This is a genomic window from Acinetobacter sp. 5862 (assembly GCF_024494585.1).
Taxonomy (GTDB): Bacteria; Pseudomonadota; Gammaproteobacteria; order Pseudomonadales; family Moraxellaceae; genus Acinetobacter.
Window position 1 is genome coordinate 1 of sequence record NZ_JANHGP010000048.1, and the last position, 57,671, is coordinate 57,671.

General features: G+C 38.3%; 52 protein-coding genes and 2 pseudogenes (1 of these 54 running past the window's edge). 22 read left to right on the forward strand and 32 right to left on the reverse strand.

What is annotated here, in order from left to right; genetic code table 11:
* Positions 1 to 61 precede the first annotated feature (61 nt).
* Positions 62 to 760, forward strand: coding sequence for a Crp/Fnr family transcriptional regulator (locus NO346_RS08205; protein ID WP_256414905.1), 699 nt, complete (start codon positions 62 to 64; stop codon positions 758 to 760).
* Positions 761 to 822: 62 nt separating this feature from the next.
* Here NO346_RS08205 and NO346_RS08210 read toward each other — a convergent pair whose 3' ends face one another.
* Positions 823 to 1,287 carry a hypothetical protein gene (locus tag NO346_RS08210; protein ID WP_256414861.1) on the reverse strand — a complete coding sequence of 155 codons (465 nt, stop codon included), beginning with the start codon at positions 1,285 to 1,287 and terminating at the stop codon, positions 823 to 825.
* Positions 1,288 to 1,481: 194 nt separating this feature from the next.
* Here NO346_RS08210 and NO346_RS08215 point away from each other — a divergent pair, with 194 nt between their 5' ends.
* From NO346_RS08215 to dapC, 4 genes are all read left to right on the forward strand, one after another.
* Positions 1,482 to 1,871 carry a tautomerase family protein gene (locus tag NO346_RS08215; RefSeq protein ID WP_256414862.1) on the forward strand — a complete coding sequence of 130 codons (390 nt, stop codon included), beginning with the start codon at positions 1,482 to 1,484 and terminating at the stop codon, positions 1,869 to 1,871.
* Between the two features lie 120 nt (positions 1,872 to 1,991).
* Positions 1,992 to 3,209, forward strand: coding sequence for a formate-dependent phosphoribosylglycinamide formyltransferase (gene purT, locus NO346_RS08220; protein ID WP_256414906.1), 1,218 nt, complete (start codon positions 1,992 to 1,994; stop codon positions 3,207 to 3,209).
* A gap of 24 nt (positions 3,210 to 3,233) precedes the next feature.
* On the forward strand, positions 3,234 to 5,897 hold the full coding sequence (glnD, locus tag NO346_RS08225; protein ID WP_256414863.1) for a [protein-PII] uridylyltransferase: 2,664 nt from the start codon (positions 3,234 to 3,236) through the stop codon (positions 5,895 to 5,897).
* Between the two features lie 81 nt (positions 5,898 to 5,978).
* A complete protein-coding gene (gene dapC / locus NO346_RS08230; protein ID WP_256414864.1) occupies positions 5,979 to 7,148 on the forward strand; it encodes a succinyldiaminopimelate transaminase in 1,170 nt (389 codons plus the stop codon).
* A gap of 50 nt (positions 7,149 to 7,198) precedes the next feature.
* Here the strand turns inward: dapC and NO346_RS08235 are convergent, their stop codons facing one another.
* Positions 7,199 to 7,819, reverse strand: a complete 621-nt coding sequence (locus NO346_RS08235; protein ID WP_256414865.1) for a LysE family translocator — start codon at positions 7,817 to 7,819, stop codon at positions 7,199 to 7,201.
* 134 nt (positions 7,820 to 7,953) lie between these two features.
* Here NO346_RS08235 and NO346_RS08240 point away from each other — a divergent pair, with 134 nt between their 5' ends.
* From NO346_RS08240 to NO346_RS08250, 3 genes are all read left to right on the forward strand, one after another.
* Positions 7,954 to 8,406, forward strand: coding sequence for an Lrp/AsnC family transcriptional regulator (locus tag NO346_RS08240; protein WP_256414866.1), 453 nt, complete (start codon positions 7,954 to 7,956; stop codon positions 8,404 to 8,406).
* Between the two features lie 161 nt (positions 8,407 to 8,567).
* On the forward strand, positions 8,568 to 9,758 hold the full coding sequence (locus tag NO346_RS08245) for an efflux RND transporter periplasmic adaptor subunit (RefSeq protein WP_256414867.1): 1,191 nt from the start codon (positions 8,568 to 8,570) through the stop codon (positions 9,756 to 9,758).
* A 1-nt stretch (position 9,759) separates the two neighbouring features.
* Positions 9,760 to 12,909 (forward strand): efflux RND transporter permease subunit, encoded by a 3,150-nt coding sequence (locus NO346_RS08250; protein WP_256414868.1) that lies wholly within the window; start codon positions 9,760 to 9,762, stop codon positions 12,907 to 12,909.
* Positions 12,910 to 12,963: 54 nt separating this feature from the next.
* Here the strand turns inward: NO346_RS08250 and NO346_RS08255 are convergent, their stop codons facing one another.
* Positions 12,964 to 13,452, reverse strand: coding sequence for a glutathione peroxidase (locus tag NO346_RS08255; protein WP_256414869.1), 489 nt, complete (start codon positions 13,450 to 13,452; stop codon positions 12,964 to 12,966).
* Positions 13,449 to 13,868 (reverse strand): peptide-methionine (R)-S-oxide reductase MsrB, encoded by a 420-nt coding sequence (msrB, locus tag NO346_RS08260; RefSeq protein WP_256414870.1) that lies wholly within the window; start codon positions 13,866 to 13,868, stop codon positions 13,449 to 13,451. Before msrB ends, NO346_RS08255 begins: the two co-directional genes overlap by 4 nt.
* A 238-nt stretch (positions 13,869 to 14,106) precedes the next feature.
* Between msrB and NO346_RS08265 the strand changes: the two genes are divergently transcribed.
* Positions 14,107 to 15,537 carry a pyridoxal phosphate-dependent aminotransferase gene (locus tag NO346_RS08265; RefSeq protein WP_256414871.1) on the forward strand — a complete coding sequence of 477 codons (1,431 nt, stop codon included), beginning with the start codon at positions 14,107 to 14,109 and terminating at the stop codon, positions 15,535 to 15,537.
* Between the two features lie 404 nt (positions 15,538 to 15,941).
* Here the strand turns inward: NO346_RS08265 and NO346_RS08270 are convergent, their stop codons facing one another.
* The 4 genes and pseudogenes from NO346_RS08270 to NO346_RS08285 form a co-directional block, all read right to left on the reverse strand.
* Complete coding sequence (locus tag NO346_RS08270) at positions 15,942 to 16,364, reverse strand: hypothetical protein (protein WP_256414872.1); 423 nt, start codon at positions 16,362 to 16,364, stop codon at positions 15,942 to 15,944.
* 7 nt (positions 16,365 to 16,371) lie between these two features.
* A pseudogene (locus NO346_RS08275) lies at positions 16,372 to 17,088 on the reverse strand (RHS repeat-associated core domain-containing protein); the annotation flags it as partial.
* 236 nt (positions 17,089 to 17,324) lie between these two features.
* Positions 17,325 to 17,720, reverse strand: coding sequence for a hypothetical protein (locus tag NO346_RS08280; RefSeq protein WP_256414873.1), 396 nt, complete (start codon positions 17,718 to 17,720; stop codon positions 17,325 to 17,327).
* Positions 17,721 to 18,015: 295 nt separating this feature from the next.
* Positions 18,016 to 18,909, reverse strand: a complete 894-nt coding sequence (locus NO346_RS08285) for an SEL1-like repeat protein (protein WP_256414874.1) — start codon at positions 18,907 to 18,909, stop codon at positions 18,016 to 18,018.
* A 215-nt stretch (positions 18,910 to 19,124) separates the two neighbouring features.
* On the opposite strand from NO346_RS08285, the gene dnaE reads away from it, so the two are divergent.
* From dnaE to NO346_RS08310, 5 genes are all read left to right on the forward strand, one after another.
* The gene (gene dnaE, locus NO346_RS08290) at positions 19,125 to 22,688 is read left to right on the forward strand and encodes a DNA polymerase III subunit alpha (RefSeq protein WP_256414875.1); all 3,564 of its coding nucleotides are present in this window, start codon (positions 19,125 to 19,127) and stop codon (positions 22,686 to 22,688) included.
* 13 nt (positions 22,689 to 22,701) lie between these two features.
* On the forward strand, positions 22,702 to 23,544 hold the full coding sequence (locus NO346_RS08295) for an RNA methyltransferase (protein ID WP_087545719.1): 843 nt from the start codon (positions 22,702 to 22,704) through the stop codon (positions 23,542 to 23,544).
* A complete protein-coding gene (gene cysE, locus NO346_RS08300) occupies positions 23,537 to 24,349 on the forward strand; it encodes a serine O-acetyltransferase (protein ID WP_087545721.1) in 813 nt (270 codons plus the stop codon). The genes NO346_RS08295 and cysE overlap by 8 nt, the downstream gene beginning before the upstream one ends.
* 114 nt (positions 24,350 to 24,463) lie before the next feature.
* On the forward strand, positions 24,464 to 25,369 hold the full coding sequence (locus tag NO346_RS08305; protein WP_087545722.1) for an ABUW_2363 family tetratricopeptide repeat lipoprotein: 906 nt from the start codon (positions 24,464 to 24,466) through the stop codon (positions 25,367 to 25,369).
* Positions 25,370 to 25,488: 119 nt separating this feature from the next.
* A complete protein-coding gene (locus tag NO346_RS08310; RefSeq protein ID WP_256414876.1) occupies positions 25,489 to 27,507 on the forward strand; it encodes a triacylglycerol lipase in 2,019 nt (672 codons plus the stop codon).
* 48 nt (positions 27,508 to 27,555) lie between these two features.
* Here NO346_RS08310 and ahpF read toward each other — a convergent pair whose 3' ends face one another.
* The 18 genes and pseudogenes from ahpF to NO346_RS08400 all read right to left on the reverse strand — a co-directional run bounded on the left by ahpF (position 27,556) and on the right by NO346_RS08400 (position 45,723).
* Positions 27,556 to 29,121: an alkyl hydroperoxide reductase subunit F gene (ahpF, locus tag NO346_RS08315; RefSeq protein WP_256414877.1), complete on the reverse strand. Its 1,566-nt coding sequence runs from the start codon at positions 29,119 to 29,121 to the stop codon at positions 27,556 to 27,558.
* Positions 29,122 to 29,248: 127 nt separating this feature from the next.
* Complete coding sequence (locus NO346_RS08320; protein WP_256414878.1) at positions 29,249 to 30,166, reverse strand: hypothetical protein; 918 nt, start codon at positions 30,164 to 30,166, stop codon at positions 29,249 to 29,251.
* 27 nt (positions 30,167 to 30,193) lie between these two features.
* A complete protein-coding gene (locus tag NO346_RS08325) occupies positions 30,194 to 31,318 on the reverse strand; it encodes a toxic anion resistance protein (RefSeq protein ID WP_256414879.1) in 1,125 nt (374 codons plus the stop codon).
* A 12-nt stretch (positions 31,319 to 31,330) separates the two neighbouring features.
* Complete coding sequence (locus tag NO346_RS08330) at positions 31,331 to 32,107, reverse strand: hypothetical protein (protein ID WP_005160657.1); 777 nt, start codon at positions 32,105 to 32,107, stop codon at positions 31,331 to 31,333.
* A 173-nt stretch (positions 32,108 to 32,280) separates the two neighbouring features.
* Positions 32,281 to 32,806 (reverse strand): annotated as a pseudogene (locus tag NO346_RS08335) (putative solute-binding protein); the annotation flags it as partial.
* A gap of 66 nt (positions 32,807 to 32,872) precedes the next feature.
* Entirely contained in the window at positions 32,873 to 33,295 is a 423-nt protein-coding gene (locus tag NO346_RS08340; protein WP_005160661.1) for a PaaI family thioesterase, read from the reverse strand.
* 62 nt (positions 33,296 to 33,357) lie between these two features.
* A complete protein-coding gene (locus NO346_RS08345; RefSeq protein ID WP_005160663.1) occupies positions 33,358 to 34,341 on the reverse strand; it encodes a fatty acid desaturase family protein in 984 nt (327 codons plus the stop codon).
* 106 nt (positions 34,342 to 34,447) lie between these two features.
* Positions 34,448 to 35,245 (reverse strand): PaaX family transcriptional regulator C-terminal domain-containing protein, encoded by a 798-nt coding sequence (locus NO346_RS08350; RefSeq protein ID WP_004661533.1) that lies wholly within the window; start codon positions 35,243 to 35,245, stop codon positions 34,448 to 34,450.
* A 105-nt stretch (positions 35,246 to 35,350) separates the two neighbouring features.
* A complete protein-coding gene (locus tag NO346_RS08355; RefSeq protein ID WP_256414880.1) occupies positions 35,351 to 36,151 on the reverse strand; it encodes an undecaprenyl-diphosphate phosphatase in 801 nt (266 codons plus the stop codon).
* A 129-nt stretch (positions 36,152 to 36,280) separates the two neighbouring features.
* A complete protein-coding gene (locus NO346_RS08360) occupies positions 36,281 to 38,170 on the reverse strand; it encodes a M48 family metalloprotease (protein ID WP_171066556.1) in 1,890 nt (629 codons plus the stop codon).
* Positions 38,171 to 38,273: 103 nt separating this feature from the next.
* Entirely contained in the window at positions 38,274 to 39,812 is a 1,539-nt protein-coding gene (purF, locus tag NO346_RS08365; protein ID WP_087536879.1) for an amidophosphoribosyltransferase, read from the reverse strand.
* A 40-nt stretch (positions 39,813 to 39,852) separates the two neighbouring features.
* Positions 39,853 to 40,446 (reverse strand): CvpA family protein, encoded by a 594-nt coding sequence (locus NO346_RS08370; protein ID WP_087536878.1) that lies wholly within the window; start codon positions 40,444 to 40,446, stop codon positions 39,853 to 39,855.
* Between the two features lies 1 nt (position 40,447).
* On the reverse strand, positions 40,448 to 41,455 hold the full coding sequence (locus NO346_RS08375) for a quinone-dependent dihydroorotate dehydrogenase (RefSeq protein WP_004661528.1): 1,008 nt from the start codon (positions 41,453 to 41,455) through the stop codon (positions 40,448 to 40,450).
* Between the two features lie 398 nt (positions 41,456 to 41,853).
* Positions 41,854 to 42,333, reverse strand: coding sequence for a type II secretion system protein GspM (gene gspM / locus NO346_RS08380; protein WP_256414881.1), 480 nt, complete (start codon positions 42,331 to 42,333; stop codon positions 41,854 to 41,856).
* Positions 42,333 to 43,472, reverse strand: a complete 1,140-nt coding sequence (gspL, locus tag NO346_RS08385; protein WP_256414882.1) for a type II secretion system protein GspL — start codon at positions 43,470 to 43,472, stop codon at positions 42,333 to 42,335. Before gspL ends, gspM begins: the two co-directional genes overlap by 1 nt.
* Positions 43,473 to 43,510: 38 nt before the next feature.
* Positions 43,511 to 43,966, reverse strand: coding sequence for a histidine phosphatase family protein (locus tag NO346_RS08390; RefSeq protein WP_087536875.1), 456 nt, complete (start codon positions 43,964 to 43,966; stop codon positions 43,511 to 43,513).
* A gap of 57 nt (positions 43,967 to 44,023) precedes the next feature.
* Positions 44,024 to 45,097, reverse strand: a complete 1,074-nt coding sequence (locus tag NO346_RS08395; RefSeq protein WP_256414883.1) for an NAD(P)H-dependent glycerol-3-phosphate dehydrogenase — start codon at positions 45,095 to 45,097, stop codon at positions 44,024 to 44,026.
* A 47-nt stretch (positions 45,098 to 45,144) separates the two neighbouring features.
* Positions 45,145 to 45,723, reverse strand: a complete 579-nt coding sequence (locus tag NO346_RS08400; protein WP_256414884.1) for a nitroreductase — start codon at positions 45,721 to 45,723, stop codon at positions 45,145 to 45,147.
* 195 nt (positions 45,724 to 45,918) lie between these two features.
* On the opposite strand from NO346_RS08400, the gene NO346_RS08405 reads away from it, so the two are divergent.
* The gene (locus NO346_RS08405; RefSeq protein WP_249570043.1) at positions 45,919 to 46,302 is read left to right on the forward strand and encodes a hypothetical protein; all 384 of its coding nucleotides are present in this window, start codon (positions 45,919 to 45,921) and stop codon (positions 46,300 to 46,302) included.
* A 46-nt stretch (positions 46,303 to 46,348) separates the two neighbouring features.
* Here NO346_RS08405 and NO346_RS08410 read toward each other — a convergent pair whose 3' ends face one another.
* Both NO346_RS08410 and NO346_RS08415 read right to left on the reverse strand, forming a co-directional pair.
* Positions 46,349 to 46,591: a hypothetical protein gene (locus NO346_RS08410; protein ID WP_005160734.1), complete on the reverse strand. Its 243-nt coding sequence runs from the start codon at positions 46,589 to 46,591 to the stop codon at positions 46,349 to 46,351.
* Positions 46,592 to 46,731: 140 nt separating this feature from the next.
* On the reverse strand, positions 46,732 to 47,919 hold the full coding sequence (locus tag NO346_RS08415; protein ID WP_256414885.1) for a phosphoglycerate kinase: 1,188 nt from the start codon (positions 47,917 to 47,919) through the stop codon (positions 46,732 to 46,734).
* Between the two features lie 139 nt (positions 47,920 to 48,058).
* On the opposite strand from NO346_RS08415, the gene NO346_RS08420 reads away from it, so the two are divergent.
* The 6 genes from NO346_RS08420 to NO346_RS08445 all read left to right on the forward strand — a co-directional run bounded on the left by NO346_RS08420 (position 48,059) and on the right by NO346_RS08445 (position 51,913).
* Entirely contained in the window at positions 48,059 to 48,442 is a 384-nt protein-coding gene (locus NO346_RS08420; RefSeq protein WP_256414886.1) for a DUF2237 family protein, read from the forward strand.
* Positions 48,442 to 49,035, forward strand: coding sequence for a nucleoside triphosphate pyrophosphatase (locus tag NO346_RS08425; RefSeq protein WP_256414887.1), 594 nt, complete (start codon positions 48,442 to 48,444; stop codon positions 49,033 to 49,035). Before NO346_RS08420 ends, NO346_RS08425 begins: the two co-directional genes overlap by 1 nt.
* Before the next feature lie 231 nt (positions 49,036 to 49,266).
* Positions 49,267 to 50,061: a PP2C family serine/threonine-protein phosphatase gene (locus tag NO346_RS08430; RefSeq protein ID WP_087536870.1), complete on the forward strand. Its 795-nt coding sequence runs from the start codon at positions 49,267 to 49,269 to the stop codon at positions 50,059 to 50,061.
* Positions 50,051 to 50,272, forward strand: a complete 222-nt coding sequence (locus NO346_RS08435; protein WP_004798885.1) for a DNA translocase FtsK — start codon at positions 50,051 to 50,053, stop codon at positions 50,270 to 50,272. The genes NO346_RS08430 and NO346_RS08435 overlap by 11 nt, the downstream gene beginning before the upstream one ends.
* Complete coding sequence (locus NO346_RS08440) at positions 50,256 to 50,669, forward strand: hypothetical protein (RefSeq protein WP_256414888.1); 414 nt, start codon at positions 50,256 to 50,258, stop codon at positions 50,667 to 50,669. Before NO346_RS08435 ends, NO346_RS08440 begins: the two co-directional genes overlap by 17 nt.
* A 17-nt stretch (positions 50,670 to 50,686) precedes the next feature.
* On the forward strand, positions 50,687 to 51,913 hold the full coding sequence (locus NO346_RS08445) for a PD-(D/E)XK nuclease family protein (RefSeq protein WP_004769246.1): 1,227 nt from the start codon (positions 50,687 to 50,689) through the stop codon (positions 51,911 to 51,913).
* A 43-nt stretch (positions 51,914 to 51,956) separates the two neighbouring features.
* On the opposite strand, the gene NO346_RS08450 is transcribed toward NO346_RS08445, so the two are convergent.
* The 3 genes from NO346_RS08450 to NO346_RS08460 all read right to left on the reverse strand — a co-directional run bounded on the left by NO346_RS08450 (position 51,957) and on the right by NO346_RS08460 (position 55,606).
* On the reverse strand, positions 51,957 to 53,210 hold the full coding sequence (locus NO346_RS08450) for a serine hydrolase (protein WP_256414889.1): 1,254 nt from the start codon (positions 53,208 to 53,210) through the stop codon (positions 51,957 to 51,959).
* An 82-nt stretch (positions 53,211 to 53,292) separates the two neighbouring features.
* Positions 53,293 to 54,147 (reverse strand): MaoC/PaaZ C-terminal domain-containing protein, encoded by an 855-nt coding sequence (locus tag NO346_RS08455; RefSeq protein WP_256414890.1) that lies wholly within the window; start codon positions 54,145 to 54,147, stop codon positions 53,293 to 53,295.
* A gap of 67 nt (positions 54,148 to 54,214) precedes the next feature.
* Complete coding sequence (locus NO346_RS08460) at positions 54,215 to 55,606, reverse strand: 3-oxoacyl-ACP reductase (RefSeq protein WP_087536867.1); 1,392 nt, start codon at positions 55,604 to 55,606, stop codon at positions 54,215 to 54,217.
* Between the two features lie 223 nt (positions 55,607 to 55,829).
* Between NO346_RS08460 and NO346_RS08465 the strand changes: the two genes are divergently transcribed.
* Positions 55,830 to 57,356 carry an acetyl-CoA C-acetyltransferase gene (locus NO346_RS08465; RefSeq protein WP_256414891.1) on the forward strand — a complete coding sequence of 509 codons (1,527 nt, stop codon included), beginning with the start codon at positions 55,830 to 55,832 and terminating at the stop codon, positions 57,354 to 57,356.
* A gap of 82 nt (positions 57,357 to 57,438) precedes the next feature.
* On the opposite strand, the gene NO346_RS08470 is transcribed toward NO346_RS08465, so the two are convergent.
* A protein-coding gene (locus tag NO346_RS08470) for a hypothetical protein (protein WP_256414892.1) crosses the window boundary here: on the reverse strand, positions 57,439 to 57,671 show its 3' portion. Its footprint extends 118 nt past the window's final position; only the last 233 of its 351 coding nucleotides appear in the window; its start codon lies beyond the right edge, outside the window — the gene reads right to left on this strand; its stop codon occupies positions 57,439 to 57,441.

Here is a 57,671-nt window from a genome sequence, read left to right on the forward strand (position 1 = left end):
GAATAGTAAAATTGGGTTCGGCGATTTGATTTTACTACTTCGCTATTTTTTTAAGCTAAAAGTGTCAACACACCCTAAACATTTACATCAAAATGCTTGGTTCAGTCACCTAGATTTACCATTTCAAAACTTCATCATCGAGCATGGAAAAAAATATAGCATAGAAAAAAATGCTGCCGTATTTCATGCTCAAGACCTTTTTGATGGTGTTTATGGTGTGCTTGAAGGATCGATTAGTTTGGGATACATCGATGTGAATGGGAATGAAGCGATTGCTGCAATTGCTGAACCCATCATGTGGTTTGGTGAAATTTCTCTTATTGACCAGCAACCACGCTCTCATGATGCTATTGCATTAAAGAAAAGTGTCATTTTACAAATTCCAGCACAACCACTTAAAGCATTTCTACTGCAAAATCCCTATTACTGGTATTACTTTGCTTTGCTTAGCAGTCAAAAACTCCGTTATGTTTTTTTAGAACAAATTGCAATTCAGACTCAAAGTATCAGCCAGCGTCTTGCACAACGTTTATTATTTATTCTTGAAGGCTATGGCAATCGCGCTTGTATCCAAGATTTCAATATTCAAATTTCACAAGATCAACTTGCCAACATGCTAACAATCTCAAGACAAACTGTTAATCAAGAATTAAATCTATTTGAAAGACAAGGAATCATACAGCTTGGTTTTAAAAAAATTGAGGTGATTGATATTGAAAAGTTAAAGAAAGTCGCTGCTGTCGGTTATCTAAAGCAATAAAGTGTTACGGCGAACGCATAATAGCTTTAACCAGCTGAAGCGAAATTCATCATCTCGCTTTTTTATTTAGGTGATGTATTGCCTAAAGCTGGATTATCAATTGCATCTTTACACTGTGCCTTGTCTCGTTCGTAGTCAGCTTGCTTTTGCGTTGACGAACTCACATTATCTTTAACATCTCTTGCCCAAGTATCCAGACTAGTCAATGCTTTACGGCATAGCGCATATTTTCCTTCAGTCACAGAATCCGTCATTTTGACATTAATTCGCCAATCGGTACTGAGTTGTCGTAATGGTTTTCTAACTTGATCTTCGATCTCAGCAGCTTGTTTATTGTAGACAATTGGATCAATTTCATTAATCAGCTTCCAAGCAGCTTGTGCGTAACTTGTTGCGTCATTATTAAGTTTGGGTGCTGCCTTAATTTCCACTTTTTTTTCTGGCTGATTGCTTGAATGATCACATGCAGTCAATAAAAGGCTGCTAAACAACATTATTGTCGCTACATGAGTTTTTGTACTAAACATATCAAATCGCCAATGGAACATTTGCGCATTATGCTAGTCAATTCAGCAACAATACTCAATCATTGTTACTTATTTATCGCATAGAACAATCTGCGTTCTAAAGAATTGATTTAATGCCAATATCATTTAAAGTGGTGAAATAAAAATATCATGTGAATCAAAATTTCTAATCTTAATTTTGGAATAACTTATTTATGTCTCAAATCAAAATTTATGCACTACATCAAACGATTCAACAATTTAGAACTCAATTGTCAGATGCTATTCACCAAGCACTGGTCACAAGCCTCGATTATCCTGTAGAAAAAAAATTTCAACGCTTTATTGCTTTAGCTCCGGAAGATTTTATATATCCAAATGATCGCAGTGAACAATATTTGATTATTGAAATTTCAATGTTTGAAGGGCGAACAACTTCGGCAAAAAAACAATTTATTCAATCAATTTTTTCTAATATTCAGCAGCAATGCGGTATTTCCCCACAAGATATTGAAATTACAATTTTTGAAACCCCAAAATCAAATTGGGGAATTCGTGGTCAAAATGCAGATGAATTACGACTTAGTTATCAAGTCAATGTCTAAACAGATCAACACAATGATAAGTCATATTTTTTGTCTAACAAAACCTTGTTTTTTTGTATCAGGCAAGCTTAATTCATCAAAAAGTTCTGCTATGCTTAACCACAAATTACTCAGGATAGGATTACACGCATGAGCGTCACTCTTGGAACTCCACTTCAATCTTCTGCATTTAAGGTTTTACTGTTAGGTTCTGGGGAGCTAGGTAAAGAGGTTGTGATTTCTTTACAACGCTTAGGTGTCGAAGTTCATGCCGCAGATCGTTATGATCATGCACCAGCCATGCAAGTTGCACATTTTTCTTATACATTGAATATGGCTGATCCAACTGAATTAAAACAACTCATTGAAAAAATTCAACCCAATTTGATTGTTCCTGAAATTGAAGCGATTGCAACTGAAGTACTTGTAGAAATTGAACAAAGCCAAACAGCAACCGTTATTCCTTCAGCTAAAGCAGTCAATCTCACAATGAACCGCGAAGGAATTCGTCGTTTAGCTGCTGAAGAACTCGGTCTACCAACATCCGCTTATCGTTTTGCCAGTACTTTAGAAAGTTTCCGCGCAGCATGTGATGACATCGGTTATCCAAACTTTGTAAAGCCAGTGATGTCATCATCGGGTAAAGGTCAGTCTCGCGTTAAAAGCTTTGATGAAGTTGATGCCGCTTGGGAATATGCGATGCAAGGCGGTCGTGTGAATCAAGGTACCGTGATTATCGAATCACAAATTGATTTTGATTTTGAAATCACCTTATTAACAGTTCGTGCAAAAAATCCTAAGACTGGTGAAATCGAAACCCATTTCTGTGATCCGATTGGACACCGTCAAGATGCGGGTGACTATGTCGAAAGCTGGCAACCTCAACCCATGACTGCTGCTGCCTTACAAGAAGCTAAACGTATCGCACACAAAGCAACAACTGCATTAGGTGGCTGTGGTATCTTTGGCGTAGAGCTATTTATCAAAGGCGATAAAGTTTGGTTTAGCGAAGTTTCCCCTCGCCCACATGATACGGGTCTCGTAACTTTAGCTTCTCAATTCCAGAGCGAATTTGAATTGCATGCGCGTGCTATTTTAGGTTTACCTGTTAATACAGCTCGCCATAGTACTGCTGCAAGTGCCGTGATTTATGCAGGTGTGGATGCGAACGACCTCAGCTTTACTGGCGTGAATCTTGCTTTAGCCAATCCAAATACTGACTTACGTTTATTTGGTAAACCTGAAGGTTTTAAACGTCGCCGTATGGGAGTTGCAACAGCACGCGCTGAAACAACAGACCAAGCACGTGAATTAGCGCAACAAGCTGCTGACCAAGTGAGCGTACACACAAACTCTTAACTTAAATTGAGTAGACCCATTTTCATGATCAATACATCTCCTTTGCTAAACTATGTCACCAGTCATCATGATATTAAAGCCATTAATCAATGGCGAACAGATGTAGAAAAGCAATTACAAGAGAGTTATGAAAATGGGCAAGCCATTCGTGAAGTGATTAAGGCTCGTTCAAACTCGATTGATGAGGCCTTAGTCTTTTTATGGAATCATGCTGAATTAAATAAAACTGAATTAGGTTTATTTGCTGTCGGAGGATATGGTCGTCGCGAAATGCTGCCATATTCTGATACTGACATTATGATTTTATCTGAAGATGAAATCAGCGAAGAACAAGAAAAATTGATCTCAACTTTTATTTCATCCTTATGGGATGTTGGTAATTTTAAACCTGGTATTAGCGTTCGTACGATTCAAAACTGTGTTGAACAAGCAGCAAATGATTTAACTGTTGCTTCAACTTTAATCGAAGCACGTTTAATTACAGGCAATGAACAACTGACTAAATGGCCACGTCGTATTGTCGCCCAAACATGGACAGATAAAACGTTCTATGATGCCAAAATGGCGGAACAGACCAAGCGCTACGCTCAACACAATAATACTGAAAGCAATTTAGAACCCGATATCAAAAATGCACCTGGCGGTATTCGTGATATTAATCAGATTGGTTGGATTGCCAAACGTCACTTCCGTGTCAATCGTATTTATGATTTAGTTCACTTAGGCTTTATTACTGAATTTGAATTAGGTGTGCTGGAAGAAGCTGAAAGTTTCTTATGGGAGATTAGAACCCATTTGCATCGTATCGCAAAACGAGATGAGAATCGCTTATTATTTGAATATCAAAGAGATATAGCAGCAAAATTTGGTTATGTTCGTGAAGAAGGTCAACCTGTGAACTTTGCAGTTGAACAATTCATGAAGCGTTATTATCGAACAGCGCAACAAGTTTCAACGCTGAATGAGATGTTACTTGCTTACTTCAATGAATCAGTCATTACCCCTCGTCTGCCTGATTATGAACGCCAAATTATCGACATTAATGACCGCTTTAAAATTGTAGACGGTAAACTCGCTGTTCAGCATCACAAAGTATTTTCTGAAGAACCGAGTGCAATTTTAGAACTATTCTATCTGTTAGCCAATCGACCAGAAATTACAGGCATTCGTGCTCGTACCTTGCGTCTTCTTGTGCTCGCAGCCAAACGAATTGATCAACGTTTCCGTGACAACCCAGAACATCAAGCATTATTCATGTCAATTATTCGCTCACCGCACTTATATGACACGATGGTGGCGATGAAACGTTATGGTGTATTAGGGAACTACATTCCTTCGTTTGGACAGATCACAGGATTAATGCAGTACGATCTGTTCCATATCTACACCGTAGATGCACACACCTTATTATTACTCAGAAACTTAAGTCGCTTTAAAGAACCTGAATTCGCTAAAGAATTCCCTGTGGTGAGTTCAGTATTCCAACGTATTGCGCGTCACGATATTGTCTATATGGCAGCAATTTTCCATGATATTGCGAAAGGTCGTGGCGGCGATCATAGTGAATTAGGGGCATTAGATGCCATCGAGTTCTGTCGCACGCATGGTTTTACTGAACGTGAATGTAAACTTGTAGCATGGTTGATTAACAATCATCTACTCATGTCCCTTACTGCACAGAAAAAAGATATTTCTGATCCAGATGAAGTCAAAGAGTTTGCCGAAAAAGTCGGTGATATGGAACATTTAGACTATCTATACACTTTGACGGTCGCTGATATTAATGCCACGAATCCTAAACTTTGGAATACATGGCGTGCTTCCCTTATGCGCCAGTTGTATACCTATGCGCGAGATGTCATTCGTTCAGGCTTAGGTCGTCCTGTTGACTATCAAATGTTAATTGAAGACACCAAATTTGCTGCCAGTGAATTATTGGTCAATGACTTCTCTCTCGCCGAAGTCGAAAAAGTTTGGCAAGAACTCGGTGATGAATACTTCGTTAAAGAATCAGCCAATGAAATTGCATGGCATACTCAAGCGATTTTACAGCATGGCGATAACCCAGAGCCTTTGGTTTTATTACGCGCACATCGAAATGCTGCGGATGACGCCGTTCAAATCTTTATTTATACCCGTGATCAACCGAACTTATTTGCAACAACGGTTGCTGTCTTAGACCGCATGAATCTTGACGTTCAAGATGCAAGAATTATCACAGCAAGTACTTCATTTAGCTTGGACACATATTTGGTACTGGATCGTTTTGGGACATTGCTTACCGATCCAGAGCGTGAACGCAAAGTCAAAGCTGCACTTGTAGATGCGCTCAGCCATTCAGATCAATATCCGGGTATTATGCAACGCCGTATTCCACGCCATTTACGTCATTTCGATGTGCAAAATACCGTGGATATCGTACTCAACCCAACTTTACAGCAACATATGGTTGAAATCTCAACGCTCGATCAACCGGGTCTCTTGGCTCGGATTGGCGCCTTGTTTATGCTACAAGGACTGGATATTCACTCCGCTAGAATTGCAACACTGGGTGAAAGAGCAGAAGATATTTTCTTTGTGACCAAGAAAAACGGTATATTACTCACCCATGAAGAGGTGAAAGCTTTTGCGGAAACGCTCAAAGCAGCTTTAGATGAAGCATCGAATCAAATTTGTAATCCATCTTAAAATCCCCTGAATCCCCCTTGGGTATGATAATCATGTCGTATCTTTGGGGACTTATAACGCTTATTTTGGGTAATTGTTTAAATGAACTCCAGCTTGTCTTTATTGCATCCCTATCCTTTTGAAAAGTTAAATCAACTTTTTAAAAATGTGCAACCTGCCAATTTACCATTGATTCCATTATCAATTGGTGAACCAAAACATCCTGCACCAGAGTTCGTTAAACAAGCAATCATTGATAATTTTGCACATTTGTCGACTTACCCTAATAGTAAAGGGCAACCTGAACTGCGCCAAAGTATTGCACAATGGCTGAGCAATCGTTTCAAACTGAACCATATTAGTGCAGAAGAACATATTTTGCCTGTTTCTGGTACACGTGAAGGTATCTTTTCTTTTGTGCAAGCCTTAATTAAACGCGAAGATGCACCGTATATCGTGATGCCAAATCCGTTCTATCAAATTTATGAAGGTGCTGCATTATTAGCAGGTGCAAAGCCTTACTTTATCAACTGCACCGAGGAAAATGGTTATTTAGGCGACTTTGATGCCGTTCCTGCTGAAGTATGGGAAAACACAGCATTATTATTCGTTTGCACACCGGGTAATCCAACAGGTACTGTACTTTCAAAAGAGCAATTCAAAAAGTTGATTGCACTTTCTGATCAATATGGTTTTGTGATTGCTTCTGATGAATGTTATTCAGAGTTATGGTTTGATGAAGCACCGATTGGGCTTTTAGAAGTTTGTGCTGAATTGGGACGTGATGATTATAAGAATTGTATCGTGTTCCACTCCCTTTCTAAACGTTCAAACCTCCCCGGTATGCGTTCTGGTTTTGTTGCGGGTGATGCAGCATTATTAAAACCTTATTTACAATATCGTACCTATCACGGCGCTGCGATGCCTGTTCAACATCAATTGGCTTCGATTGCGGCATGGAATGATGAGGCACATGTAGAAGAAAATCGTCAACAATACCGTGCTAAATTTGATTTATTCCAAACAGAATTAGGACATTTGCTACCGTTACAAAAACCTGATGCAGGTTTTTATTATTGGTTGAAAGTTGATAATGATGAAACTTTTGCAAAAATGTTGATGGAAAAAGCCCATATTAAGGTGTTACCAGGTCGCTATTTATCTCGTGATACCGAACAAGGTAATCCGGGCGAAGGACACGTTCGGATGGCACTCGTCGCAGATTTAGCACAGTGTGAAGAAGTGGTAAAACGACTAAAAGCAATTCTTTAATCAATTAAATATCTGAAGAATCTATGTCAAAGCATGGATTCTTCAGGAACTTATGAAAGCTGTCCAATCATCAATATGGTGGCAATCAAAATCATTAAGCTCCCCGAAATACGACTGACTATTTTTACAGCTTGAGGTCGTGTACTTAATAATTTCTTCGCTGCGATTCCAACCAATACATAAACAATCGCGCAACTAATTAGATGAATAATACCTAAAGAAAGGATCTGAGCTGTAGCTGAAAACTGCAAATTTGGGTGAATAAATGGCGGTAATAGTGCAAAAAAGAGCAATAAAACTTTTGGATTTAACCCACTAATTCCCACACCTTTAACGAACCAAGACTTTGCTGAATCAAACGCAGATATCTGCTGTTCAGTACTTGAGATGATAGCTGGTCGAATCAACAAGCTTATTCCCATCCACAATAAATAACATGCACCAACAATCGTTAAAGATGTCAATAAAATTGGATAATGACTAACTAAAGTGCCCACGCCAGCTGCAACACACAAAATCGCTAAAAAATGCCCCAGTACAAGCCCTGAAACAGCTGTAATAATAAACTTCCCCTTTATGCCAGCTAGAATCGCATAAGCCCAATCTGCGCCCGGTGTTAAAACAAATAAAATTGAAACACACCAAAAAGCAAAAATTACACTTAGATCCATATCAGACACCTACTCTTCATCATTGTTATTTTTCACCATTTGGTGAAAATAGAATTGAGAGAATAGACTTTAATGCTTAAAATGTTATTCCAAATGTTTGCTTGTTTTCAAAACTAAAAGGTAGATTATTCCAAATGGATCGCATTGATAAGAAAATTATTGCTGAACTACAGGCAAATGGGCGATTATCTATCACCGAATTGGCTGAAAGAATAGGTTTAAGTCTATCCCCTTGTCATCGCCGAGTGAAAGCTTTAGAAGAATCTGGGGTCATTAAGGGTTATCATGCCGATCTTGAAGCATCTCAAATTGGCTTCAATTTTGCGGCAATTATTTTTGTGACTTTAAAAGATGGTGATAAGCGGGCTTTGTCTAGCTTTGAAGAACAGGTCAGTGAAATTGCTAATGTGATTCAAGCACAGCGACTGTTTGGCAATCCTGATTATTTGTTGCATGTGGTGACTAAAGATCTAGCAAGTTTTCAAAAACTTTATGACGACAGTCTGTCTGCTTTACCGAATGTACAGCGCCTTACCTCCACAATTGTAATGAAAAGCGTGGTCACTAATCGCTTACTTCCTTTATAGCAATCTGAAATCATAGCGAGTGATCACTTTATAAGCCGTATCCTATTATATTGTGTTGAAACTCACCCTTTATTAATTTTTTCATCTGTCAGTTTACGATTGACCATCTGTTGAAATCTTCGTCTATACTTAGGCCATCAATATTTGGCGATTATGGAAAGATGGCTTCTCAAACTCCCCAGAAAACTAAGAAAAAAATTTGGTTTATTTTAGCGATCATTGTTGTTTTTTTAATTATTGCAATCATGTTTTGGCAAACAAACAAAGCCAAAAACTCAGCAAATATGGAAAAGCGCAAAGAGGCAAATTCAGCAGAACAAAAAGCAGCCCTGACGGTGACGGTTGTTCAACCTGAACAGCAAAATTGGAAACAAAGCTTTACCGCAAATGGAAACATTGCAGCGTGGCAGGAAGTTGTCATTGGGAGCGAGCTATCAGGTCAACGGCTTACTCGTGTCAATGTGAATGTTGGTGATGAGGTGAAACGCGGTCAAGTTTTAGCTGAAATCAACAGTGAAACAATACGTGCTGATCTCGCAGCAGCTCAGGCAAGTTATGCCGAAGCGCAAGCTGTTTTAGCTGATGCGATTACCAATAACAAGCGTATCCAACAGCTTAAAAATACGGGTGCAATTTCTGCTCAAGAATCCACGCAATATCAAACCTCACAAGCAACTGCACAAGCTCGTCTTGACGCAGCCAAAGCTCAAATTGAAAGTAATCAATTACGCTTAGCTCAAACTCAAGTAGTTTCACCTGATAATGGTGTTATTTCAGCACGAACTGCCACGGTTGGATCTCTAGCACAAACAGGGCAAGAATTATTCCGTTTGATTCGAGACCATCGACTCGAATGGCGTGCCGAAGTTACTTCTTCTGATTTATATAAACTTAAACAAGGGATGACTGCACGCATCATTTCACCTGATCCAGCCCAAGCGACAGTTACAGGCAAGGTTCGAATGATTGCCCCTGTGATTGACCCACAAACTCGTTACGGTCTGGTTTATGTAGATATTCCAACGACTCAAGCTGTTCGTATGGGAATGTTTGTGAAAGGTGAATTTGATTTAGGTGAGAAACCAGCATTAACTATTCCACAAACGGCATTATTACTGCGGGATGGTTTTTCTTATGTTTTTATTGTTGATCAAAATAATCGTGTAACACAGCAAAAAGTCACTATAGGTCGCCGTCTAGGTGATCGTGTAGAAATCATGGATTTACCAACACAAGTAAAATTGGTTTCTTCTGGAACAGGTTTCTTAACGGATGGAGATTTAGTTACTGTTGCCAAAGATATCCCTGATACGCCATTGACCAAACAACTTGTGACCACACAGGGGAATTAAAATGAATTTCTCTGCCTGGTCAATCCGCAATCCCATTCCAGCCATTTTGTTGTTTATTATGCTCGGTTTGGCAGGATTGTTATGTTTTCACTGGATGAAAATACAGCAATTCCCAGACATTGAACTTCCGATGGTCACAGTAACTGCGGCATTACCTGGCGCAGCCCCCCCTCAACTTGAGACCGAAGTTGCACGCAAGATTGAGAACTCGATTGCGACTTTGCAAGGTTTAAGAAATCAATACACCAATATTCAAGATGGTGTTGTTACGGTTACAGCAGAATTTCAACTGGAAAAACCGCTACAAGAAGCGGTTGATGATGTTCGTAATGCTGTATCACAGGTGAGATCCGATTTACCTGCTGATTTAAGAGATCCGATTGTTAGTAAAATAAATTTATCAGGCTCACCAATTCTCACCTACACCATTCAATCACCGAAAATGGATGAAGAAGCACTGTCATGGTTTGTTGACTATGATATTGCACGTGCCATGTTACAAGTGAAAGGTGTCGGTGCGGTTGCCCGTGTAGGTGGTGTGACTCGTCAAGTTGAAGTTGAACTCGACCCTGAAAAATTACTAGCATTAAATGCAACTGCTACAGATATTACCCGTCAATTACGCTTGATTCAGCAAGATGCCTCAGGTGGTCAAACCAAAATTGGGGGCAGCGAACAATCAATTCGTACTATTGCAACCGTCAAAACGGCTGCAGAGATTGGTGCAATGGATCTTGCGCTCAGTGATGGTCGCCATATTCGCCTTGATCAAGTTGCATCTATTCGTGATGGAATTGCAGAACGACGCTCTGCTGCGCTATTGAATGGTAAACCTGTCATTGGTTTTGAAATTACTCGCAGCAAAGGTGCCAGTGAAGTCGATGTTGAAAAAGGTGTAGCTCAAGCATTAGAGAAACTGAAAGCCTCACATCCGGATATTAAAATTACAGAAGCTTTTAACTTTGTTAAACCAGTTGCAGATAACTATAAAGGTTCGATGTCACTTCTTTATGAAGGGGCAATTTTAGCAATCTTGGTAGTTTGGCTATTTTTACGTGATTGGCGTGCAACAATCATCGCTGCAACTGCCCTACCACTGTCTATATTACCCGCTCTGATTGGGATGTATTACTTTGGATTTACCCTAAATACAGTGACTTTACTCGCCATGTCATTAGTGGTTGGTATCTTGGTTGATGATGCAATTGTAGAAATTGAAAATATTATTCGGCATTTGCGAATGGGAAAAACCCCGTATGAAGCAGCGATGGAAGCAGCGGATGAAATTGGTCTAGCGGTCATTGCAACCACGTTCACGTTAATTGCAGTATTTTTACCAACAGCATTTATGAGTGGAATTGCAGGTAAGTTCTTTGTTCAATTCGGTTGGACGGCTGCATTGGCTATTTTTGCTTCTCTTTTAGTTGCACGCCTGCTTACACCAATGATGTCTGCTTACATTTTAAAACCATGGATAGGTCAAGTTGAAAAGCAAGATGAAACTTTAGATACGCAAGCAAAACTAGATCATGGTACAACAAAACTAGCTAAAGATCGCGCTAACGATGGACGTGTCATGCGTGGCTATATGCGTTTAGTCACATGGTGTTTAAATCATCGTTGGGTCACTTTATTTGGGGCAATTGCCTTTTTCGTTGGCTCAGTGATGCTGATTCCTTTACTGCCAACAGGTTTCGTTCCACCACCTGATACAGGACAGACTCAAGTTCGTTTAGAGCTTGCACCCGGTTCGCAATTTGTTGATACCTTAAAAACAGCAGAATACGCACGTAATCTGATTAAAGATCATCCTGAAATCAAGAGTATATACACAACGATTGGTGGTGGTGCAGCAGGAACAGATCCTTTCTCTGGCGGTGCTTCAAGCGAACCAAGAAAAGCAACATTAACCATTCAGATTACTGGACGTTCTGATCGTAGTGCAAGTTTACAAGAGATTGAAAATCAGATTCGTCAGCGTTTAGCTCCATTGCCGGGTGCTCGAATACAAGTGGGTTTAGCTGGAAATAATAGTCAGTACCAACTTGCTCTTTCAGGTGATGATCCTGAAGCTTTAATGTCTACAGCACGTAAGCTTGAACGAGAATTACGCACTATTCCAAATATTGGGAGTATTACTTCAAGCGCGGCTTTAATTCGCCCGGAACTGGTAATTCGTCCTGATTTTGCTAAAGCCGCAGATTTAGGTGTCACCACCTATGATATTGCTGAAACTTTGCGTATCGCCACGGCTGGTGATTTTGATCAAAACTTGGCTAAATTAAACTTATCTCAACGTCAAGTTCCCGTTGTGATTAAACTGCCTTTGGCTGCTCGCCAAGATCAGGAGTTAATGAAACGCTTGATGATCAAAGGCAGCCACGGCCCTGTGATGTTAGGGACGATTGCAGATGTCAATATTGAAAGTGGGCCATCGCAAATTGATCGTTTCAATCGTTTGCGTAATATCAATTTTAATATCGAACTGAATAATCAACCGTTAGGTGATATTGCTGCTAAAGTTGACCAACTTCCAACCATGAAAAACCTACCACCCACGGTTAAACGTACCAATATTGGTGATGCTGAAGTCATGCAAGAGTTATTCTCAAGCTTTGGTTTGGCGATGCTGACAGGTGTATTGTGTATCTATGTTGTTCTGGTTCTTTTATTTAAAGACTTCCTACAACCGATCACTATTCTGGTCGCTCTACCTCTATCACTCGGTGGCGCATTCGTACTCTTACTTTTAGCAAAAAGTAGCTTCTCGATGCCAAGTTTGATTGGTTTGATTATGTTAATGGGAATTGCAAGTAAAAACTCGATTCTATTGGTCGATTACGCAATTATCGCGAGAAAGGAAAAAGATTATTCTCGATTGAATGCGTTGTTGGATGCCTGCCATAAGCGAGCACGCCCAATTATCATGACAACTCTAGCAATGGGCGCAGGTATGCTACCGATTGCGTTGGGTATCGGAACAGATCCGAGTTTCCGTGCACCAATGGCAATTTCTGTTATTGGCGGGTTAATTACCAGTACCTTTTTATCGTTATTGGTTATTCCTGTAGTCTATACGTTCATTGATGATATCAATCGTAAACTACACAGCTTTAGAAAAGCAAAGCCCACATCAATTGAACAGTCTTAAGCAATATTCCAACAAAAAAGACGGTCAAATGACCGTCTTTTTTGTTGCTCAATATTATTTTTTTGCTAATGCATTTTCAATATCAGCTTCTAAGGCATCTGGTTTAGTCGTCGGAGCATAACGGCCTAAAACTTCGCCATTACGCCCAACAAGAAACTTAGTAAAGTTCCATTTGATATTGCGACTACCTAAGATGCCTTTCGCTTCACGCGTTAGAAATCGAAAAATAACATGTGCTTCAGGACCTTTTACATCGACCTTTGCAAACATTGTAAAACTTACACCATAATTTCTTTGACAGAATGCGCCAATTTCTTTATTCGTGCCGGGATCCTGACCACCAAATTGGTTACAAGGGAACCCTAAAACTTCTAAGCCTTGAGCTTTATATTTTTCATAGAGTTTTTCAAGCCCTGCAAACTGTGGGGTAAAACCACACTTACTTGCAGTGTTTACAATCAGCATGACCTTACCCTTATAGTCGGCGAGCGCCTTTATATCTCCCTCTAACAATTCAGCTTCAAACTGATAAATGTTACTCATGGATAAGTTTCCTCGTCATTCTTTTCTTCTGTTTTAAGTTGTAATGATGCCGAATTCACGCAATAACGCAGTCCTGTCGGCTGTGGACCATCCTCAAACACATGACCCAAATGTGCATCGCAATCATGGCAGACAATTTCCGTTCTGACCATACCATGCGATAAATCCTCATGTTCTTCTATTGCAACACCATCAATTGGTCTATAAAAACTTGGCCATCCACAACCGCTATCGTATTTCGTTTCAGATGAAAAGAGTTCTGCACCACAGCAACGGCACACGTATATTCCTTGCTGCTTACTGTTCCAGTATTGCCCAGTAAAAGCAGGCTCTGTACCTTTTTGACGGGTAATCCGATATTCTTCTGGTGATAGTTCTCTTTGCCATTCCCGCTCTGTTTTATTGACTTTTCCCATAACCTACACCTTTTATTCTGATGTTAAAAATATCTCGATGATCAGGTTTTATATTTACGCCATTCATAACAAAAACTCTAGTCTCATAACGTACAATTTAGTGAAATTTAAGCATTAATTTTTAATAGCAAAAAGAAAGCAATTTTAAATTTAAAGGTAAGCAAATTTTAACAAAACTATCTTTCTCGTAAGCAAATATAGTGTTATTCTTGTTTGGCACGGTTGTATAGGACAAAAAATGTCTCAGAAAAAAAGTGTGGTTTTTCAAAAACTCTTACCAACAATTAAACAATATCAACAATCAGGTTTTACCTATGAAAAAATTGTTGAATTACTTAGAGATCAACATGATCTAGATTTGGTAAGTGTCGAAACCTTTAAAAGTTATTTATACCGATATGCAAAAGTGAATCCAGCTATGTCTAAAAATACTGTTACACCCCACTCTGCTCAATCAAATCGTGAAATTAAGAAATCATCGAAACTTGAGCATGTTTGCTACGACATTCGTGGACCAGTATTACGCGCCGCCAATGAAATGGAGGAGCAAGGACACAAAATCATTAAGCTCAATATCGGCAACCCTGCACCTTTTGGTTTTGAAGCTCCACAAGAAATTATCAATGATGTTGCATTAAACCTACCGAATGCGATTGGTTATACAGACTCCAAAGGGATTTTCCCTGCACGTAAAGCCATTTGCCAGTATTATCAGCAAAAAGGCGTTTTTGATATGCACGTTAATGATGTGTATGTTGGAAATGGCGTGTCGGAACTGATTGTGATGGCAATGCAAGGTTTATTGAACGACGGCGATGAAATGCTCGTTCCTATGCCTGACTATCCATTATGGACGGCAGCAGTCAATCTGTCTGGTGGTAAAGCTGTTCATTATAAATGTGATGAAGAAAACTATTGGTATCCTGATATTACGGATATGGAAAGCAAAATCACAGCAAATACGCGTGGTATTGTCATTATCAATCCAAACAACCCAACAGGTTCTGTTTACCCACGTCATGTATTGGAGCAAATTGTTGCTTTAGCTAAAAAGCATGACTTAATTTTGTTTGCAGATGAAATCTACGACAAAATCGTTTATGACGGCATTGAGCATGTTGCAGTTGCCGCTTTAGCTGGCGATCAACTTTGCATTTCATTTAATGGGTTATCAAAAGCCTATCGTATTGCTGGTTATCGTGCAGGTTGGATGGCGATCACAGGTGATAAATCACGTGCAGCGGATTATATTGAAGGTTTAGACATGCTTGCTTCAATGCGTTTGTGTGCGAATCATCAAGCACAATATGCAATTCAAACTGCACTCGGTGGCTATCAGTCTATCAATGATTTAATTCGTCCAGGCGGTCGTCTGTATGAACAACGTAATATTGCTTGGGAAATGTTAAATGAGATTCCTGGCGTAAGTTGTGTTAAGCCTGAGGGTGCAATGTACTGTTTCCCAAAACTTGATCCTGAGATTTATCCAGTTGAAGATGATGAAAAACTGATGTTAGATCTATTAAAAGCTGAAAAAGTTTTATTGGTTCAAGGCACAGGTTTTAATTGGCCAACACCAGATCATTTCCGTGTAGTGTTCTTACCTGCTGAAAATGAGCTACGTGAGGCAATTAATCGTTTAAGCCGTTTCTTGGCGAAAATGCGTTAAGCAGAATTAGTAATGAAAAAGGAAGCAAATCGCTTCCTTTTTTAAGATATATATATACTCAAGTTAATGGCTTAGAGTAATTTAATTAGAATTTACTATGCTAAACATTTACAATACTTTTAACAGAGAAATCCCTTAGATGAATTCCTAATATATATTTAGATTTTAATTAAAAATTTTAAATTCTTTAATGTTTATTTTATTAATTAAAGGTAATATCCCTAGCCTCCCATCAATAACACCATTCATTCTATGCGTCCGAATAGGGTAAAGTTTTTTTATCTGCATGTTGTGTTACCTACTATTTTTTCTGAAATAAAAAAAGCCCTATCTAAATAAGGCTTTTCTATTCTAAAATCTAATACGACTTATCGATAAAAAATCAAAGAACTGAAACTATCTAACTAGCAATTTATTATCCTAGCCACTTTATTTTTATCTATATAAAAACAAGAGATAGCAGAAAATGGGCCTAGTGTCATTGAACCATCAATTGACACAGTATATATAGTATCAATATTTAAATTGTGTGCTTTTCTATTTTCTGAAAAGCCTTTTGGTAGAGATCCATATTTAAATTCATCTATCCTCTGTCCATCACTTGTTATACTCCATACATTTTCTACTAAGCCCAAATTATTTCTTTTCTCAGTAGTTACATCAATCTGATAGATTTTAAATGAACTTAAAAAACTTACATTCCTTGGAATAACTTTGAAAAATACTCCTTGGTTTAAATTCCCTTGAACATTTATTTCACCAACATAGCTACATGAGCTCATTAAAATAGCAGCTACAAAAAATAAGAAAATTCTAATACCTTTCATTTTATGTTCATCTCCCTAGGATAATATTTGGAAGTTTCCCATAATAAATTCCTCTAGCTACATCTCCTTGCTGTTCCAGATTGTATGCTCCAAATGCTTTTCCTGGTATGTATGAAAATTTATAAGGATCATACAATCCTACTGAGAGTATTTTACCTGTTTGAAACAGCAACCCATTAGCAAGAACATTTATACCATTTTGATATTGCATTACATGAGTCATTTCATGAATAAACCATCCACGATCTAACTTAGAAGCTTGAGAAAAATCTGTTTTATAATCTTTCGGATTAAAATATATATTTCCGTTAGGTGCCATTGCTGTACCATTTGGCTGCCACGGAACATACGGTTTCGAAACCACTCTAGGTAAAGAATAATCGATCTTATTTCCAAACACTGGTTTAGACATATTAATTTCACCATTTGTTAGCTCTCTACTATTACGTATAAAATCAATATTTTTTGCCTGTTGATCCCACATTTTGGTATTTAATAAAGGATTATCCAACTGAGATAAATCAAAACGCATCATTTGATCAAAATTCATCGGCTTAAGTTCTAGTCCTTTCGGATCACTAAACATCACAGGATTACTACCCGCATACGCATACGGATTCAAACCACCTTCTAACCCAATCGGATCAGCTTCCATATAACGACCCAATTCAGGGTTGTAATAACGGTTGTGGTTATAGAAATGACCTGTTGCTGCATCAAAATACTGACCTGGGAAACGTAAATTAAAAGTTTCTGTACCCGTTGGAGTACCTAAGCCAAAGGCTGTACCATCCCGTGCTACTGCTTAGTTTGAACTGTCGATTAAACGTCGTGGCGTGTTTTACTTTGACAAATAAAAAACCAATTACTCATTCGTGAGTAATTGGTTTAATTTACGCCGACTAAAAATTACTTCTGAATCTACAAATAAATGAGATAATGATTTAATTAAAAATAAAACTATTTTTCAACCAAGTACTCACTTAGCTTAATACAACTTCCATTTTTATCAAATAAAAGTACAACACCACCACCACCAAACAAAAAAAATTCTCTAAATACTCCTTGTGTGTGTCCATAGATAACTATTTTTGAATCTTGTTCAGTGATTGTTAATCGCCTCTGCCTATCATAAATATCTTTACCAAATTTATTGTAAATAATATCGAAAGATATTTTTTTTAGATGAGTATTATCTTGATACATAAAACAGTTATCATATAAATTTTTTTTAGTTTCATTTATATTTTGACTAGAATATAACCATTTTTCATCATAAATAAATTCTATAAAAAATAGAATAAAAAGGATTATAAGTGATATAAACCAGCTAATTTTTTTTGCTGAAACTACCATAAAAAAGGCTCCTTTTTACCTGTAGATAGGTTAAATTGATAATCCGATAAGAACACCCATTTCTTAATATAGTAAAGCCGTTTAATTATTCATACAGCTACTAAAAAAGAAACGAGATAATTAATCAACTGAATCAACCAACCACTTTTTACGATTGCATTTAACCAATGACGACATCTTTTCTAGTTGATGATGTGCCTATCAAATAAGCCGATGATTCGTATTATAGAAATATCGGCTTAAGCTAGATTAGGGTTTTTATAATATTTTCCAAGATTAAAACTCGAGATCAACTCTACTCAGTTTTTTGTAGTTCATCCCACTGCGCTTCATACTCTTTCGACTTCTTTAAATTCTTAGCTAAGCCAAAACCGCCATTTTCATATAAACGCGCCAAATCCAACAATGCTTCATTTTCACCCTGCTCTACCGCAAGCGCATAATATTCGGCTGCTTTTTTATAATTTTTTTCAACGCCCTTACCTTCTTCACAAACATAAGCAATATTAGACGAACCTAAGCCATTTTCAGCTTTAGAGGCTAACGTAAACAGACGTAAAGCTTCTTTATAATCTTGCTTTAAGCCTGCTTTGCCTTCCAAATAGAAAATACCAAGATTGTTAATTGCTGAAGATTCATCTTGCTTTACAGCTAACTGATAGTAATGTAATGCTTTTTTAAGGTCCTGAGCGACTTCATCATTCCCATCACTATACAAATGACCTAATTCAGCTTGTGCAAGATCCAATCCCGCATCAGCAGATTTGGTCATCCATTCCAAGCCCTTTTTAGTATTAATACTAACGCCGTCATCACCATAGAGGTATAAAAAACCTAAATAATACTGCGCGTATAATTGCCCTTTTTGTGCCGCCTGTGTATACCACTTTAACGCTGTGGGATTATCTTCTTCAGTCCCTTCGCCATAATCATACATATACCCTACGGAAAAAAGTGCATCAGCATTTCCCTTTGCAGCCGCCTTTTTGAACCACTCTAATGCTTTACCAAAATCTTGATCGACATCATTTCCATAATAATAAGCATCTCCAAGATTATTTTGGGCAATCACATCACCGCTTTTTGCTTGTTGAAAGAGTTCTTGGCTAAAAGACACATCCTCAGCTTGAGCTAAAGAAATTGCGCTCATACTTAATAATATTAAAAATACGATATTCTTTAATTTCATTCTTGAACCTGCTTTGGTACATTTTTATGCAGATACATTCTACCGGCTAAACAACTTAAGTAAATGTATATTTATATTTCCATATAAATCAAAAGTTAATTTTTATTAATTTATAAAAAGCACAACACAAATAGACAGTTTGCCAAAATATTAAGCATGCCATTTTCGGTTTGCATGCTAAACTATGCATTGCTTTGAAAAAGGATAGTCCTTCTATGCGGTTTGTTCATCTCGGTATCCATACAGAATTTTCGATTACGGAATCGATTGTTCGCATACCTGATTTGGTCAAAGCTGCCGTTAAAGATGACATGCCTGCGCTTGCATTAACTGACTTATCCAACTTGCACGCTGCGGTGAAATTTTATGAAGCTTGTTTAAAAAAAGGCATTAAACCTGTTTTAGGCAGTGTCATTCGACTGAATGACGCAGAGCACCGCGCAACCTTATTAGCTATGAGCAGTAAAGGTTGGCGAAATCTAACCGAAATCGTATCTCGGGGCTTTATTGAAGGACAACAACTTAGTATCCCATGCGTACAAAAAGAATGGATACTTGAACAATCAGAAGATTTAATTGTATTGCTTGGACAGCATAGTGATGTTGGCAAAATGCTGTGTTCATCCAATCCACAAAAAGCAGAACCTTTATTAGAAGCATGGATTGAAAAGTTTGGTAATCGTGTTTATTTAGCATTAACACGTACTGAACGTGTTGGTGAAGAAGATTTTATTCAACAAGCCGTTAAACTCGCTGCTAAATATCAAATTGGTGTCGTTGCACATAATGATGTTCACTTTGTTGAACAAGATGATTTTGAAGCACATGAAGCACGTGTGTGTATTGCCGATGGTTATGTACTTGGTGACGATAAACGTCCTAAGAATTATAGCTCTGAACAGTATTTTAAAACTGGTGAGCAAATGTCTGAACTATTTTCAGACATCCCAAGTGCAATTGAAAATACTTATCAGATTGCCAAACGTTGTAATGTTGCCTTACAGCTCGGGACTTATTTCTTACCTGATTTCCCGATCCCAGATGGTTATACCATCGACACATATTTCGAACATTTATCTCGTACAGGTTTAGAGGAACGCTTAAATCACCTTTACCCTATTGCTGAACGTAATGAAGATTGGGCTGAAATTCGTAAGCCTTATGATGATCGTATCAAGTACGAAGTTGATATTATTTTAAAAATGGGTTTTCCGGGTTACTTCCTGATCGTCATGGACTTTATTCAATGGGCCAAAAATAATGGTGTGCCTGTAGGTCCTGGTCGTGGTTCGGGTGCTGGTTCCTTAGTTGCCTACAGTTTAAAAATTACCGATCTTGATCCATTACGTTATGATTTGCTTTTCGAACGTTTCTTAAACCCTGAACGTGTTTCGATGCCCGATTTTGATGTCGATTTCTGTATTGCAGGTCGTGACAGAGTGATCGAATATGTCGCACAAAACTACGGTCGTGAAGCCGTTTCACAGATTGCGACTTTTGGTACGATGGCTGCAAAAGGCGCAATCCGCGATGTTGCACGAGTTCTAGGCAAATCTTATGGTCTGGCTGACCGTATTTCCAAAATGATTCCAACCAAGCCGCTGGGTGTGGATTTAAAACAGGCGATTGAAATGGAGCCTCAGCTCAAGGATATCGTCACCAATCCATCCAATCCCGATCATGATGATGCCGCCGAAATCTGGGAAATGGCGCTCAAGCTTGAGGGTATTACCCGTAACACAGGCAAGCATGCGGGCGGTGTGGTCATCGCACCAGGTAAAATTACTGATTATTCAGCGGTACTGTGTGAAGCAGATGGAACAAGTCGTGTTGCGCAATACGATAAAGATGATGTTGAAGCAGCAGGTCTGGTTAAATTTGACTTCTTAGGTTTGCGTAACCTCACAGTTATTGAAGATGCCGTTCAAAATATTAATAAAAGAATCAAATCTGAAATTCCTCTCGAAATTGCAAATGTTCCATTAGATGACAAGGACGCTTATTTAGTCTTTGCGGACGCAAATACAACTGCGGTGTTCCAGTTCGAATCCGTCGGCATGAAAAAAATGCTCAAGGAAGCAAGACCGAGTAAATTTGAAGAAATTATTGCCTTCGTTTCTTTATACCGCCCCGGTCCAATGGATCTAATTCCAGACTTTATCCATCGTATGCATGGTGGTGAGTTCGAATATCTGCATCCTTTGCTAGAAGGTGTATTGGAACCTACCTACGGGATTATGGTTTACCAAGAACAGGTGATGCAGGCTGCACAGTTCTGCGCAGGCTATACGCTTGGTGGTGCAGATTTGCTTCGCCGTGCCATGGGTAAAAAGAAACCTGAAGAAATGGTTAAACAGCGCCAAATCTTTATTGAAGGTGCTGCAAAAAAAGAGATTGATGAAGCAACAGCAAACCATATCTTCGACTATATGGAAAAGTTCGCAGGTTATGGATTTAACAAATCACATGCTGCAGCCTATGCCCTTGTTGCCTATCACACTGCATGGTTAAAAGCACATTATCCTTCAGAATTTATGGCGGCGGTTTTATCATCAGAAATGCAGAATACTGACAGTATCGTATTCTTAATTGATGACTGCCGTAATAATAAATTAGAAGTGCTACCGCCTTCCGTAAATATGTCTTTGTATCATTTCCACGCCAGTGATGAAAAAACCATTGTTTATGGTCTCGGTGCAATTAAAGGCGTCGGTGAACAAGCGATGCAATCAGTCATCGACTCACGCATCAATGAAGGTCCATACAAGGATTTATTTGACTTCTGTCATCGAATCGACCTGAAAAAAATCAATAAACGTACTTTAGAAGCCTTAATTCGTGCAGGTGCATTGGATTGTTTAGGCATTGAACGTTCAAGCTTAATGGCTCAATTGCCTGAAGCTGTTCAAGCGGCTGAACAAGCACGAAGTAACCGCGAAACGGGTATCATGGATTTATTTGGTGAGGTTGAAGAAGTTCAACGCAAACCTGCTAAACCTGTGAAACCGTGGTCAGACGAAGTTCGCCTTAAAGGTGAAAAAGATACGCTTGGATTGTATCTCACTGGTCATCCGATTGATGTCTATCGTCCAGAATTAAAATCGTTTATTCCAGCAAAATTAAATGAACTAACACCTACTCGTCGTGGTGTCACGACCGTCTTTGCTGGTTTAGTCGTTGATATTGCCAACTTCCCGAACCGTATCATGATTACACTAGATGATGGTACTGCTCGTGTGGAAATCAGCTGTAATCATGAGCGTTTTCAACGTTATAAAGAAATCATTCGTCTAGAACAAGTCATTGTTATCGAAGGCGAAATCTACGAACGTGAAGGCTTTGATCGCCCAATGGCGCGTTTAAGTAAAGCGTTTAATTTAAATGAAATCCGCCAAAAGCGTGCCCAAAGTATTCAAATTCGTCTCCCTCAAGATTTAATGACCAAATCTTTAGCCAACGATTTACAGGCAATTTTATTACCTTATTGCAATGTCGATATGTGTCAGCATATTGCTTTACAAATCCAACTTGAACAAAGCTTTGCGACAGCAGAGTTGCATCTAGGTCCGCAATGGAAAGTCGCACCTTTAGATGAATTGCTAGGCAAGCTACGTGATTATTTTGGTAAAGACGCGATTTTTATTGAATATCAAGTGAAGTCAAAAGCTGCAAAGGTAGCAGAAGCGCCTAAAGTAACGACAGTTGCACCACCACCTGAAAACATGTCTATGGATGAAGCACTTGATCTGTATCAAGCTGAAATCTCTCAATACTCTTAATTTTGGATGATATATGAATCTGTTTGACTCAAATAACGTGTCCAAACACTTGGATCATGTGCGTATTGTGATGGTCAATACCACCCTACCAGCCAATATTGGTAGTGCCTTACGTGCAATGAAAACGATGGGTTTATCTCAACTCGTTTTAGTTGCTCCTAAAACCTATCCACACCCAGATATTGATGCTTTAGCAGCGGGTGCACAGGATTTAATTGAAAAAATTGAAATTGTTGATACTTTAGAGCAGGCTATTCAAGACTGTCATCTCGTGTTTGGAACTAGCGCACGTAGCCGTACCATTCCATGGCCGTTACTGGACGTACGTCCTGCTGCAAAAGAAGCGTTACAAGCTGCAACTCAACAACAAAATATCGCTATTGTTTTTGGTCGTGAAGACCGTGGTCTCACCAATGAAGAACTTGCTTTAGCCAATTATCACTTAACCATCCCAGTTAATCCTGAGTATGGTGTTTTAAATGTCGCACAAGCGATTCAAGTCATTTGTTATGAGTTGAGAATGGCTGCACTCGAACAAAATACGCAACAAATGACTGTTGTTCCAGATGATCACATGCAACTTAAACAACAACAGAGCATGGAATGGGATGAGCCATTAGTAACACAAAAACAAATGGAAGAATTCTATCCTCATCTAGAAAAAATGCTGACTGAAATCGAATTTTTAGATCCAAATAATCCTCGCTTACTTCCATTACGCTTGCGTCGCCTGTTCGGAAGGATACAATTAGATCGTATGGAATATCATTTATTGCGCGGAATTTTCAGCCGCGTGCAGGCTTTAGCCAAAGGCTCATGGAAACAAACCAATTCGGAGGATCATGCCAATGATTAAACAGCTTAAAGAAGATATTCAGGCTGTATTTGCACGTGATCCTGCTGCACGCAATACGCTGGAAGTTCTCACCACCTATCCTGGGATTCATGCTCTGATCATGCATCGTATGGCACATGAACTCTGGAAAAAAGAGTACAAAGGCACGGCTCGCCTGCTTTCCTCCTTTAGCCGATTTGCCACAGGTATTGAAATTCATCCAGGTGCAAAAATTGGCAAACGTTTCTTCATTGATCATGGCATGGGTGTGGTGATTGGTGAAACTGCCGAAATTGGTGATGATGTTACTCTTTATCATGGAGTAACGCTTGGCGGCACGACATGGAATAAAGGCAAGCGCCACCCCACGCTTGAAGATGGTGTGGTGGTGGGCGCAGGTGCTAAAATCCTCGGTCCCTTTACCGTCCATAAAGGTGCAAAAGTCGGTTCAAATGCGGTTGTGACCAAAGAAGTTCCTGAGGGCGTAACCGCCGTTGGCAACCCTGCACGATACATTTTCAAGGATAAAACCCAGATTGAGCAGGATGAAGCACGCCGCCGTGATTATGCTGAAAGCATCGGTTTCCAGCCTTATGCCACCACTCAGGATCAGTCAGACCCAATTTTAGAAGGTATTCGTGTTTTACTGGATCGGATGCAGCAAAATGAAAAGCGCATGAATACCCTTTGCATGCGCCTCTCGCTACTGGACCCAACATTTAACGGTCAAAAACAGAAGACCCAGCCATTTAGTAAAGAAGAACTTAAAATTATTGAAGAAGTTAGACGTGAATGTGAAGCTCAGAGCAAAACTTCTTCGAACTAATCCAATTTATAAAAAATGTAACAAGCTTCTCGTTGCAAGTTGGTTTTGCTTTTCCTAGACTGGTAAAACCAACGACCGACCTAGTTAATTCACTAAAATTAATGGATGTAAAGCATGAATTTTAAGCCTTTGGCATTACTTGTACTTTCAACTTCTGTTTTAACTGCATGTAGTACACCACCTCCTGTAAAAAAAGAAGTTGCGGCACCCCAACCTTTTGTTTTTAAAGAACCAGACCCAACACCACCTTTTTATGCCTTGAATCCAGTTAATTATGATGCGCCACCAAGTTTTGAGCTTGCAATTAAGGATGCAACAGCACAGCCTGTGACCAAAATGGTGGTAAGCCTACAGAATGACCCATCAAAATCAACCACACTTGAAGTGAACAAACTGATTGTGCCAACGGTCAACAGCAAACAGCGCAACATGAGATATGCCGTGCTTGCAGGCGATAATGAAGTTGATGTGACTGAAATTGATGATTTCCTGCAACTGGTTGAAGGCAAGGCCCGTCACTATCCACCACGTTTTACAGAACGCCAAGAACGTAAAGGTTATGAGGCAAAACTTCGCGAAATTACGCAGAAACTCGATGCTTTAGCAGAAAAGCCCAATGCTTCTCTGGATGTACTTACTCGTGCATTTAAAGCAAGCGTTATGGCACGTAATATGGACTTAGGTACAGCCTATACAACAAAATCTCTCAACTACGCACAGCGTATTCTTGCGATCAGTCCAAATGACCCTGAAACTAATTTCTGGTTTGGTTTTGGTCTATCTGAAGGTGGCGGTCAACGTGAAGCGATTCCATATCTAGATAAAGCGATTAAAGGCGGTGTACAAGAAGCCTATCTTTCTGCCGCAAATAACTATTTATGGTTAGAGCAAAAGAAAAATGCGATTCAAACACTCAAAAATTATAAAATTAATTATCCTGATGAAGCCGAAGTTGCAGATCAACTTATCAAAGAAGTTGAATCTGGAAAACGTTGGAATGTTTGGCAAGTCCTAAATTAAAGATTTGTGATTTTGTAAAAATAGACTGTTCAGAACAGTCTATTTTTTTAAGTTGATTGAAAAAACATCTTTTTTTCGTATTATAGCTAGAATCTTCCAGCTAAATTTGCTCCTTGATAATGCAAGCATCTAATTCAAACAAATATCTATTTGCCTTTACGCTGTTATCAACTATTGCTTTAAATGGCTGTCAGGTCGTTAGCCTCAAGCAACAAGCGGTTGATGTCACCCTAGCCAATGAACGTAATAGTATAGTAACTCAGAAAAAGTTAAGTGAAGCAAGCCTGAATGTCTTATCGATGTCAGGTAAAGAAGCAAAAATTTGTATGCAATCTCCGAATGAATGCATTGCAGATCTACACAAAATTCCTCAGATTCAAGACGAACAATTATTGTCGACAGCCAGTGAACTATATCTTGCTAAAGCCATGTCACTGTCGGACTCATCAGAATGTAAAATCAGTAAATTGTCTAAACACAAACCTGCTGATGAACAAAAGCTCATTCAGCAAAATTATGAACGTTGTTTAGATCAGCAGCTTGAAGCTTTGGATAAAAGTATTCGTTATAGTTATGCCTATTTATTCAAAACATCACGTCAGCCACAAGAACGACTTTTTGATAACCGCCAAGTACAAATTCGAGATTTCTACAATCAGGCACTTACTCAATTGGTGAATGGTCATCGTTTAAGGAATCCATCGACCAATCTTACCCCAACGATTAAAATTGGAAAAAGTACTTATACAATTGATATTCAAGCATATCAACGCCTACAAAATATGAAACTGGAAAAATTCATTTCCAGTTATAACATGAATTTTTCTGGATTAAGGGCGATTAACCGCCGTGATGGTTTCGGTTCTGATTTTGTCGCAGTTTTTCCATCGACCGACTCATCATCACAAGAAAATAAATATATTCTTAATCCTTTAACGCATGATTATCCTAAAGGGATAAATCCGAATATTCATAAAGCACGTTATTTAGCAGCAACAATTATTGCTCAACCTAAAAAATCGAATGCAACGATAGAAGATGTTTTAACAAACCCGAATTTTGAAATTAAGGTTTATGATCCTTATAGCGTTGAGAAAGTAGAGATTGCAGGTAAACCATATTCATTAGCAGCAAATTTTTCTGCACCCTATGGTTTATGGCTAGCAGAAAACAATTTAGGTGCGGCTGCATATTTGACCTTAATTGACCGCGATCAGCATTTGGCAATGCCGCATATATACATGCTGGAACCCTATAACCCGAATAAGAAAATCATTGTATTAGTACATGGTCTAGCAAGTAGCCCTGAAGCATGGATTGCGGTAACTAATGACATTATGGGTGATGCAATATTAAGAGAACATTATCAAGTTTGGCAAATTTTTTACTCTACCAATATGCCAATTTTGGAAAGCCGTTTTCAAATTTATGCTTTATTAAAACAAGCATTTGGTTCACTTAATCCCAAAGATGCAGCAGCGCAAGATGCAGTTTTAATTGGGCATAGTATGGGTGGAATTATTAGTCGGCTTTTAGTGAGTGATGCAGATATTTCTAAACAAGCTTTAGAATTGATGAATAATCGCCAACAAACACGTCTAAGAAAACACCCTGTCATTGGTGAAAGACTCAAAATGAAACCAATTGAAAATTTTGATCGAGCTATTTTTCTCGCAGCACCACACCGAGGTACAGATTATGCAGACCGATGGTTTACTCTAGCAGCAAGAAAAATTATTAAACTTCCTGCAACTTTCTTAACGACCCTCGCAGATACGCTGACCAGTGATGATGTTGATTTAAAAGACTTTGTTAAAACACTAACGAATGATGTCATTCAAAATGGACCAAGTGATCTAAGTAAAAAATCTAAATTTATGGAACTGACAGCTAGTATCCCACCCGAAAAAGGCTTAGTTTTTCATTCTATTATGGGCAATATTACTAAAAGTGATGATCCAAATGTCATTACAGACGGGATTGTTCCTTATAAGAGTGCACATTTAGATGGTGCTGTTTCCGAGAAGATCTTCACGGGTGGTCACTCTATTCAAGAAACGCCCGAAGCTGTGTTAGAACTTCGTCGCATCTTACGCCAACATTTAGTTGATCATGGTTTATATAAACCGAAGAATTAAGCATAATAAAAAAGCCCCAAACAATTGGGGCTTTTTTAATCAAATCATTTACACATCAGAGCGAATCATATAATCAAAAGCGGATAGAGACGCTTTGGCACCTTCACCTGTGGCAATGATGATTTGCTTGTATGGTACGGTGGTACAGTCACCCGCAGCAAATACACCTTTGACATTGGTTTCATTTCGATCATTGATCACGATCTCACCACGATTACTCAGTTCAACCGCACTGTTCTTCAAGAAATCTGTGTTTGGCAATAAACCAATCTGCACAAAAATTCCTGCAAGTTCAACTGTATGTTCAACATCAGTCGCACGATCTTTATATTTCAACGCCGTGACTTGTGAACCATCTCCCACAACTTCAGTACTGAGTGCATTCAAAATCACAGTGGTATTCGGCAAGCTGTTTAACTTGTCTTGCAACACTTGATCTGCACGAAGCTTGGTATCAAACTCAACTAACGTTACATGCTCAACAATTCCTGCAAGGTCAATCGCTGCTTCTACACCAGAGTTACCACCACCTATCACCGCAACACGTTTGCCTTTGAATAATGGGCCATCACAGTGTGGGCAGTACGCCACACCACGGGTACGGTATTCTGCTTCACCCGGTACATTCATTTCTCTCCAACGTGCGCCTGTTGAAAGAATAATGGTTTTAGATTCAAGCTTAGCCCCATTTTCTAATTCAACTTCAACCAGACCATTGGCGGTTTGATCTGCACCTGTGATCTTGCTGACACGTTGCAAATTCATGATGTCCACACCGTACTCACGTACATGGGCTTCCATATCTTGAGCGAACTTCGGACCTACAGTTTTTTGAACCGTGGTGAAGTTCTCAATGTCCATAGTATCCATGACCTGACCACCAAAGCGTTCAGCCACGATACCTGTTTTGATCCCTTTACGTGCTGCATAAATCGCTGCTGTACCACCTGCAGGGCCACCACCAATCACCAATACATCAAAAGCATCTTTGGCATTGAGTGCAGCGGCATCTTTTTCAGCTGAGTTGGTATCTAGCTTCGCCACGATTTCTTCCAAAGTCATACGACCTTGTCCAATATGTTCATTGTCTTGAAACACCATCGGTACAGCTAAGATTTTGCGTTCTTCAACTTCTTCTTGGAAGAAACCACCATCAATCATGGTCGCCGTTGCATTCGGGTTATAGATTGCAATCAAGTTGAGTGCTTGAACCACATCTGGACAGTTATGGCAGCTCAATGAAACAAACACATCAAAGTTTGCTTTTAAGTTTAAGCCTTTGATCTGGTTCAAGACTTCATCAGATACTTTAGGCGCATAACCTGACACTTGTAATAAAGCCAAGATCAAAGAAGTAAACTCATGTCCCATCGGTAAGCCAGCAAAGAACACACGTGGTTGTTCACCTGCTTTAGCTACACCGAAACTCGGACGGCGAGCGTTTGAACCGTCAAAACGCGCCGTAACTTGGTCAGAAAGTTCTGCAATTTCAGTCACGAGTTCTTTGATTTTTGCAGCTTTGTCTGATTCATCTAAAGCCGCAACTAACTCGATTGGACTTTCTAAACGTTCTAAGTAAGCTTTTAACTGGGTTTTAATATTTTGATCTAACATGTATTTCTCCAAATTCTAAGCAGTTCAAATCAGCTAAATTCATTCGATGAAGCTATAGTACGCAAAACTAATAAATAGGTAAAACAGTATGTTTTTATAAATTTAATCGGATAAACCGAATTAAGATTTAAGAGACATCAAGCTTTTGATTAATGCGCATATGGCGATTTTTCAATTGCTTAGCGAGTACATACAAAATGGTGCTTAAAGCAACAACCAACACAATCAAGCCCAATAAAATTACATTCACAATCTGAGAAATACGTTCGGCTTGTTGTGCACGCAGATCTAAGGGCTGAGTAATTGAGGTGATACTCTTACCGTAGAGCTGCTGCTGCATAACCCATAACTGTTCAGGCTTAAAATCATATTGTTTAAACTGAATCGGGTTATTCTTCTCAGCAACAATCAATTGATTCACGTAGACATTGGCAGTTTTACGATCGATAGGCTGATGCAATAAAGCCACTTGTGCCAACACATAGGCTTTTTCAGTCGATGAAATGTTGGCCTGCTGTAAATCTTGAGCAATTTGACTTTCAACAATATTATTTTGATAGCTCATCCATTGTTGATACGCCTGTTTGGTTTCATCTTTCCAATCGTATTGAATGTAGCTCAGACCAGACCAAAGCAAAATAAAGACAATAATCCAAGCCAAAACTCGTTGTGTCCATGCTTGGAAACGTTGTTGAAAAAACTTAAATTTCTTCATCCAACTGAGCAGTAAAAATGCCCCAATAAACGAAACCAAAATTTTTAGAAACAACCAACCAAACCATGATAATAAATTAAAAAAATAATCGACTGGTTGTTTAAATGGCACCAATTCTTGAACATGATAAGGCAAATCTAATGCCTGAACATGCGTGGAAAGATCAAAGAACCGATAGATAAATTCTTTTTGCAAAAATAACGATGCAACTGTAATAACGACCAATGTACAGGCTAAAACGAACCAGAACATTAAATGACGTTGACGTTTATTTAATGCATCTAAACGTTGGTCAATCGGTTGTACACTAAAATCGTTTATGGGTGACAATGATTTTTCCTTCAAAAATTAACAATATCAAGATTTAGGTGGCTGGCTATGCTCAAGCACTAAATGATTTAAGTTCTCTTGCAAAGCACGTAAACGTGTTGTCGCTTCCTCACGCTTTTGCATCCCTTCTTTCTGGATCTGAATCACATCATTTACTGTTTTAATGAGGGTGTTTTGTACATGTTCAAGTGTTTCTACATCAATCACTGAACGTTGATTCGCTTTCGCAGTATCGACTGAGTTTTGATGCAATAATTCAGCATTACGGCGTAATAATTCATTCGTTGTGTCATCAATCGCTTTTGCTAACTGGACACTATTCTTTTGCTCTTGTAATGAAATCGCCAAACTAATCTGATTTTTCCATGCAGGTAGCGTAATGTTCTTAATAGCATAGAACTTATCTACCAACATTAAATTATTCGACTGGATGATCCGAATCATCGGCAAAGTCTGCATTGCAGATTGTTGTAAAACCTGCAAATCACTGACTCTTTTCTCAAGATTATTCGCCAAATGATTAAGATCATAAATCTGTTGCATCGTTTGTTGATCCTGCTCTTTTGATGTGAGCATTGAGATCTGTTGCTGAATATCCTGCTGTTTTAATTGTCCTGCAGCAATATAAACACCAAGCTGTTTATATTCATCCTGTACCGCATCAAACATTTTATCTAAGGTTCCAACCCGAGCTTTCAACCCCGATTGAGAACTTTCAATTTCTTTGACCAATACATCAATCTGCTCTTTAGTGGTATTAAAATGCTGATCAAAATTTTGTTTAGCATTTTTAAACTTACTCAGTAAACCGCCAAAAAACCCAGAGCTTTTTGATTTATTCAAAATACTTGAAGTATTCAATTGCTGTGCGACTTGCACGACCTCATTAAGTTTTTGTCCAGTCGTATCCAAATCTTTATTCTGAACCAGATTTAACAGTTCATCGGTATAAGTTGAAGTTTTACTGGCAATATTTTTGCCATATTCAGCTACCACTGTGGTACTGATATCTGCCAATTCTTTATGTGCATCCATTACTTCTGCAAGATCATGTGGTTGCAATCCTAAATCTTTTAAATTCAACTGTTCAAAACGTTGCTCAGGCTTTACTTCAAGCTCATGAGATAATTTGCTAAGTTCTGAATCTGACATCTTTTGTCCCTCTTATTTCTGTAATGATTTTTTCAAATTTTTAATTAAATCTTCTCGACTTTTATCAAGCTGATCAAGTGTATTTGTTGAAGTCGATGCTGTACTTTGTTTAACGTGATATTGCCATGCAGGAATCAAAACCTGTTGTGCTTCTTTAAATCGATCTAGCAAGCCAAAAGATAACTCTTGTGATAACTGCATTTGTTTCATCGCAATATCATTACTCGTTTGTAAGGTGTGTAAGGTGTTTATTTTTTTTGAGAGCCGTTCAACAAAATGGTCAAGCTTTTGCTGTTGAGTAAATTGAGGATATTCTCTTAAAAATTCATCAGCGGCGCGGATATAAGCGGCCATCTGTTCTCTCAAACCTAAAGCTTGCTGTAGTCGTGATTGGGATTTTTGGATTTCGATCTGTAAGCGCTGACTTAAATGATTTGCTTCATTGATTAAACGCTCAAGATCTTTGACAAACTTTACTTGACCAGCATCGTATTCAACATCTATACCTAACCATTTTTGCAACGCGTTAAAACGACGACCACCTAAATGTTTTTTGGAAATTGAAAGTTGCTGAATAATCTGGGTAATCACTTCACTCAATTGCTGATTCAATCTAGGGTCAACACCATTCAGTAATACACTTTGAGCTTGAACTAAATGATCGGCATAATGATTCAAACGATGTGGATCATTGAGTAGAGGAAGTAAATCATTACGTTTAATCGCTAAAATATGTTCTTGATTTGATTCAATTTGCGATAAAGGTATGAAGTCGAACGATTGCGTCATATTAGCCGAGTATAGTAAGAACAAATAAATTTGAACATAATTAGTTTTAGCATGTTCTTACTCTTTCGCATACTTAAATGTTGTTATGTTTTTTAAAATTTAACATTTTGGAATGAATAAAAAACCTCTTAATTACAATGAATAAAGAGGTTTTCAGAATTGTAAACGATGCTTTATTCATCATTCAGAGCGTATTCAAAACTATTTGGATTTTGCTTACAACGCACTTTTTTCAGAAAGTTCATCATTTTAGGATCATAAATACCTGCTTTGGTTAAAGAAATACGAGCTTCGTGCATCATTTTCATATAATTAAGCTGTTCTTCGGGGGGTGGGGGAATGTTCATTCAATATTTTTCAGGAATTTCTTTTTCATATTTTGCGATGATATTAAAAGTACCCTCAAGTTGACCCGCTACCCATTCACGAGACTTTTGCCCAAATCCTTCAGGAAAGTTATCCTTTCGAATAATAAAATTTGCTGAAATTTGTGTTAATGGAAATTTTACGATTCCACCTTTATCCCAAAACCTTTATAGAGTTCAAAGGGTTCATAAGCAACAATCATTGATAGGCAAGTATTGCTGTTTTTAAGTCTATTCATGCACCAATTGCATCCAATGATGCTACATATTTATTGAATTGGCGACCACGCAAACCACTAATAATCGCACCATCACATTGTCTAAGTTTCAAATCTTAGGAATTTCCATTCAATTACTCTCTAAACAAGACCGTTTTAAACAATTCTAATTAATCAAATAATTACTGAGCTATTCGCGGTGGAAGCGCATATGTTCCAATCACATGCGCAACTGGTTCTTCATCATCCAAAGAATATAACCACACTTCCCCTGTAACTAATGTTTTACCAACTTTGATTAATTTACACTCAGCTTTAATATCTTGATTTCCATTCGGTTTACGAAAAAAATTAATGGTCATGTTGGTTGTAACAGCCATAGCAATTAGACCTAAATGTCCCATAATCGCAACATAAAGCGCGAAATCAGCCACCAACATCAAGGTTGGACCTGATACAGTTTGACCTGGACGTAAATCGTTCTGATCGATTTTATAAAGTAACTGTGCCCCTTTAGGGCTAATCTCTTCAATACTAGTTTTTTCGAGTGCTTGAGGAAATTCCTGTGCCAAAAAACGAGTAATTTCATGCTTACTAAGTGCCATAACAATACATCCCAAATGACTTAGATTATTTTTAAATTATGACTAAAACTATAAACAAACATTTAATCAGCTTGATCTGAAAGTTCATTTAAGACTTGCCAGTAACTAGGAGGCTCAGGAACATGCCCACGCTCTAATAACATCTGGTGCATTTTAGGTAACTTAAAATATGGAACTGTTGCCATTAAGTGATGTTCTTTATGGAAATTGACATGGATAGGTGCAACTAAAGCACGAGCAATATAACCTGCTTTTGTAGACCGTGTATTGGTTAATGCACTATTACTGGTTGGCATACCTGCATGTTCTGCCATCGAACGAACACGTAAAAATAATGGAAATGGTGTTAAATATGCCAATATCCAAAGCGCATACAATTTAGGATGACCGGCTGCCCATAATATTGAAAACAAAGCAGCATTTGTTGCTATTGCACCACCACTATTTTTTAGAAATGCTTTTGGATAGTCGACCCAATGGCGTCCCTCTTGAGAAATCCAACGACGGTCGTTAGATACCGTCCACTCCATTTTCTCAACATCCATAAGCACTCGTCCAAGTGCGAATTTTAATCCTGTTATTCCAGAAACATCACGGAAAAACTTACGCATTAACGATTTCTTCGAAGTTGGAAAACCCTCTACCAAAGACAGATCAGGATCCTCTACGGTAGAAGTTTTACTGTGATGGCGTAAATGATGGGCACGATATTTCTTTAAATCATTCCAGATTGGGCGAGCACAAAGCCAATCAGTGGCAATATCATTCAGCCATTTGGTTTTAAACAAGCTTTGGTGTGAAGCATCGTGCATAATGATTGCAAGCGCAAGTTGACGACCCGCTAATATTACCAATGCAGCTATACACATCAGTAATTTGCCCCAGACAGGTAAATACTCCCATGTACTGGCAACCGCAGCGAAGGTTCCACCAATGACTGCCCAAGTTGATAAAACAGCCCAACTACCGTGTAAATCTGACTTTGTTGTCAATTCTGTGATTTCTTCTCTGGTGAACAAATCACTTATTGATGTACGTGTATTCATATCCCTACCCTACAATTTTTTATTTTCATAGATACATAAATATAATTTTTATTTTAGATTAAGTAATATTTCTGTCAATACATTAAAATTAATTTTTTAGTAATATTTATACTAAACTAATTTCATAGAATCGTTGCCACAATTCCAGTCCAGTCTGATCCAATTGCTGAACACTTAATGCAAATTGATCACGTAGATGAACATCAACAAAATCCTCAGGTAATAATGGATCATTCATCAGCAAAGAAATGGTCTGCCGACCAAGCAATAACGATTCTTTAGCAGCAATATCTAAGCTTAATTGCTCAACTGTCTCCAACCACTTTTGAATCATTTGACTATATTTTTTATAGTTTTGGTTAAGTGTTTGAGTGGGCCAAAGCTTCGGAATTTTATTTAATGTTGTGGTGTCGAAATGATTAATTTGGCAAATTTTGGCGCTTTTTTCTAAGCCAGAAGCTTGTAATGCCAAAAATACCTCTTTAAAAGAAATGGCTAAATTATCAGGGCGAATATAAATGCCTTGTTCTAACTCTTTAAAACCGAAGTGCTTTAATGCGCGTTCTCGGCGGTTTAAAGCTGTACGATCAACCCGCCCTAATTCACCAGTAAAGACAGCTAAGTATTGATGATCCCATTGTTTTGTTTGTTTAATTCCGTTTTTACGGTTCAACATTACATCGGCCCATTCGTGTGATTTAGCCGTAAATTGATATATACCCCGCTCAATCGCCTCAATCACCCCATCACTAGATAATCGGGTTACTGCGACACGAATACTATTTTCGCTAATCTCAAAAAGCTTCGCTGCGATAATAATTTGTTTAATCGAGATCTCACGACCTTGTAGCCCTAAAAGTAAATCAATGATTAAATCTCGGGCATTCATTTTAGCTATTGTCATCTTACAATCGAACCAGTTCTAAACATAAAAAAAGAAATAAAGAATAAGAATTTTAACTTAGAATCTCTCCCTTTTAGTAATTTTTCTAAAAGGGAGATTTTATTTTTATAGAAAAACAAATAATAAAATTATACCCAGTACAATCCGATACCAAGCAAATACGCGTAAAGTGTGGCGTTCAACAAATTTAACTAATGCGCTCACCACCAATAATGCCGAAATAAAAGCAGCAACAAAACCAGCCCCGATATTCAACATATTATCTTGTGTCAATACATCCGCATTACGAATAAGATCAAAAGTTGCAGCCCCCAACATCGTTGGCATCGCAAGAAAGAAAGAAAATTCTGTTGCCGCTTTACGAGACAAGCCTGAGAACATTCCTCCCACAATGGTAGCACCAGAACGAGAAGTCCCTGGAATCATCGCAACACATTGTGCACAACCGACTAAAAAAGCTTGCTTGTAAGTAATTTTTGTCGCTTCAGTTGTTTTATGATCAAAATTCTTGGATTCAACCCAGAAAATAATCAGACCACCAACAATCAGTGCGATTGCGACCACAAGTGGACTAAATAGAACACTTTTAATAAAATCGACTGCAAAAATACCAATCACGACAGCAGGAAAAAAAGCAATTAAAACGCTAAAAGCAAAATGACGCGCTTCTGAATCGCCACTAAAAAAACCTTTAACCAAATCAAAAATCTTTTGTCGATATAACCAACAAACAGCCAAAATTGCACCAAGCTGAATGACAACTTCAAATACACGCCCATCGTCAGAATGGAAGTCGATCATGTGACCAAATAAAATTAAATGACCCGTACTTGAAATCGGTAAAAACTCGGTCAAACCCTCAATAAACCCTAAAAATAAAGCCTTTAAAATTTCAATATGCTGCATAACTTACTCAAAAAATGCGTAATTCAAGATTAAAATAAAGGGCAAGCTTACCTTGAAATTAAATCATTTTATGTGATTGTCACGTAACGTTTTAAGCTTGATCTTTCTAGCTCTAATACGAGTTTATTATTAAATAATCATCAAACTATTTTTCTTTTGCATTTGTTCAACAACTTCACGTGTATCGAATCCTAAACGCCAATAAAGCAACTCTAAAACATCTAATTCATCTTGCGTGATGATACGATCGCTCCATAAACATCGCTCTGCAATTGCTAAAATATTGAGGCGATCACGTAATAATAAGCCTGAAACATCATTTAAAATTTCTGCCAAATCAAGTGGTTCATCAGAAATATCTGCATAAATCTGCATTTCTTCGGGTGCTAAAATCTGCTGAAGAATTCGCTCACGCACCTCAAGCTGATTTGGACTATTAATTTGTTGTACATGCAATAAAGCATCAATTAAATGCACAATTTGTGCTTTCACATCTTCAAATGATGTTGGTAAATGTGCAGGCATAAGATTAAGTTCACGCTTTACTCTCTCCAACAATAAAGCATCAAGCAGACCCACCTCACCGTCTTCTTGAATAATACAAGCCAATTTAGTCAAAAATTGACGAGCAATACTTGTCGGCATGTGTCCAATATTCTTACAGGCATCATGGAAGATTTGAACATGAATACGACCATCTAAATTCAATAAAGAATCTACGATTGCATGACTTACAGCGGCTTCTTGAGGAATGAATTCACGATATTGACGAATCATCAAAATCGCAACCATCACTTCCCTTGAACCTGTCGCCGTTTGCATCGCTCTTTGTATCAATTCTGGGCGCTTTTTATTCTTCCGCATTTCAGAATTTAAAGGCTTAATTGCATCATTTAAGGCAAAACTGATCGGTGATAAACGTAATAAAGGTAAAGGCTGTGGAGAACTCCAAGGTAATGTCATATCTGTCATTTCTTCTTCCAAAGAACGAAACAGACTAAACAAAGGACGATTACGTAGCTTTTTTAAATTTTCTAATTGCAAATCCTGTAGCAAAGTAGGATTTAGTTCATAAATTCGATCTTTGATACTTGGATGAATATTCATCCAACTTTGCGGACTAAGAGAATTTGCGAAACACATATGTGAAATCGATTCTGAATACGCACTATGAATTTGCGACCCTGAATGGTGGACATAGATACGTAACAAGGTTTGAATATTGGCATTATTATTCATCAAACGCATAGTTTTCAGGTCATTACGAAAGGTTCGCCCACTTAAGGTCAAATATTTAATTAAACGCGTTATTAAGATGCCTAAACTACCAATCAGCCAAATCACTCCACCAATCGCAACAAAAATAGTTTCGAATTTGTTTCGATAAGACGTTGCATAAGGATTGTAGCCTGCTTGAGCTAATTTACTCCCCCATTGACTAAAGGTGGTTAAACCACTGTATAAAATTTTTAATTTGGTATTTTCGACTGCTTCGCCTGATAAAATCTGGTTGAATTCATAACTTAATAAGCCATATAGCTCTAGCTCATCCAAATTTTGTAGAGCACCCCACGTTAAAATAATTACGATGTCTTGAGATCTGAAGCCTGCGGTTAAAGCATTCACACCAACTTCATCTGGGAGTACATAAACAGCGGGGGTATCAATCGCAAAACTTTGAGCAACTTGCTCCACGACTTTTAATGCTGTGCTTTCTTCGGGCGTACTCTCATCAAAAACAAGGCGTCTTGCTTTAAGTTGTTTTGCAAGTGAATGGCCGCCTTCACGTAAGACATACAGTTCAGCACCAACCGACCAAACCATAACGAAGAATAAAAGAAAGATGAAATATGGACTAAGAACATGCCACCAAATGGCTTGAGTGTAGTCAAAGAAATGAACGACCAACCCCAAAATCAAATTGAGAATAAAAACTGTCGACAACATAGCGAGCAAGCAAAAACTTACCGACCATGCAATATTTTTATTTTCAATTAAATAATGGCTCATTTCTTTCAATGTAAATTTTCCTGATTACATTGTTGATCTTAGAGGCTTCGAAACCTTAAGTATCATAAAATAAAAAAGCGGGAATTTCCCGCTTTTCTATAGATTTAAATGATTACTCTTCTTTAATACCTGTTAAATCAACAGAAGAAGCATCGATATTTACATCAATATAACCATCTGCTTTCTTTTTTGCTGAATCATTACGTTTCTGCTCGAGATTAATCAGATAGTCATTATCAATCCCACCAGCCACATAGATCCCGTCAAATACTGAACATTCGAATTCTCTTAAATTAGGTACTTTGCTAGTCCGCACTGCGTTCTTTAAATCTTCCAAATCTTGGAAAACTAAACGATCTGCACCAATAATCTCACGAATTTCTTCAACTGTACGATCTGAAGCAATTAATTCAGATTTTGCTGGCATATCGATACCATACACGTTTGGATATTTCACCATAGGTGCAGCCGAAGCAAAGAATACTTTCTTCGCGCCAGAATCACGTGCCATTTGAATAATCTCATTACACGTTGTACCACGTACAATCGAGTCATCCACTAACAGTACATTTTTATCTTTAAATTCAAGCTCAACTGGGTTTAGCTTTTGACGAACTGATTTTTTGCGCTGCTGTTGACCTGGCATAATGAAGGTACGTCCGATGTAACGGTTTTTCATAAAACCTTCACGGAATTTCACGCCCAAAATATTAGCCAATTCTAATGCTGAAGTACGGCTAGTATCTGGAATTGGAATGACCACATCAATATCGTGCTCTTTACCCCATTCCTTCAAAATTTTATAAGCCAGCTTTTCACCCATTTTTAAACGAGCTTTATAAACTGAGATGCCATCAATTGTTGCATCTGGGCGAGCAAAGTACACATATTCAAAAATACATGGACGATATTCAGGATTTACTGCACATTGTTTGGTAAACAATTCACCATTTGAATTAATGAAAATTGCCTCACCTGGTGCAATATCACGCTCAACTTTAAAACCTAGCGCTGTAATCGCAACAGATTCAGAGGCAATGATATATTCAGTGCCTTGCTCAGTTTCACGAGAACCATAAACCAAAGGACGAATCCCGTTTGGATCACGAAAACCAACAAGCCCATGACCTGTGATCATCGCAACAACCCCATAAGCACCTTTACAACGCTCATGAACACGAGATACGGTGTGGAAGATATTTTCTGGCGTTGGGTTGAGTGTACCGATCTTCTGTAACTCATGTGCAAACACGTTGAGTAAAACTTCAGAATCAGAATCAGTATTCATGTGACGTAAATCTGTTTTAAACAGATCATCATGAATTTCTGCGGCGTTGGTCAAGTTACCATTGTGTGCAAGGGTAATACCATATGGAGAGTTTACATAAAACGGCTGTGCTTCAGCACTACTTGATGAACCTGCTGTTGGATAACGAACATGTCCTATCCCATAGTTACCAAGCAAAGCACGCATGTGACGGGTATGGAATACATCACGCACCATACCATTATCTTTGCGGAGGAATAAACGCCCTTGATGGCAAGTTACAATCCCTGCTGCATCTTGTCCTCGATGTTGTAACATCGTCAAGGCATCAAATAACATTTGGTTTACTGGCGATTTACCGGCAATCCCAACAACTCCACACATAGCAACCTCTCGACAAGCTAGGAACGGGGTTTAACCCCAATTAATAAAAAGGATTTTTCGTTGAATGATCAGAACGTTGATCTACTGAAGCGCGTTCTGACTCCTCCATTTCAGTCGAAGGGCGATGTAATAACGCACCTTCAGATGTCATTTGATGTATCGCTTCATTTGCAGCATCTTTTGATATTTCAGTCGCTAATGGCGCGTATGGCAATAAGATCTGTACAAATTTTGATTGTTTCCAATGTGGTGAACTATTCACCCAAGGACCGACACCCTGCATCGCAATCAAGACAATTAATAAACCTTTTAGTGAACCAAATGCACCGCCTGCTAGACGATTTAATGGGCCCAATTTTAAACTTTTCAAGAGCCCATTCAGGAATGCGGTAATCACCCACGTGCAAATCACGATGACTAATACAATAAAAGCAAAAGCAGCAATTTTTTGCACAACTGGGTCTTGGCTTAGACTGCTCATCGCAGGTGCCCAAATGACTGCATATTTAGCCCCAATGACCAATGCGAATATCCACCCGATCAAGTTCGCAAAGGCTTTAATAAATCCTTGACGCAAACCGTTCAGCCCTCCAATGAGCAAGATGATCAGGATGATGATATCAAGTGTGTTCATGTCACACAGTCATCGCGTTAACACAATCTTTTACTAGTGTTGGGCCTGTATAAATAAGGCCACTGTATACTTGAACGAGACTCGCGCCCGCCTCTTGTTTTGCTACGGCCTGCTCACCTGAAACAATTCCCCCGACACCAATTAAAGGAATTTTTCCATCTAAAACATCGGCGAACTGACGTAAACATTCGGTGCTTTTTTCAAAAACGGGTGCGCCCGACAAACCACCTGCCTCATTACCATTTGGCAAATTTTCAACGCCTTCTCGCCCTAATGTTGTATTGGTAACAATTAAGCCATCAATCTTAAATTTCAATAATTGTTTAGCGATAAATGTAATATCTTCAGGCGTTAAATCTGGCGCTACTTTGAGTACTAAAGGAACATAATGATTATTTTCTTTAGCAAGTTCTAGTTGACGTTGTTTCAAAGTTTGTAATAGCTCTGTAAGTGCATCGCCACTTTGTAAACTACGTAAATTCTTTGTATTCGGTGAGGAAATATTAACTGTAATATATGATGCGTAATTATAAACTTTTTCTAAACAAATCAAATAATCAGAAACCGCATCTTCAACGGCAGTATCTGCATTTTTACCAATGTTAATTCCTAAAACGCCTTTAAACTTAGCAGCTTTAACATTTTCAATCAGTTGATCAACACCGTCATTATTGAATCCCATGCGATTGATGATTGCTTTCGCTTCTGGAATACGAAATAAACGTGGTTGAGGATTACCTGCTTGTGGACGTGGTGTAATGGTACCAATTTCAATAAAACCGAAACCCAAAGCAGCTAGAGCATCAATGTGCGCACCATTTTTATCTAAACCAGCAGCAAGACCAACAGGGTTTGGAAACTCGATACCCATACAGCTCACTGGTTTATGTGCAGTTTTCTGATGCATCAATCCAAATTTATGCGCTGTATCGAGCATAGAAAGTGTGAGTTCATGTGCACGCTCTGGTGCCAAAGTAAACAACAAAGGGCGAGCCAATGAATATAACATACCAATCACAGTCTACTGATTTTTCAAGTAGCCGTATTATAGGCATAGGCTCAACAAAACACCATGCTTGACATAGGCTTATTTTGTAGAGTCTTTGCTTTAGTGCTTCTTGATTAAACAATTTTCTGGTTTTATTCAGATTTTTAATCTTAGTCTCTGTTTGGGATTTTGCAGAACTTTGGCATTCACAACCTAGTGCATTGGAATGTTTGACATTATTGCGGATTACAGAAGAAGCACTTACCAACGTCATCAAACATAGCTACGCCAAAAAAGTCATTGTTCGTTTGTATTTTTCTGATCTTAAAAAAATTATTTTAGAGTTAGAGTCATTCAGAGTTAATCATACTCATCATGATGAGTCTATAACTATAAAGGAGCTTCAAGCTCCTTTATAGTTATTGCACGGTCGCAGTTAACTTGATTTGATTGTTATTTGAGACCAAGTCCATTTTCTGGATACTTAAGCCCATTTGAGAAAGTTGCATTAAGAAGTTTGCAAGAACAGCATAATTTTGATGTTCAGCGACAATTTGAATTTGCTCACCATTCTGCTGTGAAGAAACTGATAAGCCTTGTTGTTGTGCCGTACGTTGAATTTTATCTGCTGCTGATAGCTCCAGATCATTTGCAGGTTTCATTGTTGCTGCATTACTTTGCATCCAAACCATTAAATCTTTTAATTCATTTAAACGTTTTTGCTGTTGCTCGGCCAAAGCATGCATTTTCCATAATGCAAAACCAATAATCACAACAACTAAAAAAACTGTTGTGAAAATTACCATCACGCGTTCACGTACAGATAAGCTCTGTAAATATTGATTTAAGGTTTCAATTTTTTGATCGAAACTATTTTGTAGACTTGTTAATGCTTTCATTATTTTACTTTTACCACCCCAATCGCACCAATCGAATCTGCTTGAACATTACCCAATTCAGCTTGGAAACCTTGTTGGTTTAATTGTTGAGTTAATCCTTGTAAGTCATCTGCAGATTTAGCTTTTAATGACATTGCTAAAGTCGAAGCATCATAATTAACTTGCTGAGCAATGATCTGTTTCTGCATTAAAATCGGTCCTACTCGACTCAACAACGAAAGTGCTTGTGTATCACCCAGCTGACTCATTCGTAATTGACTTTCGAACTGACTTTTAATGTTTTGCTCAGTAACGCGACTATTTTCACCAAACCAGAATTTATATTGATCTATCGCCTGCGCCGATGTCTGATCAGCCACTTTTTTTAATTTAGACCAACGTAAAGCGTCATAACCCAATTGAACAAAAATGACGGCAACCAAAACCAATGCTGAAGCTTTCCAATAACCTGACCACTGAACTTCTGCATTCTTGGATTTTGGCAAAACATTAAATGGATGCTGTTTTGCCTTTGCCAAGGGCTGAAATTGGTAACTAAATTCAGTGTATTGATCTTGGGTTGAAGCAGCCATAACTGTTGCTAATTCAGTTGAACTAAGATTTGCCAGCTTATAATTCGTTTCAGGTGTTTGAAACTCAAGGAATAATCCCAAGTCATCCACTGAATTACCAGACCATTCCGATTCTCTTACCAATAAGTGATCATAGAGGTTTGCAATCACCACTTGGTTTTCTTCTGGCGTTGGCAAAATTAAAAAATCAGGTAAGAACACTGCAATTTGAATTGGCAAAAGACTAAGCGCATGTTGCCATGTCTCAACTGTGGAATGAGCCACGCCCATCACACTAAGCTGATCATTTTGAAAATGATGAACCACCTTCATTTGATCGATTGGCAAAGTCACATATTCTTCTAATAAGTATTTAAGCCCTTCTTGCCCTAACTGCTTGTAGTGCATTTTTGTCATAGGCTGTTGCAAGATTTGCGCATTACGGCTTGGAAAATAGACCACTGCCTCTTTTCCATTATGCACTTGTAAGTCCTGAATCAACTGCTCAAGACTATTTGCCTGTAACCAATTTTCCCCTGCCGACCAATACCATGTTCCATTGGTTTCGGGCATCCATATATACAGCATCGGTGTTCAGTACCCTTATCCTATCGCGGATATATAAATTATAGTGTTGGTATAAAACGATTCTTTTGTGTTGATAAACCATTAGCAATCACAGCTTGATCATAAATACGTGCTTCTGCTAATGCAAACGGATTAAAATTCTCATGGGTCAATTGCTCTGCAATATGTGCCACAACATTCATATGACAGACCACAGCAATAGATTCATAGGGTAATTTAGATAACCATTCAATTGCATCTTTAGCATCATCATCAGGTTTAATTTTATCGCAAATTAAAACAGGAATGCCGTAAAAATGAGCTTTGATGTGTGCCAAAGTTTCTTGGGCACGTAATAGCGGACTAACAATAAAAATTTCAGGCTGAATGACATCTTTTAAAAAATGTCCTGTTTGCTCAGCTTGTTGATGCCCACGCACTGTTAATGGGCGTTGCGTATCATTACCGTTGATTGCTGGAGATGCTTCACCGTGACGTACTAAAGTTAACTGCATATAACGACCTTATTATTTATACCTATATATTAACAATGATTGATGACAGTTTTCTGATTAAACTTCATGATGTGGTAAAACAAATTCTACATCACTACGATGACCATTTTTCATCAATGATAAAGCGATCGTCATTGGTGGCGCGTTTTCAAAAATAACTTCATATAAAGCATTGGTAATCGGCATATAAACATCCAGTTCTTGTGCTTTAGCACGTACTTGGACAATGGTATTAATCCCTTCGGCTGTTTGACCTAACTCTTTGGTTGCTTGATCAAGTATTTTGCCTGAACCGAGTGCAAAACCAATTTGATAGTTGCGACTTAATGGACTATTACAAGTTGCGAATAAATCACCTACACCAGAAAGCCCTAAGAAAGTCAAAGGATTCGCACCCTGCTTGACTGCAAAACGGCTCATCTCAGCCAAAGCACGGGTCAAAATCATACTCTTGGTATTTTCACCAATGTTATAAGCTGCGCCCATTCCCATGGCAACTGCATAGATATTTTTTAATGCACCACCAAGTTCCACACCGTGTACATCATCACTACCAAACACACGGAATAATGCGCTATGTAATGCATGTTGTACCGCATAGCGAACCAATTCCGATTCACTTGCAATCACGGTTCCTGATGGCATACCTGCCATAATTTCTTTTGCTAGATTTGGACCTGATAAAACACCATAAGGGACTTCTGGTAATTCTGCGCGAATAATTTCACTCATAAAACTAAAGGTTTTTGCTTCAATGCCTTTGGTTAATGAAACTACTGCTTGGGCTGTAATAAACGGCGCAATCTGTTTTAAAACATCACGAAATGAGTGACTAGGAATTGCGACCAAAATAATATCTCGATCTCTTACTGCTAATTCTAAATCAGCAACAGCACGCAAAGCTGGCTCTAATGGATAATCAGGTAAATAACGTTTATTAATATGTGTTTGATTAATTTCTTCTGCTACAGCCGCATCTCGAATCCAAATCATGGTATCGCAACCATTGCGTACAGCTAAATTTGCCATTGCTGTACCAAAACTTCCACCACCTAATACAGTAATTCTTAATGCTGTTTTTTGATCTACTGCCACAGGCTCAACTAAATCACTAAATTTTAACTCTGTCATTTTTTTTCCTGAAACCAATTTCTTTCTTTAATCATTCATCAATAAGATTAAACTTGTTGCCATATTTTTAAAAAATCTTGACTCTCTATTTCTGCACGAGGTGCAATCGTTTTAGCAGCTGTTCCAATATAAATAATACCAGAAATCAAATCTTGCTCTTTTAAGCCCAACTGTTGTTTAAGCCAATTGGATTCTACAATTGCACCAGAACGCCACATACTCGCAAAACCTTGTGCTTGCAAAGACAATAAAAAGTTCTGAATGGCTGCACCCGTACTTAAAATTTGTTCAAAATGCGGGACTTTCGGATGATCCTGAATTGTCGTAAGTGCTAAAACCAAAAGTGGCGCGCGAAATGGATGATGCTTCACTCTTTCTAATTGTGCAGGGTCATTTTCGCCCATATCAGCTAAAGCATTTGCTAAAAACTCACCAAAAGCCGCTCGTTGCTCAGGTGTTACAACCACAAAACGTGTTGGTTTTAAACGATGATGATCGGGTGCAGTTAATGCTGCTTGTACCGCTTTTTCGAGTTGTTTTGTATTCGGTGCTGGCTCAATTAATTGCCCAATAGATTGACGTTGATGAATATTTTGATGAATTGTCTCTATATTTGAGTCCGTCATTGACATGAATCTAACTAACACAAGGATTTGTTTAGATTAGCATAATCCAACTGATTTCTACCACGTTTAATCCTTGCTTAATCATCAATTTGAGAAATTTAACAGAGTGCTACTACAAACTGTACATAACCTGCAAAAGCAATTAAAAATAATATGTTCAAATAATCCAATGAGGTAACTACTTGAGAACAAGCAATGAAAAAAACGTTAATCATGAGTTTATTAGGTGGCTTGATACTCGGGCTCACCGCCTGTGCATCAACACCGACCAACACCTTAGCGATCCAAAAAGAAAATAATCAATATGAAGTGACGGGAATTGGTAAAACCAATTTGATCGCTAAAAATAATGCCATTAGTGCCGCTCAAAAAACTTGCACCCGAAATACATCACCAGTCGTGGTTGATGAGAAAACTGCATATCAAGGCGTTTTAAAAGGTGTAGTCGATGAACAAACAGGCAAATTGGTGGAAGCTGCTGCGGGTGTACTTGGAACGATTACAGGTAAAAATGCTTCATTAGCCAAAGATGATGACTATCAAACAACGCTTACTTTCTATTGCAAAGCAAATTCATAAATATAAAAAAGCCGATATTAATATCGGCTTTTTTATTACATTCAGCTTAGTGAGCTTCGCTCGCAGCCTCTTCTGAAGCTGGGCTTACTGCTTCAGCATTTTTCTTATCTTGTAATTCTGGTTTATCAATTGCGTTGATCGCAGCTTGTTGCTCTGGAGTAGTCGGTGCTGATACTTCTGAAGCTACTGGTTCTTGCTGTTCAACATTTTTTGCTTCTTCTTTCTTTCCACATGCAGTTAACATGATTGGAGCAATAATTAAAGCGGCAAGGGTTAATTTCATTTTCATCACGGCTTTCCACAGTTACTTGGTTAAGTTGATGACGATTATATTGCAAATATATGACATTTTAATGACACAATAAAAAGAGCCGATTGATATCGACTCTTTTTTTAATCACTTGTTATATAACGGAAGCTAAACCTTACTTAAGCACGCTCAAGTAACACAGCCACCGCAGGTAATGTTTTGCCTTCTACAAATTCTAAGAATGCACCACCACCCGTTGAGATATAACCGATTTGATCAGCTACTTCATATTTATCAATAGCTGCTAATGTATCACCACCGCCTGCAATTGAAAAACCAGCAGATTCAGCAATTGCCAATGAAAGTGTCTTAGTCCCTTCACCAAATTGATCAACTTCAAATACGCCTACTGGACCATTCCAAAGAATCGTTTTTGATGTTTTTAAGATTTCTGCAAAAGCTTGTGCAGTTTCAGGACCAACATCTAAAATCATGTCAGTATCTGCAACATTTTCTACTTTCTTAACAACTGCTTGAACATTTGCCAAAGAACCTAAGAAGTCACTGAAGTCGATTTGAGTTGCATCAGCAACAACGACATCAGTTGGTAATGGAACACTTACTTTTGCAGCAATTTGTTTTGCAGTGTCAATTAAATCAGCTTCATAGAGAGATTTACCAACATTGAAACCAGCAGCAGCAAGGAATGTATTAGCAATACCACCACCCACAATCAACTGATCACAAATGCTAGAAAGTGAATTTAATACATCAAGTTTTGTTGATACTTTAGAACCCGCAACAATTGCTACCATTGGTTTTTCAGGTGTTTGCATTGCTCGACCTAGCGCATCTAATTCAGCAGCTAATAACGGACCAGCAGCAGCAACTTTAGCAAAACGTGCTACGCCTTCTGTTGACGCTTCTGCACGGTGAGCAGTACCAAATGCATCCATAACGAATACATCACAAAGTGCTGCATATTTTTGTGCAAGCTCTTCTTTATTTTTCTTTTCGCCATGATTGAAACGTACATTTTCAAGTAATACCACTTGACCCGCTTCAACCTCAACGCCATCTAAATAATCAGTAAATAATTTAACATCCTGACCCAAGGCAGTGCTTAAATAAGCTGCAACTGGTGCAAGTGATTGCTCTGGCTTTGGCTCACCCTCTACAGGACGACCAAGATGAGAAAATACCATTACCGCAGCGCCTTTATCTAACGCAGCTTTGATTGTTGGTAATGCAGCACGTAAACGTGCATCGCTGGTAATTTCCCCATTTTTTACAGGAACGTTTAAGTCTTCACGAATAAGAACACGTTTACCTGCTAAATCAAGGTCAGTCATGCGCTGAAAATTCATGGATGGCTCTCTAGTTGATTTTAAAAACGGCACAATTTTAAATGATTCTCTAAAATAAAGGTGAGTTTTTTTGCAGAAAAGCTGTCTAAAATTTCACTTTTGATTATCATAATCATCGTCATTAAATCTTTGTATTCTTATGTCTATTCATCCTGATCCAAAAATTAATCGTTTAAATGTTCTTGGCGAACCTTTATCTAGTTGTTGCTTTGACCCAATCACGGGCTATTTCCGTAATGGTTTTTGCCATACAGCGGTCACGGACTTAGGTCAGCACACCATGTGCGCGCAAATGACGTCAGATTTTTTAAATTTTTCACAAAAAGTTGGGAATGATTTAATTACACCTTTACCAGAAGTGGGTTTCCCTGGATTAAAACCAGGTGATTTTTGGTGTATTTGTGTCACACGTTGGGTTGAAGCATACGAAGCAGGTCATGCTCCACCGATTAAGTTGAATGCATGCCATAACGCGGTTTTGCATTATGTACCACTGAATATTCTCGTGGAATATGCGATCTAATGAATCAGTTTGAATTGATTTTGGCATCGAGCAGCCAAACTCGTAAAGACTTGATGGATCGTTTACGATTGGACTATCGTTGTATTTCATCTGATATTGATGAATCTGCAATGGGTGAATTACATGCCGATGATTTGGCTAAACGTCTGGCTTATGAGAAGGCACGTGTCATTGCTGAACAGAATCCCAATGCGATTGTCATTGGTTCTGATCAAGTCGCTTGGCGTGAACACGCACCATATGACTTCATTGGTAAGCCTTTAAATGTTGAAAATGCTATTCAACAATTACAAGAAAACTCAGGGAAAATCGTGTTTTTTAGCACCGCTCTCAGTGTTCAGCACTTGCAATCTGGCTTTGAAACAACACTGGTTGAGCATTACCAAGTGAAATTTCGCCAATTGACGCTTGCTGAAATTGAGCGTTATATCGAGATTGATCAACCGTTACATTGCGCAGGCAGTTTTAAGTGTGAAAGCTTAGGGATTAGCTTATTTGAGAAAATGGTGGGTGATGATCAAACTACGTTGATGGGCTTACCGATGATTCGGCTTTGTAAAATTTTACGCCAGTTTGGGATAAATGTTCCTTGATCTCTATTATTAGCTCTTTGGTTGCCAAATTTAATATTTTTATACTTCTAAAGAAAAAACCAACTTTACGCTTTTAAGAGTCCGTTCACGGTGCAATTTTCTCTTATTTGATTATACTATCGTAACAAAATATTTATTTTATAAATTAACCACTTAAAACTAAAAATATGATTGACCACTTCATATTTCGATTGCTATAACTTACTCACTTTCTCCTCATCAGGACTCACCGTGACTGATCTCTATTATGAAATGCAGGCTTTAACATGGCGAGCAAAACCACCCATTCAACAAGATGCAATCTTGATTGGAAATAAAGTAATTCAGCATGATGGCTTGATCAGCAAATGCTATCTTTATCAAAAAGATGATGATTGGTGTGCTGCTGTTTCAGATGGTGTCAGCAGTAGTCCGAAAGCGGAACAGGCATCAAAATGCGTTTTAAACAGTGTTTTACAACAAACCCAAACTCAGCAACGGATTCATTTAAAACAAGTTCAAGATGATTTAAGCCAGTATTTAGCAGGCAACTCAAAGACTTATGCTTCTAGTGCCACTTTGGCAGTCGTTACACCCTCTAGCCCATTTGGATTTGTCAATATTCAGCATTTAGGTGATAGTCGAGTCTACTTATTTAGCAGCCATAATCAATACTGGTATGCCCTGACCCAAGACCATAATTTCATTACAGAAATGCAGCAAAATGGTGAAGCAGAAATTAAAGCAAATGAACAATATGCCAGTTTCTATTACATGCTGAATCATTGTTTTTGTGCAGATTCTTTACATGAAGTTCCCGAATTTTCTCCCAAAGAAGAATATTTGGTTGTAGGAGATGCTCTCTTGATTTGTAGCGATGGTGTGCATGATGTGTTGGAATGCAATCACTGGAAGCCTTTAATGCCTGAAACTCCATTAAAAACATGGTTATTAAATATGAAAACTGCCCTCCATCAAAACCATGCTTTTGATAATGTCAGTATGATTTTGATTCGTTTAACACAGGAAAATCAATATGCAAAATAATGAGGATTTATTACAACAGGCAATTTTATTTGTTCAAGAAGTCGAACACATTTCTGTTTCAAGCTTACAAAGAAAATTTTTAATCGGTTATCAACAGGCGAATAAGTTACTCGAGTGTTTGATTGAAAATAAAATTTGTGCAGTAGATTTTACACCTCATTATGGTCATTTAGTTTACAAGCAAGGAGTTTCTGATGCCAAGAATACTTAAAAATATAGATCAAATTGCGCTTGAGAAACAACGTGATGTTTTATATTTGCTTTTTCATAAGAACTATAACGACATTTTCCACAATGAAGATCTTTCACTTAAATTTCACTATGAAACCTGTATTGCTCGTCAACAATTGATTGAATGGTTAGAAAAACATGAAATTGATTTTTCCGAATGTTTTGGCTGGTCATCTCGAAGTGGAATTATGTCAATGCCTTATCTGGGTGAGATTTACCTTGATGTACCCTTTGATGAAGCTAACCCAAAATATCAACTGTTATATAACCACCTAGAAAATTCTGATGGCAGTATGAAAATAGAAGGCGTTACTTGGTATTACTGCCCATTGAGTGAGGCTTTAGAAAATCATGCCCAGAACTTAAATGATGATTAATAAGTAAAGGAAATTAAATGAATCTCAATATATCTAAACTACTTAATCAAGTTTCCTATGAATTAAAAGCGCTTGAACTAGCACGACAAAAATATAAAAAACAGCTTGCCCCAAATTTTTCAATATTTAATTATATTTATACAGATGAAATGATGCTAAGTAGAATCATTGCTGATTTATTAAACCCAAGTGGTGATCATGCACAGGGGCATCTATTTCTATCCCTATTTCTTCATCAATTGGATTTACCTGATGATTGGAGAAATATTAATTTAGATCATGCAGACATCACTGTACAAACAGAGAAGACTATCAGAAATGGTCGAAGAATGGATATTTATATCCATATTAAAATCGCTCAGCAAAGCTATGGTATCTGTATTGAAAATAAACCATTTGCTGCGGATGGTGATCAACAATTACAAGATTATGCTAATGAAATGAGCTTTCTTTTTCCTCAAAATTGGCATCTTGTCTATTTATCTGGGTATGGTAATGAACCAGCAGAACATAGTGTCAAACCTGAAATCTTAAAATCATGGTTAGACCAGAAAAATTTCAGCCATATTACTTTCCCTGACTTAATTAGCTGGCTAAAACAAGCTTTAACTGAATGTCAAAATGACAAAGTGATTTATTTTATAAAAGAGTTTAAACATTATATTGAAAAGGAATTTTTATCAATGAATGATATTTCAGAACAAAATCATATTTTAAACATAATCTTGCAAGATCCTCAGCATATTCAAGCTACATTTGAGTTATTAGGAGTCAAAGATCAATTACAAGACTCTTTGATTCATAAACTTGAACAACAACTACAGAGTGCTGTCCACCAGAAAGGCTGGTATATTACTGACCATATTTCTCGTGATCACTGGACTGGATTAAATATTTTTTACACACAAAAACATAAGCTATGTTTTAGAATAGAATTTAATCATTATAACTATCGGGGATTTTTTATAGGAATTGCTAAACGAGAGGAAAATCTAGCTGCCCCTGAACTATTCCATCAAATTCATTCAACCATATCAGAACTATTCCCTCATGAAAAAGTTAAACAAAGTGAATGGTGGGCGACATATATTGATCAAAAAGATATATGGGATTGGCAGACACATACCCATGTTTGGTCAATGATTGAATCAGGCGAATTATGTCAACGTATCACGCAATATGCAGAACTTATTTACCAAGCACTGAATCAGAAAAATTTATTAGATGAATTCAATCTTAGTTAAAAAATTTCCCCCATTCACCGTTTTATTGAATGGGGGAATTTTGTTAAAACCAGCCTTTCCGCCCATTTAAGATTGCATCGGCACAGCGGAGCGTCTCTTGGCTCAAGCCCCATAAACGATAATCGCCTGTTGCAGAAGTGGTACTAAAATTATGCGTATAAGCGAAACTGAGTTCACGATCAGGATCACACCATGCACCTGAACCATTAAAGCCCATATGTCCAAAACCATGTGGCGCACGTTTACCCATTGTTAAAATACGGTGATAACCTAAACGCCAATGCATTGGAATTGGCATCACTCGATCACGTGCTTTAGATTGTACGGTGCTTAACTGCTTAAATACTTCTGGACGAATCAATTGTTGACCTTTCCACTGCCCTTGATTGGCAAGCATTGCATAAACTTTGGCAAGACTATCTGCAGTAAACACACCATTTGCCGCAGGAATCACAGCTTGTAAACCAGCATCACTATAGAAGCTAAAATTACGCATGCATTTTGGAATCATCGCATCTTGGAAATCTTGAGGGCTTTGTCCTGAAAGTTCTAAGAACTTTTCTGATAATGAGGCTTTGCGTGGTGAATCAGTTTTTTTAACTTGTGGCTTTGGTGCAGATGGTTTTTTAGGTTTTTCAAGTAAGCGTGCAACTCGCTGTAATTCAGAGTTTGGTGTACCAAAATATGCGCCATCCAACTCAAGTGGTTGCACCAGATAACGCTGCATTAACCAACTTAAAGGCTGTTTCACTGCTTTTTCAATGACCCCACCCACGAGCCAACCATAAGTCAGCGGTTGATAAGCAAAACTTTGTCCTGCTGCAAAACGTGGCGTAGCAGCCGCCATTAGCTCTAACATATGCGACCAATCCAACATTTCCGTTGCTGTATCAATCAAATTGCGAATATCAAACAAACCACTTTGATGGGACAACACATGACGCAATGTTATATTGGCTTTGCCATTTTGGGAAAACTCAGGCCAATAATGTGCAATAGGCTGATCATAATCCAGTAAGCCTTCACTTACTAAAATATGTGCAAGCGTTGCTAAAATTCCTTTACCTGTCGAATAGCACATCGACAAAGTATCTGCTTGCCAATCTTGATCTTGAGATTTTTTACCAGTAAAAATATCAACAACTTTATGACCTTGGAAATATACCACCAATGCCGCGCCACCTTGATGGCTTCGTGCATCTTGAAAACGGCTGAATTGGGTTGCTAGGTCAATAAAACGATGATCAACCTTGCCATGATAGTTATGCGTATCGGCAAATAAAATCTCTTTAATCAATGCACATATCCTTATGATATTTATATTTTTTAGAATAACCCTCTTGCGAACAAAAGGGCTGACTCAACCATACGATTCAGTATTAAAGTGCTTTCACTGTTCCCGCAACATGCGGCTTTTTAGATTTAACGTTACGAATCAAGAAGTCAGTTTGTTTTGATTCAGCAGCTGTTAAAAACTCAACAGTTGATGGTAAATACATCGGCAATTTAAACCAAACATCTGCTTCATAAGCAGCGGGTAATTCAACACTCGCCAAAGCTTTTGCCTTACTCCACATGCCATGTGCAATCGCTTGTTTAAAACCAAATGCTTTGGCTGTGACTGCATGAATATGAATCAAGTTAAAATCACCTGAAATCAATGCGTAGCGGCGACCCGTATTCTCAGAAATATTCCATTCTGCTTTTGGCTGATATGCAGGCTCTTTAGATTCTTTCGATTTTTCAGAAGCTTTTTTCTCAGTTTTTTGACGAGATAAATAAGTCGTTAAACTTTCCATCACTACTTCACCACCCACTTTGGCAGTTGTAATGAAATCAAATTGTAAGCCTTTATCATGTGGCTGAAGTTCGCCAAATTTACATGACAACGTAATTTGCTCATTTACAGCGATTTTACGTGTTTGCTTGATTTGGTTACGAATATGTACCAATCCTAAAATCGCAAATGGAAATGCTTCACTTGTCATCATGTGCATTTGCAGACTTTGCGACAGTACAGCTAGATAAATTGCTGGTACAAAACCATCATTTTTAAAACCACAAATTTCGTTATAGCTTTCTAAATGTTTCGTATCAATTTTAAGCGTATCAACCACGTATTCAACTTGTGGTAATACTTTTTCGCCTTTTGGCTTTTTAAAAATTAAACCTTGAATAACTTTTGGATAAGCTAAGTAAGGCTTTGGTAATTGACTAAAATGACGTGTATTCATAATGAACCTTTCTATATTTTTATAAAAAAGGGATGCACAAGCACCCCCTCTTCAAAACTTTTAACGCTTAAGCGCCCAACAAGCTTTGACCGCATACGCGAACAACATTGCCTGTCACACCTGTTGAACCAGTAGAAGCATACCAAGCAATTGCTTCAGCAACATCTACAGGTAAACCACCTTGGTTCATTGAGTTCATACGGCGACCAGCTTCACGAATCGCAAATGGAATCGCAGCAGTCATTTGAGTTTCAATGAAGCCTGGTGCAACCGCGTTGATCGTAATACCATTCTTCAATGTTGGTGCAGTAAATTTAACCAAACCAATTACGCCTGCTTTAGACACTGCATAGTTGGTTTGACCCAAGTTACCCGCGATACCGCTGATTGATGATACACAAACGATACGACCATTTGCATTTAAACCATCATTAGAAAGTAAGTAATCGTTAACACGTTCAATTGCAGACAAGTTAATGTTGATGACTAGATCCCAAAGCTCTGGCTTCATGTTTGCCAAAGTTTTGTCACGAGTAATACCTGCATTGTGAACGATGACATCCAAACCGCCTTGTTTAGCCGCAGCAGTTTTAATTTTCTCGCCAGCGTCAGCAGCAGTAATATCGATTGCCAATACTGAACCACCAATTGAACCCGCAACACGCTCAAGATCAGCTTGTTGTTGAGGAACATCTAAGCAAATCACATGTGCGCCATCACGTGCCAATACTTGTGCAATTGCTTCACCGATACCACGGCTTGCACCTGTTACGAGTGCGGTTTTACCCGCAAGTGGCTTAGCCCAATCTAATTTCACTGTTTCTGCTTTAGAAATACGGATCACTTGACCAGATACATAAGCAGAACGTGGTGAAATTAAGAAACGTAAAGTAGACTCTAAGTTTGCTTCAGCACCTTGATCTACATAAACCACTTGAGCAGTGATACCCTTTTTGAATTCTTTACCAACAGACTTCACAAAACCTTCAAGCGCACGTTGAGCAATCGCTTGTTTTACGGTTTTAGCTGTTTCAGGAGTTGTACCAATTACAATTACACGACCAGAACTTGAGATTTGACGTGCGATTGGATTAAAGAAGTTATACAACGCTTTTAACTGTTCAGAATCTTGAATACCTGAAGCATCAAATACGACTGCTTTAAACTTAGATTCTTTATCATCTGCATTTAAAGGGCGAAGGTTTAAACCTACTTTTGCAGCAGTTTGTTGTAATTCAACATTATTGCCTACGTAGCTATCTGCATGGATATTGCTAAGAACTTGAGCAATAGCAGCAGAAATTGTGCTTGAAGGTGCTGCGCCAAGCAATACGGCACCATTTACAACAGGTTGGGCACTTTCAAAACGATCTAAGCTAACTGGTGATGGTAAACCTAAATTTTTTACAACAAATTTACCCAAAGGTGATTGTGTAAATGCTTGGTATTGATCGGTCATGATTATTATCTCTCATACAAATGAATTTTTACAAACATCTAAACCATGTCAGCAAAATAACATGAAACCAATGTTTGATTGACTCACAATAAATCATACTTGACTTCATGTCTGGATGTCTTGACCTGAATGTGGTCTAAAGCGTCATTCTAGTCAATACAGCAGTACTGGAAATATGCTATGGTTATAGTAAGAATATCGCAATTATGCTTGGAAAAGCCTTATGAGCAAAACAACTCAAGAAAATCCAGCAGTCGAGAATTCTGCTCAAGAGACTGTGTCAAATACATCAAAAGCAACTTCTACTCCAAGTAAAAGTGCTGACGCAACTCCTAAAGCAGCAAGTACGACAACTAAAACGACTCGTCCTCGTTCTACCAGTCGTAGTACAAAAAGCACTGCTTCTTCTACATCTACAAAAGCAGCAACAGCTAAAACAACCAAACCTTCTGTTCAACAGGATAAAAGCATGAGCCAAAACACTGTTCGCCGTGTTGCCATTATTGGCGGTAACCGTATTCCATTCGCTCGTTCAAACGGCGCATATTTCACTGCCTCAAACATGGATATGTTCACCGCAGCATTAAACGGCTTAGTTGAGCGTTTCAACCTACAAGGCCAACGTTTAGGTGAAGTGGTTGCAGGTGCGGTATTAAAACACAGCCGTGACTTCAACATGACTCGTGAGTGTGTTTTAAATACTCAGCTTGCACCAGAAACTCCAGCTTATGACATTCAACAGGCATGTGGTACTGGCTTACAGGCAGCTTTCCTTGTTGCAAACAAAATTGCTTTGGGTCAAATCGAAGTGGGTATTGCAGGTGGTGTTGATACCACATCTGATGCACCGATTGCATTGGGTGACGGTTTACGTAAAGCTTTGCTTGAGCTGAACATCGCTAAAACAGGTAAAGACCGCCTGAAAGCATTGAAAAAAATCAATGTTAAAGATTTGATGGATGCACCGAAAAATGGTGAGCCACGTACAGGTCTTTCAATGGGTGACCATCAGGCAATTACTGCTCTTGAGTGGGGCATTAGCCGTGAAGATCAAGATGCTTTAGCAGCTTCTTCTCACCAAAAAATGGCAAAAGCATACGAAGAAGGTTTCTTCGATGACTTAATCACACCGTTCTTAGGTTTAAGCCGTGACAACAACTTACGTGCTGACTCAACTGCTGAGAAATTAGCAAAATTAAAACCAGTATTTGGTAAAGGCGAAGCTGCAACAATGACAGCGGGTAACTCTACTCCACTTACTGACGGTGCTTCATGCGTACTTTTAGCTTCTGAAGAATGGGCTAAAGCAAATGGTCATGAAGTTCTTGCTTACCTAACTTTCACTGAAACTGCTGCGGTTGATTTCGTGGGTAAGAAAGAAGGCTTATTGATGGCTCCTGCTTATGCAGTTCCACGTATGCTTGAGCGTGCTGGCCTTAAACTTCAAGACTTCGACTACTACGAAATCCATGAAGCATTTGCATCACAAGTACTTTCTACTTTGAAAGCTTGGGAAGATGAGAAGTTCTGTAAAGAGCGCTTAGGCTTAGATGCACCTTTAGGTTCAATTGATCGTAGCAAATTAAACGTTAAAGGTTCTTCTTTAGCTGCGGGTCACCCATTCGCTGCAACTGGTGGTCGTATCATCGCGACTGCTGCGAAAATCTTAAACCAAAAAGGTTCAGGTCGTATCTTAGTTTCGATCTGTGCTGCTGGCGGTCAAGGTGTAACAGCAATTATTGAAAAATAATCGTTAGCTTACATACTAAAAAGCTGAATCAAATGATTCAGCTTTTTTATTTAGATATTAAAACTCATAAAAATATTTATACTTATCTTGGTCTTTGAAACTTCACATAATAATCATTTAAAACTTTAATGATTTGCTTTAACTCTTTAAGGTTTTCTTCTGTACTTCCTAAGCGCTCAACAAATCGCTGTGAGTGCAATTCCAAATCAATCTTTTCATTAATTTGTGGTGCAATCCTAAACAGTTTCTCTAGATCATCAAATCGATCTAATTTTCGATTTGAGAAATATTCCAGACGAAATCCTAACTCATTCA

What these genes read in the sequence shown, in the direction of transcription:
- NO346_RS08210 (WP_256414861.1), bottom strand. Translation starts at nt 1,287, where the DNA reads ATGTTTAGTACAAAAACTCATGTAGCGACAATAATGTTGTTTAGCAGC.
- NO346_RS08215 (WP_256414862.1), top strand. Translation starts at nt 1,482, where the DNA reads ATGTCTCAAATCAAAATTTATGCACTACATCAAACGATTCAACAATTT.
- glnD (WP_256414863.1), top strand. Translation starts at nt 3,234, where the DNA reads ATGATCAATACATCTCCTTTGCTAAACTATGTCACCAGTCATCATGAT.
- dapC (WP_256414864.1), top strand. Translation starts at nt 5,979, where the DNA reads ATGAACTCCAGCTTGTCTTTATTGCATCCCTATCCTTTTGAAAAGTTA.
- NO346_RS08235 (WP_256414865.1), bottom strand. Translation starts at nt 7,819, where the DNA reads ATGGATCTAAGTGTAATTTTTGCTTTTTGGTGTGTTTCAATTTTATTT.
- NO346_RS08240 (WP_256414866.1), top strand. Translation starts at nt 7,954, where the DNA reads ATGGATCGCATTGATAAGAAAATTATTGCTGAACTACAGGCAAATGGG.
- NO346_RS08245 (WP_256414867.1), top strand. Translation starts at nt 8,568, where the DNA reads ATGGCTTCTCAAACTCCCCAGAAAACTAAGAAAAAAATTTGGTTTATT.
- NO346_RS08250 (WP_256414868.1), top strand. Translation starts at nt 9,760, where the DNA reads ATGAATTTCTCTGCCTGGTCAATCCGCAATCCCATTCCAGCCATTTTG.
- NO346_RS08255 (WP_256414869.1), bottom strand. Translation starts at nt 13,452, where the DNA reads ATGAGTAACATTTATCAGTTTGAAGCTGAATTGTTAGAGGGAGATATA.
- msrB (WP_256414870.1), bottom strand. Translation starts at nt 13,868, where the DNA reads ATGGGAAAAGTCAATAAAACAGAGCGGGAATGGCAAAGAGAACTATCA.
- NO346_RS08265 (WP_256414871.1), top strand. Translation starts at nt 14,107, where the DNA reads ATGTCTCAGAAAAAAAGTGTGGTTTTTCAAAAACTCTTACCAACAATT.
- NO346_RS08270 (WP_256414872.1), bottom strand. Translation starts at nt 16,364, where the DNA reads ATGAAAGGTATTAGAATTTTCTTATTTTTTGTAGCTGCTATTTTAATG.
- NO346_RS08280 (WP_256414873.1), bottom strand. Translation starts at nt 17,720, where the DNA reads ATGGTAGTTTCAGCAAAAAAAATTAGCTGGTTTATATCACTTATAATC.
- NO346_RS08285 (WP_256414874.1), bottom strand. Translation starts at nt 18,909, where the DNA reads ATGAAATTAAAGAATATCGTATTTTTAATATTATTAAGTATGAGCGCA.
- dnaE (WP_256414875.1), top strand. Translation starts at nt 19,125, where the DNA reads ATGCGGTTTGTTCATCTCGGTATCCATACAGAATTTTCGATTACGGAA.
- NO346_RS08295 (WP_087545719.1), top strand. Translation starts at nt 22,702, where the DNA reads ATGAATCTGTTTGACTCAAATAACGTGTCCAAACACTTGGATCATGTG.
- cysE (WP_087545721.1), top strand. Translation starts at nt 23,537, where the DNA reads ATGATTAAACAGCTTAAAGAAGATATTCAGGCTGTATTTGCACGTGAT.
- NO346_RS08305 (WP_087545722.1), top strand. Translation starts at nt 24,464, where the DNA reads ATGAATTTTAAGCCTTTGGCATTACTTGTACTTTCAACTTCTGTTTTA.
- NO346_RS08310 (WP_256414876.1), top strand. Translation starts at nt 25,489, where the DNA reads ATGCAAGCATCTAATTCAAACAAATATCTATTTGCCTTTACGCTGTTA.
- ahpF (WP_256414877.1), bottom strand. Translation starts at nt 29,121, where the DNA reads ATGTTAGATCAAAATATTAAAACCCAGTTAAAAGCTTACTTAGAACGT.
- NO346_RS08325 (WP_256414879.1), bottom strand. Translation starts at nt 31,318, where the DNA reads ATGTCAGATTCAGAACTTAGCAAATTATCTCATGAGCTTGAAGTAAAG.
- NO346_RS08330 (WP_005160657.1), bottom strand. Translation starts at nt 32,107, where the DNA reads ATGACGCAATCGTTCGACTTCATACCTTTATCGCAAATTGAATCAAAT.
- NO346_RS08340 (WP_005160661.1), bottom strand. Translation starts at nt 33,295, where the DNA reads ATGGCACTTAGTAAGCATGAAATTACTCGTTTTTTGGCACAGGAATTT.
- NO346_RS08345 (WP_005160663.1), bottom strand. Translation starts at nt 34,341, where the DNA reads ATGAATACACGTACATCAATAAGTGATTTGTTCACCAGAGAAGAAATC.
- NO346_RS08350 (WP_004661533.1), bottom strand. Translation starts at nt 35,245, where the DNA reads ATGACAATAGCTAAAATGAATGCCCGAGATTTAATCATTGATTTACTT.
- NO346_RS08355 (WP_256414880.1), bottom strand. Translation starts at nt 36,151, where the DNA reads ATGCAGCATATTGAAATTTTAAAGGCTTTATTTTTAGGGTTTATTGAG.
- purF (WP_087536879.1), bottom strand. Translation starts at nt 39,812, where the DNA reads ATGTGTGGAGTTGTTGGGATTGCCGGTAAATCGCCAGTAAACCAAATG.
- NO346_RS08370 (WP_087536878.1), bottom strand. Translation starts at nt 40,446, where the DNA reads ATGAACACACTTGATATCATCATCCTGATCATCTTGCTCATTGGAGGG.
- NO346_RS08375 (WP_004661528.1), bottom strand. Translation starts at nt 41,455, where the DNA reads ATGTTATATTCATTGGCTCGCCCTTTGTTGTTTACTTTGGCACCAGAG.
- gspM (WP_256414881.1), bottom strand. Translation starts at nt 42,333, where the DNA reads ATGAAAGCATTAACAAGTCTACAAAATAGTTTCGATCAAAAAATTGAA.
- gspL (WP_256414882.1), bottom strand. Translation starts at nt 43,472, where the DNA reads ATGCTGTATATATGGATGCCCGAAACCAATGGAACATGGTATTGGTCG.
- NO346_RS08390 (WP_087536875.1), bottom strand. Translation starts at nt 43,966, where the DNA reads ATGCAGTTAACTTTAGTACGTCACGGTGAAGCATCTCCAGCAATCAAC.
- NO346_RS08395 (WP_256414883.1), bottom strand. Translation starts at nt 45,097, where the DNA reads ATGACAGAGTTAAAATTTAGTGATTTAGTTGAGCCTGTGGCAGTAGAT.
- NO346_RS08400 (WP_256414884.1), bottom strand. Translation starts at nt 45,723, where the DNA reads ATGACGGACTCAAATATAGAGACAATTCATCAAAATATTCATCAACGT.
- NO346_RS08405 (WP_249570043.1), top strand. Translation starts at nt 45,919, where the DNA reads ATGAAAAAAACGTTAATCATGAGTTTATTAGGTGGCTTGATACTCGGG.
- NO346_RS08410 (WP_005160734.1), bottom strand. Translation starts at nt 46,591, where the DNA reads ATGAAAATGAAATTAACCCTTGCCGCTTTAATTATTGCTCCAATCATG.
- NO346_RS08415 (WP_256414885.1), bottom strand. Translation starts at nt 47,919, where the DNA reads ATGAATTTTCAGCGCATGACTGACCTTGATTTAGCAGGTAAACGTGTT.
- NO346_RS08420 (WP_256414886.1), top strand. Translation starts at nt 48,059, where the DNA reads ATGTCTATTCATCCTGATCCAAAAATTAATCGTTTAAATGTTCTTGGC.
- NO346_RS08425 (WP_256414887.1), top strand. Translation starts at nt 48,442, where the DNA reads ATGAATCAGTTTGAATTGATTTTGGCATCGAGCAGCCAAACTCGTAAA.
- NO346_RS08435 (WP_004798885.1), top strand. Translation starts at nt 50,051, where the DNA reads ATGCAAAATAATGAGGATTTATTACAACAGGCAATTTTATTTGTTCAA.
- NO346_RS08440 (WP_256414888.1), top strand. Translation starts at nt 50,256, where the DNA reads ATGCCAAGAATACTTAAAAATATAGATCAAATTGCGCTTGAGAAACAA.
- NO346_RS08445 (WP_004769246.1), top strand. Translation starts at nt 50,687, where the DNA reads ATGAATCTCAATATATCTAAACTACTTAATCAAGTTTCCTATGAATTA.
- NO346_RS08455 (WP_256414890.1), bottom strand. Translation starts at nt 54,147, where the DNA reads ATGAATACACGTCATTTTAGTCAATTACCAAAGCCTTACTTAGCTTAT.
- NO346_RS08460 (WP_087536867.1), bottom strand. Translation starts at nt 55,606, where the DNA reads ATGACCGATCAATACCAAGCATTTACACAATCACCTTTGGGTAAATTT.
- NO346_RS08465 (WP_256414891.1), top strand. Translation starts at nt 55,830, where the DNA reads ATGAGCAAAACAACTCAAGAAAATCCAGCAGTCGAGAATTCTGCTCAA.